General features: G+C 58.8%; 51 protein-coding genes, 1 tRNA gene and 1 pseudogene (2 of these 53 cut by a window edge). 24 read left to right on the top strand and 29 right to left on the bottom strand.

The window, feature by feature from the left end; all coding sequences use genetic code 11:
- Positions 1-786: the 5' portion of a M48 family metallopeptidase gene (locus tag CTT34_RS03380; protein ID WP_159341179.1), read on the bottom strand. It extends 18 nt beyond the left edge of the window; the window shows 786 of its 804 coding nt (coding positions 1-786); it begins with the start codon at positions 784-786; its stop codon lies beyond the left edge, outside the window.
- Between the two features lie 96 nt (positions 787-882).
- On the opposite strand from CTT34_RS03380, the gene CTT34_RS03385 reads away from it, so the two are divergent.
- Positions 883-1,755, top strand: coding sequence for an ATP-binding protein (locus CTT34_RS03385; RefSeq protein ID WP_159341180.1), 873 nt, complete (start codon positions 883-885; stop codon positions 1,753-1,755).
- Positions 1,756-1,770: 15 nt separating this feature from the next.
- On the opposite strand, the gene CTT34_RS03390 is transcribed toward CTT34_RS03385, so the two are convergent.
- From CTT34_RS03390 to trmJ, 15 genes are all read right to left on the bottom strand, one after another.
- Positions 1,771-2,385, bottom strand: a complete 615-nt coding sequence (locus CTT34_RS03390) for a hypothetical protein (RefSeq protein WP_159341181.1) — start codon at positions 2,383-2,385, stop codon at positions 1,771-1,773.
- 173 nt (positions 2,386-2,558) lie between these two features.
- Entirely contained in the window at positions 2,559-3,962 is a 1,404-nt protein-coding gene (der, locus tag CTT34_RS03395; RefSeq protein ID WP_159341182.1) for a ribosome biogenesis GTPase Der, read from the bottom strand.
- Entirely contained in the window at positions 3,959-5,140 is a 1,182-nt protein-coding gene (bamB, locus tag CTT34_RS03400; protein ID WP_159341183.1) for an outer membrane protein assembly factor BamB, read from the bottom strand. The genes der and bamB overlap by 4 nt, the downstream gene beginning before the upstream one ends.
- Positions 5,140-5,799, bottom strand: coding sequence for a YfgM family protein (locus CTT34_RS03405; RefSeq protein ID WP_159341184.1), 660 nt, complete (start codon positions 5,797-5,799; stop codon positions 5,140-5,142). The genes bamB and CTT34_RS03405 overlap by 1 nt, the downstream gene beginning before the upstream one ends.
- A gap of 80 nt (positions 5,800-5,879) precedes the next feature.
- Entirely contained in the window at positions 5,880-7,187 is a 1,308-nt protein-coding gene (gene hisS / locus CTT34_RS03410) for a histidine--tRNA ligase (protein WP_159341185.1), read from the bottom strand.
- 70 nt (positions 7,188-7,257) lie between these two features.
- Positions 7,258-8,373: a flavodoxin-dependent (E)-4-hydroxy-3-methylbut-2-enyl-diphosphate synthase gene (gene ispG / locus CTT34_RS03415; RefSeq protein WP_159341186.1), complete on the bottom strand. Its 1,116-nt coding sequence runs from the start codon at positions 8,371-8,373 to the stop codon at positions 7,258-7,260.
- Positions 8,374-8,381: 8 nt separating this feature from the next.
- Positions 8,382-9,380: a RodZ domain-containing protein gene (locus CTT34_RS03420; RefSeq protein WP_159341187.1), complete on the bottom strand. Its 999-nt coding sequence runs from the start codon at positions 9,378-9,380 to the stop codon at positions 8,382-8,384.
- A gap of 40 nt (positions 9,381-9,420) precedes the next feature.
- The gene (gene pilW, locus CTT34_RS03425) at positions 9,421-10,155 is read right to left on the bottom strand and encodes a type IV pilus biogenesis/stability protein PilW (RefSeq protein ID WP_159341188.1); all 735 of its coding nucleotides are present in this window, start codon (positions 10,153-10,155) and stop codon (positions 9,421-9,423) included.
- A 119-nt stretch (positions 10,156-10,274) separates the two neighbouring features.
- Positions 10,275-11,459, bottom strand: a complete 1,185-nt coding sequence (gene rlmN, locus CTT34_RS03430) for a dual-specificity RNA methyltransferase RlmN (protein ID WP_159341189.1) — start codon at positions 11,457-11,459, stop codon at positions 10,275-10,277.
- Between the two features lie 82 nt (positions 11,460-11,541).
- Complete coding sequence (gene ndk / locus CTT34_RS03435; RefSeq protein ID WP_159341190.1) at positions 11,542-11,967, bottom strand: nucleoside-diphosphate kinase; 426 nt, start codon at positions 11,965-11,967, stop codon at positions 11,542-11,544.
- A 178-nt stretch (positions 11,968-12,145) separates the two neighbouring features.
- On the bottom strand, positions 12,146-12,472 hold the full coding sequence (locus CTT34_RS03440) for a HesB/IscA family protein (protein WP_159341191.1): 327 nt from the start codon (positions 12,470-12,472) through the stop codon (positions 12,146-12,148).
- Positions 12,473-12,526: 54 nt separating this feature from the next.
- The gene (locus tag CTT34_RS03445) at positions 12,527-13,696 is read right to left on the bottom strand and encodes an aminotransferase class V-fold PLP-dependent enzyme (RefSeq protein WP_159341192.1); all 1,170 of its coding nucleotides are present in this window, start codon (positions 13,694-13,696) and stop codon (positions 12,527-12,529) included.
- A gap of 31 nt (positions 13,697-13,727) precedes the next feature.
- On the bottom strand, positions 13,728-14,195 hold the full coding sequence (gene iscR / locus CTT34_RS03450) for a Fe-S cluster assembly transcriptional regulator IscR (protein ID WP_159341193.1): 468 nt from the start codon (positions 14,193-14,195) through the stop codon (positions 13,728-13,730).
- 77 nt (positions 14,196-14,272) lie between these two features.
- The gene (cysE, locus tag CTT34_RS03455) at positions 14,273-15,136 is read right to left on the bottom strand and encodes a serine O-acetyltransferase (RefSeq protein ID WP_159341194.1); all 864 of its coding nucleotides are present in this window, start codon (positions 15,134-15,136) and stop codon (positions 14,273-14,275) included.
- A 164-nt stretch (positions 15,137-15,300) separates the two neighbouring features.
- Complete coding sequence (gene trmJ, locus CTT34_RS03460; RefSeq protein WP_159341195.1) at positions 15,301-16,080, bottom strand: tRNA (cytosine(32)/uridine(32)-2'-O)-methyltransferase TrmJ; 780 nt, start codon at positions 16,078-16,080, stop codon at positions 15,301-15,303.
- 140 nt (positions 16,081-16,220) lie between these two features.
- Here trmJ and CTT34_RS03465 point away from each other — a divergent pair, with 140 nt between their 5' ends.
- Positions 16,221-17,015 carry an inositol monophosphatase family protein gene (locus CTT34_RS03465; RefSeq protein WP_159341196.1) on the top strand — a complete coding sequence of 265 codons (795 nt, stop codon included), beginning with the start codon at positions 16,221-16,223 and terminating at the stop codon, positions 17,013-17,015.
- Positions 17,016-17,130: 115 nt separating this feature from the next.
- Here the strand turns inward: CTT34_RS03465 and secF are convergent, their stop codons facing one another.
- The 5 genes and pseudogenes from secF to queA all read right to left on the bottom strand — a co-directional run bounded on the left by secF (position 17,131) and on the right by queA (position 22,692).
- Entirely contained in the window at positions 17,131-18,057 is a 927-nt protein-coding gene (gene secF / locus CTT34_RS03470; RefSeq protein WP_159341197.1) for a protein translocase subunit SecF, read from the bottom strand.
- Positions 18,058-18,106: 49 nt separating this feature from the next.
- Complete coding sequence (secD, locus tag CTT34_RS03475) at positions 18,107-19,960, bottom strand: protein translocase subunit SecD (protein WP_159341198.1); 1,854 nt, start codon at positions 19,958-19,960, stop codon at positions 18,107-18,109.
- A gap of 134 nt (positions 19,961-20,094) precedes the next feature.
- Entirely contained in the window at positions 20,095-20,421 is a 327-nt protein-coding gene (yajC, locus tag CTT34_RS03480) for a preprotein translocase subunit YajC (protein WP_159341199.1), read from the bottom strand.
- Positions 20,422-20,499: 78 nt separating this feature from the next.
- Positions 20,500-21,626: pseudogene (gene tgt / locus CTT34_RS03485) on the bottom strand (tRNA guanosine(34) transglycosylase Tgt).
- A gap of 34 nt (positions 21,627-21,660) precedes the next feature.
- Positions 21,661-22,692, bottom strand: a complete 1,032-nt coding sequence (gene queA, locus CTT34_RS03490) for a tRNA preQ1(34) S-adenosylmethionine ribosyltransferase-isomerase QueA (RefSeq protein WP_159341200.1) — start codon at positions 22,690-22,692, stop codon at positions 21,661-21,663.
- Positions 22,693-22,806: 114 nt separating this feature from the next.
- Here queA and CTT34_RS03495 point away from each other — a divergent pair.
- The 3 genes from CTT34_RS03495 to CTT34_RS03505 all read left to right on the top strand — a co-directional run bounded on the left by CTT34_RS03495 (position 22,807) and on the right by CTT34_RS03505 (position 29,897).
- Positions 22,807-22,893, top strand: a tRNA-Leu gene (locus CTT34_RS03495).
- Between the two features lie 281 nt (positions 22,894-23,174).
- Positions 23,175-29,348, top strand: coding sequence for a calcium-binding protein (locus CTT34_RS03500; RefSeq protein ID WP_159341201.1), 6,174 nt, complete (start codon positions 23,175-23,177; stop codon positions 29,346-29,348).
- A 192-nt stretch (positions 29,349-29,540) separates the two neighbouring features.
- Positions 29,541-29,897, top strand: a complete 357-nt coding sequence (locus tag CTT34_RS03505; RefSeq protein ID WP_054641705.1) for a RidA family protein — start codon at positions 29,541-29,543, stop codon at positions 29,895-29,897.
- A gap of 105 nt (positions 29,898-30,002) precedes the next feature.
- On the opposite strand, the gene CTT34_RS03510 is transcribed toward CTT34_RS03505, so the two are convergent.
- A complete protein-coding gene (locus CTT34_RS03510; RefSeq protein ID WP_159341202.1) occupies positions 30,003-31,115 on the bottom strand; it encodes a pyridoxal phosphate-dependent aminotransferase in 1,113 nt (370 codons plus the stop codon).
- An 89-nt stretch (positions 31,116-31,204) separates the two neighbouring features.
- Between CTT34_RS03510 and CTT34_RS03515 the strand changes: the two genes are divergently transcribed.
- The 8 genes from CTT34_RS03515 (at position 31,205) to CTT34_RS03550 (ending at position 41,076) form a co-directional block, all read left to right on the top strand.
- Positions 31,205-34,867, top strand: a complete 3,663-nt coding sequence (locus tag CTT34_RS03515; RefSeq protein ID WP_159341203.1) for an ATP-binding protein — start codon at positions 31,205-31,207, stop codon at positions 34,865-34,867.
- On the top strand, positions 34,864-35,493 hold the full coding sequence (locus tag CTT34_RS03520; RefSeq protein WP_159341204.1) for a condensin complex protein MksE: 630 nt from the start codon (positions 34,864-34,866) through the stop codon (positions 35,491-35,493). Before CTT34_RS03515 ends, CTT34_RS03520 begins: the two co-directional genes overlap by 4 nt.
- Positions 35,490-36,755 carry a hypothetical protein gene (locus CTT34_RS03525; protein WP_254436449.1) on the top strand — a complete coding sequence of 422 codons (1,266 nt, stop codon included), beginning with the start codon at positions 35,490-35,492 and terminating at the stop codon, positions 36,753-36,755. Before CTT34_RS03520 ends, CTT34_RS03525 begins: the two co-directional genes overlap by 4 nt.
- A complete protein-coding gene (locus tag CTT34_RS03530) occupies positions 36,752-37,621 on the top strand; it encodes a DUF7281 domain-containing protein (protein ID WP_159341205.1) in 870 nt (289 codons plus the stop codon). Before CTT34_RS03525 ends, CTT34_RS03530 begins: the two co-directional genes overlap by 4 nt.
- 325 nt (positions 37,622-37,946) lie before the next feature.
- Complete coding sequence (locus tag CTT34_RS03535) at positions 37,947-38,462, top strand: hypothetical protein (RefSeq protein ID WP_159341206.1); 516 nt, start codon at positions 37,947-37,949, stop codon at positions 38,460-38,462.
- Positions 38,455-39,087 carry an HIT family protein gene (locus tag CTT34_RS03540; RefSeq protein WP_159341207.1) on the top strand — a complete coding sequence of 211 codons (633 nt, stop codon included), beginning with the start codon at positions 38,455-38,457 and terminating at the stop codon, positions 39,085-39,087. The genes CTT34_RS03535 and CTT34_RS03540 overlap by 8 nt, the downstream gene beginning before the upstream one ends.
- Before the next feature lie 241 nt (positions 39,088-39,328).
- Complete coding sequence (locus CTT34_RS03545) at positions 39,329-39,868, top strand: hypothetical protein (protein ID WP_159341208.1); 540 nt, start codon at positions 39,329-39,331, stop codon at positions 39,866-39,868.
- Between the two features lie 245 nt (positions 39,869-40,113).
- Entirely contained in the window at positions 40,114-41,076 is a 963-nt protein-coding gene (locus CTT34_RS03550) for a ribonuclease Z (protein WP_159341209.1), read from the top strand.
- 42 nt (positions 41,077-41,118) lie between these two features.
- Here the strand turns inward: CTT34_RS03550 and CTT34_RS03555 are convergent, their stop codons facing one another.
- The gene (locus tag CTT34_RS03555; RefSeq protein WP_159341210.1) at positions 41,119-41,535 is read right to left on the bottom strand and encodes a hypothetical protein; all 417 of its coding nucleotides are present in this window, start codon (positions 41,533-41,535) and stop codon (positions 41,119-41,121) included.
- Between the two features lie 98 nt (positions 41,536-41,633).
- Here CTT34_RS03555 and CTT34_RS03560 point away from each other — a divergent pair, with 98 nt between their 5' ends.
- Together CTT34_RS03560 and CTT34_RS03565 are read left to right on the top strand one after the other, a co-directional pair.
- Entirely contained in the window at positions 41,634-42,287 is a 654-nt protein-coding gene (locus tag CTT34_RS03560) for a DsbA family oxidoreductase (protein WP_159343704.1), read from the top strand.
- Between the two features lie 80 nt (positions 42,288-42,367).
- Complete coding sequence (locus tag CTT34_RS03565; RefSeq protein WP_159341211.1) at positions 42,368-43,063, top strand: aspartate/glutamate racemase family protein; 696 nt, start codon at positions 42,368-42,370, stop codon at positions 43,061-43,063.
- Between the two features lie 40 nt (positions 43,064-43,103).
- On the opposite strand, the gene CTT34_RS03570 is transcribed toward CTT34_RS03565, so the two are convergent.
- On the bottom strand, positions 43,104-44,276 hold the full coding sequence (locus CTT34_RS03570; protein WP_159341212.1) for a UbiH/UbiF/VisC/COQ6 family ubiquinone biosynthesis hydroxylase: 1,173 nt from the start codon (positions 44,274-44,276) through the stop codon (positions 43,104-43,106).
- 96 nt (positions 44,277-44,372) lie between these two features.
- On the opposite strand from CTT34_RS03570, the gene CTT34_RS03575 reads away from it, so the two are divergent.
- Positions 44,373-45,239 (top strand): NAD-dependent protein deacetylase, encoded by an 867-nt coding sequence (locus CTT34_RS03575; protein ID WP_159341213.1) that lies wholly within the window; start codon positions 44,373-44,375, stop codon positions 45,237-45,239.
- Here the strand turns inward: CTT34_RS03575 and CTT34_RS03580 are convergent.
- Positions 45,236-45,889 carry a DNA-3-methyladenine glycosylase gene (locus CTT34_RS03580; protein ID WP_159341214.1) on the bottom strand — a complete coding sequence of 218 codons (654 nt, stop codon included), beginning with the start codon at positions 45,887-45,889 and terminating at the stop codon, positions 45,236-45,238. The two genes, CTT34_RS03575 and CTT34_RS03580, sit on opposite strands and share 4 nt — an antisense overlap.
- A gap of 70 nt (positions 45,890-45,959) precedes the next feature.
- On the opposite strand from CTT34_RS03580, the gene CTT34_RS03585 reads away from it, so the two are divergent.
- From CTT34_RS03585 to CTT34_RS03600, 4 genes are all read left to right on the top strand, one after another.
- Positions 45,960-47,438, top strand: coding sequence for a protein adenylyltransferase SelO (locus tag CTT34_RS03585; RefSeq protein WP_159341215.1), 1,479 nt, complete (start codon positions 45,960-45,962; stop codon positions 47,436-47,438).
- A 63-nt stretch (positions 47,439-47,501) separates the two neighbouring features.
- A complete protein-coding gene (gene dinB, locus CTT34_RS03590) occupies positions 47,502-48,548 on the top strand; it encodes a DNA polymerase IV (protein ID WP_159341216.1) in 1,047 nt (348 codons plus the stop codon).
- A gap of 104 nt (positions 48,549-48,652) precedes the next feature.
- A complete protein-coding gene (locus CTT34_RS03595) occupies positions 48,653-49,465 on the top strand; it encodes an alpha/beta fold hydrolase (protein WP_159341217.1) in 813 nt (270 codons plus the stop codon).
- Between the two features lie 36 nt (positions 49,466-49,501).
- Positions 49,502-49,750 carry a YkoF family thiamine/hydroxymethylpyrimidine-binding protein gene (locus CTT34_RS03600; protein ID WP_008958845.1) on the top strand — a complete coding sequence of 83 codons (249 nt, stop codon included), beginning with the start codon at positions 49,502-49,504 and terminating at the stop codon, positions 49,748-49,750.
- A gap of 37 nt (positions 49,751-49,787) precedes the next feature.
- On the opposite strand, the gene CTT34_RS03605 is transcribed toward CTT34_RS03600, so the two are convergent.
- Both CTT34_RS03605 and CTT34_RS03610 read right to left on the bottom strand, forming a co-directional pair.
- Positions 49,788-50,204, bottom strand: coding sequence for a hypothetical protein (locus tag CTT34_RS03605; protein WP_159341218.1), 417 nt, complete (start codon positions 50,202-50,204; stop codon positions 49,788-49,790).
- Positions 50,205-50,324: 120 nt separating this feature from the next.
- A complete protein-coding gene (locus CTT34_RS03610; RefSeq protein ID WP_159341219.1) occupies positions 50,325-51,341 on the bottom strand; it encodes a zinc ABC transporter substrate-binding protein in 1,017 nt (338 codons plus the stop codon).
- A 112-nt stretch (positions 51,342-51,453) separates the two neighbouring features.
- On the opposite strand from CTT34_RS03610, the gene CTT34_RS03615 reads away from it, so the two are divergent.
- From CTT34_RS03615 to CTT34_RS03625, 3 genes are all read left to right on the top strand, one after another.
- Positions 51,454-52,200, top strand: coding sequence for a metal ABC transporter ATP-binding protein (locus tag CTT34_RS03615; RefSeq protein ID WP_254436450.1), 747 nt, complete (start codon positions 51,454-51,456; stop codon positions 52,198-52,200).
- Positions 52,190-53,026 (top strand): metal ABC transporter permease, encoded by an 837-nt coding sequence (locus tag CTT34_RS03620; protein WP_159341220.1) that lies wholly within the window; start codon positions 52,190-52,192, stop codon positions 53,024-53,026. Before CTT34_RS03615 ends, CTT34_RS03620 begins: the two co-directional genes overlap by 11 nt.
- A gap of 70 nt (positions 53,027-53,096) precedes the next feature.
- Complete coding sequence (locus tag CTT34_RS03625; protein ID WP_350338773.1) at positions 53,097-53,453, top strand: DUF1826 domain-containing protein; 357 nt, start codon at positions 53,097-53,099, stop codon at positions 53,451-53,453.
- A gap of 340 nt (positions 53,454-53,793) precedes the next feature.
- On the opposite strand, the gene CTT34_RS03630 is transcribed toward CTT34_RS03625, so the two are convergent.
- Together CTT34_RS03630 and mapR are read right to left on the bottom strand one after the other, a co-directional pair.
- Positions 53,794-54,489, bottom strand: a complete 696-nt coding sequence (locus CTT34_RS03630) for a metal-binding protein ZinT (protein WP_159341221.1) — start codon at positions 54,487-54,489, stop codon at positions 53,794-53,796.
- Positions 54,490-54,612: 123 nt separating this feature from the next.
- Positions 54,613-56,022, bottom strand: coding sequence for a GntR family transcriptional regulator MpaR (mapR, locus tag CTT34_RS03635; protein ID WP_159341222.1), 1,410 nt, complete (start codon positions 56,020-56,022; stop codon positions 54,613-54,615).
- Positions 56,023-56,228: 206 nt separating this feature from the next.
- Between mapR and ccoG the strand changes: the two genes are divergently transcribed.
- Positions 56,229-57,291 carry the 5' portion of a cytochrome c oxidase accessory protein CcoG gene (gene ccoG / locus CTT34_RS03640; protein WP_159341223.1) on the top strand. Its footprint extends 368 nt past the window's final position, so 1,063 of the gene's 1,431 nt are visible here — the first part of the coding sequence; the start codon lies at positions 56,229-56,231; its stop codon lies off the right edge, out of view.

Genomic DNA, 57,291 nt, shown 5'->3' on the forward strand with positions numbered 1-57,291 from the left:
AGGAGTACGGCCGCTGTTGCGAGCCTGCTCGTAGGTGGCCAGCGCTTGCTCCATATTGGCTTGCAGGCCTTGAATCCGCTGGCCTTGGCTGGGGTGGGTCGACATCCAGGCAGGAGGCGCACCGCCGCCCGACGCGGCCTGCATGTTTTCCCATAGCGTGACGCTTTCACGCGGGTCGAAGCCCGCTTGCGCCATGAGCTGTAGGCCTATCACATCGGCCTCGCTTTCATGACGGCGGGAGAAAGGTAGCGCAATGCCGTACTCGGCCCCCAAGCCGAGCACACCCATCAACTGCTGGCCTGCCGGTGTCTGCATGCCCGACGTGCTGGAGATCACTGAAAGACCCAATGACGTAGCGCTTTGGGTAGAGGCGCGTTCGTTGGCGTGGCGCGCCAGCACGTGGCCGATTTCATGGCCGACCACCGAGGCGAGCTGGTCCTGGCTGGTGGCGATGTCCAGCATGCCGGTGTTTACACCCATGTAGCCGCCAGGCAGGGCAAAAGCGTTCGGCTGTTCGGACTCAAACACACGAATTTGCCAATCCAGGTCGCGCTGCTCGTTGGGAAGCACGTCGACAATGGCATTAGTGATGCACTGCACGTAACGGTGGCTCGCCTGACCCGCAGTCGGAATGTTTTGCTGATATTCGGCGAAGGCCTGTTGGCCCATCTGATTGAGCTGATCATCGGAGAGCAGCAGCAGCTGTGAACGACCGGTGGGTGACGTCGAGCAAGCGGCGATCGAGGCGCAGAGCGCCGTAACCGCTAATGGGCGAAGCCAACGCATAGACAGTTTCCTTATAGACGAGTAGGGATCCTTGCACACAAGATAACCACTGGCAGTGGTAAATCAACCCTATCATAACGCACTCTGAGGATGACGATGGATGCCGAATTAAGCCAGCGCCTAGCGCGGTTACTCGATCATGTCGACCACTGGCTGCCGCCAGCGCCCACGCCGGTTGCGTGGGAGCATCACGTGGCCGCCATCTGGCAACGCCACCCACTGGGCGGGCGGCTAGTGCCGGTGCCCCCAAGAGACACCATGACGCTGGAGGATCTGCTGGGCATCGAGCGTCAGAAGCAGGCGCTGGTCGATAACACCCGCGCCTTTTTGCAAGGCCTGCCCGCCAACCACGCGCTGCTATGGGGCTCCCGGGGGAGCGGTAAGTCGTCGGTGATACGGGCGTTGCTCAATTCACTCGCCGATGAAGGCTTGAGACTGATCCAGGTCGACCGTCACGACCTGGCAAGCCTGCCGCTGTTGGTAGAACAGCTGCGTCATCAGCCGCACCGCTTCGTGGTGTATTGCGACGATCTGTCGTTTGAAGGCAACGACGATGCCTACAAAGCGCTCAAGAGCGTGCTGGATGGTGCGCTGACCGGGCCGCCGGATAACGTGTTGCTCTATGCCACTTCGAACCGTCGCCATCTGCTGCCGGAGTCGATGGAGGACAACAGCGGCTCACGGCTGGTGGGTGACGAATTACATCACGGCGATGCGGTGGAAGAGAAAATCTCCCTCTCGGATCGTTTCGGCCTGTGGTTAGGCTTTCATCCGTTTAGCCAAGCGGCGTACCTGGAAGTATGCGAACACTGGGTAGGGCGTATCGGCGGAAAACAGGACTGGAATGAGGCTGCGCGGGCGGAAGCGATTCGCTTTGCCACACTGCGCGGCGGGCGAAGCGGCCGGACGGCGTGGCAGTTTGCGGCCCAGTACGTGGGCCGCAAACGGCTGCATGAGCGGGGTGAGTGACGCGCTGGGCAAGCTTTAGCGTTGGGGGATGAGCTGCCCGTCGTCGCCCACGTTCAAGCGAATGGTTGGGGTGAGCAGACCAGCGGGTAGCGTCATGCCCAGGCCGCGCAAATCCCCTGGGGTGATGGCCAGCTCACTGCCCGCAGGCAGCTCCCCTTGGCTGGCGAGTTGGCTCGCCAGCTCTAGCATCGGCGTCATGTGCTGCTGGTCGGCAGCCAGCACATCGAAAGCCACCGGCAGGCGGAGATTGGCATCTTCCCCTGAGGTGAGCGTCACGTTCTGGGCATAGTTGCCCTGTACGGGGTCGACGCCGGGCATGTCCAGCGTCCAGCGAAAGCCAGACATCTCCACCGGGGGCATGCCAGCGGGCAGGCCAAGCCCCATCGCCAGGGTGGCTTGCACCGGCAAGCTTCCAGCACCCAGGCTAGAAGCCAGCAAACTCGATAGATCGCTGGTGTCCAATCCGGCATTGACGCTGTAAGGGCCAATGCGCACGTCCTCGATGCCGAGTGAGGTGACGGCTAAGCGAAAAGCAAACAGTCCCGTTTGGGGCAGTGCCAAGCAGCCGGTCAAGAGAGTCGCCAGCAGTAGTAAAACCAAGCCGCGTCCGCGACGAACAGCGTCGTGCATGTCAGTCCCTCCTAAGAAGGGCAAGAGTGATAGAGCAAGTATCTACAGGGCAGGTGCCGAAAAGCGCCGCTATTTGAGAGCGGGCAGTGGTGTCTGTCAAGCAGATTTGCGGGAGGAGGAGCATTAAAAACGCCCACTGAATCGTCAGTGGGCGTTGAGGTGAGAGATAACGCTTAACGGCGGCTCTTGCGCGCCTCTTTGGTGCGGTTGAGCTCGCGTTTTTTGGCTTTCTCTTTATCGCTGGCGCCCGCCATGTGATCGAACGGGTTATCGCCCGAGCGGAACTCGAAGCGCATCGGCGTGCCGCGCACCTTCAACACTTTGCGGAACGTGTTGGTCAGGTAGCGGCGGTATGCCTCGGGCAGCGAGGCCGTCTGGTTGCCGTGTACCACGATAATCGGCGGATTGCTGCCACCCTGGTGAGCCATACGCAGCTTGATGCGGCGTCCATTCACCATGGGAGGTGGATGCTGGCTGACCGCATCCTGCAGCAGCGTGGTGAGACGGTTGGTCGACCAGTGCGCGTTGGCGGCGTTGAACGCCCGCTCGATGGAGGGGTACAGATCGCCCACCGCCGTACCGTGCAGGGCGGAAATGAAGTGCAGCTCGGCGTAGTCGGCAAAGCCCAGACGGCGCTTGATATCGGCGCGCATCTTCTCTTTGGCTTCGCTCTCCAGCCCGTCCCACTTGTTCACGGCCAGCACCAGCGCACGGCCGGTGGTGAGCACATAATCCAGCAGGTGCAGATCCTGCTCGACCAAGCCGCTGCGGGCATCCAGTACCATGACCGCCACGTGGCTCTCTTTGATCGCATCCAGCGTCTTGATGATCGAGAATTTTTCGGCGATTTCGCGCACGTTCTTGCGCCGCCGAATGCCGGCGGTGTCGATCAGTACGTACGGCTTGCCGTTGCGCTCGAAGGGAATTTCGATGGCATCACGGGTAGTGCCCGCTTCATCGAACACGACCACGCGCTCTTCACCGAGCAGGCGGTTGACCAGCGTGGACTTACCTACGTTGGGGCGGCCGATGACGCCAATGCGAATGCCTTTGGTGCCCGTGTCGGCGGGGATGCTGGCATCCCGCTCAGGGAAAGGTTCGAGGACCGTATCGATCAACAGCGATACGTTGCGGCCATGAGCGGCCGCAATCGGCCAGGGGTCGCCCAAGCCTAGCTTCCAGAAGTCGGCCATGGCCGAGTGCTCTTCCAAGCCGTCGGTCTTGTTGACCACCAGCCAGGTTTTCTTCTGATTGACGCGCAGGTGATTGGCGATCGCTTCATCGGCAACGTTCAGCCCGGCGCGGGCATCGACCAAGAACAGCACGATATCGGCTTCGTCGATGGCCGCGAGGGACTGTTCGGCCATCGCGGCATCGATGCCTTCTTCGTCACCGCTGATACCGCCGGTATCGATGACGGTGTACGCCTTTCCACCCAGCATGCCGTTACCGTATTTACGGTCACGGGTCAGGCCAGGAAAGTCTGCCACCAGCGCATCGCGCGAGCGGGTCAGACGGTTAAACAGCGTCGATTTGCCCACATTGGGGCGACCGACTAATGCAATGACGGGTGTCATGGAGTGACTTCCAGGGTTTCCAGGCGACCATTGTTGGCCTGGACATGAATGGTGCTGCCTTCCGTGACCGGGCGCACGCTAATGCCGGAATCATCGATTCGGGTGCGGCCGACCAGGTTACCATCGCGGGCGTCGATCAGATGGACATAGCCTTCGAAATCGCCCACGACGATACGGCCATCGGCAAAGGCGGGAGCGGTGAGCCAGCGATCTTCGAGATCGTCGTTACGCCAAACTTCCTGACCGCTGTTGGCGTCCAAGGCCACGACGTGGCTGTCGTCGCTGACCACGAACAAGAAGTTGCCCACCAGAATTGGCGTGTGGCGGCTAGAAAGGTTGGTTTCCCACAAGACACCACCACGGGTGGCTTCCAGGGCGACCACACGGCCATTGTAGCTAGTCACGAACAGGCGACCATCGGGGCTGAGAACCGGCTGACCGGACAGGTCCACCAGCCGCTCGACGTCGCTGCGTCCGCGTGGGGTAGCAATCTGCATATCCCACAGAGCTTGGCCGCTGCGGTTATCCAGCGTGGCCAAGCGTCCGTTAGCCAAGCCCACGAAGGTGACCGGATCGATGACCATCGGCGTTCCGGTGCCGCGTAGCGTCAAGGCAGGCTGCGAGCTGGTGTAGACCCAGCGCTCTTCACCGCTGGCGCGATCCAGGGCCGTGATTTGGCCGTCCACGCTCTGAACCAGCAACAATTGCTGGTTGGCCTGTGGGGCCGCCAACACTTCGCTGGAGACCCGCGAGCGCCAAGCAACGCTACCGTCCCGCTGGTCGAGGGCAATCACTTCACCGTTGCGGGTGCCGAGATACACTTGACCGGCAATGGCATTCAGCGCGCTGGAAACCGGGCTATCCAGCTCGATTTCCCACTCACGCTCGCCGCTGTTGGCATCGAACGCGGCGACCAGGCCGTTGGCGTCGGCGGCGAAGACCGTATCGCCCTCACGCGATGGGGCGATGGGGTAGCGGGCGCGGCCAAAGCCATCGCCAACGTGACGATCCCAAACGCTGTCCAGCGATGACGTTGCATCGAAGTTGCGCAGCTCTTTGGGCGTGAAGGCAGGCTCACCTTTGCTGGCACAGCCAGCCAACAGTGCCAACGCCACGGCACCCAGGGTGGTGCGCATTAGATGTTTGGAAAAGAGCGGTTTTGACAGGCTAGTCGTCATCACTGTGTCGCCTCCTCGGCGCCGAGATCGTCAAGCTTGAACTGCACGCCGTACAGCGGCTGGTTCTTCGTTTGGGCGAGTGACTGGGCGGTTTGCCATGCCTCGCGCGCCTGCTCGGGCTGATTTTGCGCGAGGAAGGCATCGCCGCGTACGTTGGCTTGTTGGGCCGCCAGCGCGTCAGAGATGGGCTGATCGAGCAGCGCCAGCGCAGCATCGGGGTTGCCCTGTGCCACTTCGATGCGTGCCAAACGCAGCCAAGCTACGCTTTGTACATAGCGGCGCGAGGAGTTGCTGGCGACGTCCTGCAGCGCCTGCTTGGCGGTGGAAAGATCGTCTTGCTCAACGGCAAGACGAGCCTCCAAGAGCTGTGCCAGTTCGGCATACAGCGTGTTGCCGTAGTCGTCGGTGAGCTCATCGATCAGCGTCTGTGCTGCGCTTAGCTGATCGCCTTCCAAGGTCGTGCCAGCCGTCATATTGATGAGCTGTTGGTAACGGGCAGAGGCGGCTTCCGCCTTGCCTTCTTGATAGTTCTGCCACGCATTCCAACCAAAGACGCCCGCCGCAGCGAGAACGGCACCGGCAATCAGCGAGGTTCCGTTCTCTTTCCACCAGCGTTTGACGACTTCTAGCTGCTCTTCTTCGCTTCTCAGCTCCGCCACGGGCGGCCTCCTGTTCCATAGGTCAGCCGCCAATGCGGCTAACGAGTGTTCATCTGCCCAGTCGGTGCTGGGCAGCGATGTTAGTGAGACGGTACGTTCGACAGTAACTCGCGAAGCGCGTCGGCCAGCTCGGTCTGGGACACTTGCTGCTGCTCGCGATCATCACGCAAAAACTTCAACGTGGCGGTTTGGTGGGCTAGCTCGTCCTCGCCTAGCAAAATCGCCACCGGCGCGGCGCTTTTATCGGCTTTCTTCATCCGGCTTTTGAAGCTGCCGCCGCCGCAGTGCAGCTGCAGGCGTAACGAAGGCAGCGCACTGCGCAGCTGTTCGGCGAGCGTCAGCGCGGCCACGGTGGCGCTGTCATCCATCGGCATCAAGTAAACGTCGCAGCCGCCCAGCGCTTCGTTGGGCACTAGGTCGAGGGTGTCCAGCAGCAGGATCAGGCGTTCGATGCCCATGGCAAAACCCACTGCAGGCGTGGGTTTGCCGCCCAGCTGCTCGACCAGACCGTCGTAGCGGCCGCCAGCGCACACGGTGCCTTGGCTGCCCAGTGCAGTGGTGGTCCACTCGAACACCGTGCGGCAGTAGTAGTCCAGGCCGCGCACCAAACGTGGGTTGACCACGTACGGAATCCCGGAGGCATCCAGCATCGCTTTGAGCTGCTCGAAATGCGCGCGGGACTCGTCGTCCAGGTGATCCATCAGCTGCGGAGCCGCGTCGAGCATCTCGGCCATCTCTGGGTTTTTCGAGTCCAGAATGCGCAGCGGGTTGCTGGTCAGGCGCCGCTTGGAATCGTCATCGAGAATATCGTGGTGCTGCTCGAAGTAAGCCACTAGCTTATCGCGGTAGGCCGCACGGGCGTCAGCCGAGCCTAGCGAGTTCAACTCCAGGGTGACGTGCTCCATCAAGCCCAGCTCTTGCCACAGACGTGCCGAAAGCAAAATGACTTCGGCGTCGATATCCGGGCCTTCGAAGCCGTACGTCTCGACACCCACTTGGTGGAACTGGCGATAGCGTCCTTTCTGGGGGCGCTCGTGACGGAACATCGGCCCCTGGTACCAAAGCCGCTGGGTTTGGTTATGCAGCAAACCGTGTTCCATGGCCGCCCGCACGCAGCTGGCGGTGCCTTCGGGGCGCAGCGTCAGGCTGTCACCGTTGCGGTCGTCGAAGGTGTACATCTCTTTTTCGACGATGTCGGTGACTTCACCAATCGAACGGGCAAACAGCGCCGTCTGCTCCACAATCGGCGTACGCATTTCATCGAAGCCGTAACGGTGCATGAGTTGGCGTACTTTGCCCTCAAAAAATTGCCAGCGAGGGCTGTCGCTGGGCAATAGGTCGTTCATACCACGGATGGCTTGAATCTTTTTAGCGGCGGACTTGCTCAATGAAAACTCCTTATGGGGCGGCAGCACACGAGGCGGGACGCTCACACCGCCTCTTTCAGCCACTGGGACGTTAAACGCTGCGCGCAATCATGTTCTCTTGCTGCTGCTCTTTTTGACGCACTTTGTCGCGGATCAGCTTTTCCAGATCGTCGACGAGGTGGTCATTGCGCAGCTTGCTCGCCGGTTTGCCATCGATATAGACCAGGTTGGCAGGCGAGCCGCCGGTGAGGCCGATATCGGTCTCTTTGGCTTCGCCGGGGCCGTTGACCACACAGCCAATCACCGAAACGTCCAGCGGTGTCATCACGTCTTCCAGACGCTCTTCGAGCTGGTTCATGGTGCTGATGACATCAAAGTTCTGCCGCGAGCAGCTGGGGCAGGCGATAAAGTTAATGCCCTTGGCGCGCAGCTTCAGGCTCTTGAGCATATCGAACCCGACCTTGATCTCTTCCACCGGGTCGGCAGCCAGCGAGACGCGAATGGTATCGCCGATACCGTCCATCAACAGCATGCCTAGGCCAATGGAGGACTTCACTGTGCCCGAACGCAGGCCGCCTGCTTCGGTGATACCCAGGTGCAGCGGCTGCTCGATGCGGGTGGCAAGGTCGCGATAAGCGGCCACCGCCATAAACACATCAGACGCTTTCACGCTGACTTTAAACTCCTGGAAATCGAGGCGGTCCAGGTGGTCAATATGGCGCATGGCGGACTCGACCAGTGCCGCAGGCGTGGGCTCGCCGTACTTCTTCTGCAGATCTTTTTCCAGCGATCCGGCGTTCACCCCGATACGGATTGGAATGCCGTGGTCGCGGGCGGCGCTTACCACCGCGCGTACGCGATCTTCCCGGCCAATGTTGCCGGGGTTGATGCGCAGACAGTCAACGCCCAGCTCGGCCACGCGAAGGGCGATTTTGTAATCGAAATGAATGTCGGCAACGAGTGGGACGGCTACCCGCTGTTTGATTTTGCCGAAGGCTTCAGCGGCGTCCATATCCGGCACCGAGACACGGACGATATCCGCCCCGGCTTTTTCCAACTGCTGGATCTGGCCGACGGTGGCTTCCACGTCCAGCGTGTTGGTGTTGGTCATGCTTTGAACGGAGATCGGCGCATCGCCGCCTACGGCCACATTGCCAACATGAATTTGGCGTGACGGGCGGCGTTTGATCGGAGAAGGGGCGTGCATAAGACGGGTCACTCTCCCAGGGTAAAGCGGGCAACGTTATTGGCACCGGCGCGCTCGGCAAGGTTGACGAGCTCGCCTTGGTAGCGCAGCTCTACACCGGTGGCGTTGCCGACGGTTAAACGAAAAGGCGGCTCGCCCTCAACGCTCGCGGTGGTGCCGGGGGTTTGCAGACCGACAAACACGCGCTGGTTGTTGGCATCGAAAATTTCGGTCCAGGACTGCTCGTTGAACGTCAGCTCGAGCAGGTTGGGGTTGGTCGCCGGGGCGGCCTCGGCGACGGTGTCTTCGGGCGCGTCTGCGTCGGCGGTCGGAGCGTCGGTTTCGGCTTCTGTCACCTGGGCGTCAGGCATTTCTTCGGTGGCCTGTACGCGCTCGTCAGTGTCAGCCACGGGCGCGGTGCTGTCGTCGCTGGAGGCGCTGTCGGTAGACGCGTCGCTGGCTGCATCGCTCGTCAGCTCTTCGGTGACGGCAGGTTCAGGCGTGACCATTGGGGTAGGTTCGGGCGCTGGCTCAGGGGACGGTTCGCTCATGGGGGCGTCGTTCTCTTCCATGGCGGGGGAGGCGCCGATGCTCGGCGGCTCGCTGCCGCCGCGGCTCTGCCACCAGGCCACCGTCACGGCAATCAACCCGACGATCACCAGCAGCGTGACCAGTTTGAACAGCCACGCGCCGACCTTGGAGGGGGGCTTGGTGACAGCGACCGGCGTGACTTTGCGTTCCGCGTCGCTGGTGCCGTGGCGGGCTTGATAAGCGTCGAGCACCACGCGGTCATCCATGCCCAGGTATTTGGCATAGGCACGCAAATAGCCGCGACGATAAGCGGCAACGGGAATCTCTTCGTAATTATCACGCTCCAGGCCATCCACCACGGCCGGGCGCAGATTGAGGGCGCGGGCGGCATCCGCCAGCGGGACGCCGAGCGATTCGCGTTGACGAGAGAGCAACTCACCAGGGGTTGCCGTGCTGTGGGCCGTAGTAACGCTATCGTGTAACTGTGTGTCGCTCATAGCTGAGCATCCTTCAATAATGTGGTGATCAGGGCGGCAATCAGTTGTTTAGCAAGCGCTGGTAGTCGGCAGCCGCGGCGTCGTCACCGCGGGCGAGGGCGACATCGATCGCCATTTCCAGTGCCGCTGGGTCTGGGCCCGCTAGCTGCAAATAGTTCTGCAGCGGTGCCCAGGCCTGATCATAATTGCCCTGCGAAACTTCCAGTTCGGCTAACATTAAATACCCGCGTGGGTTGCGCGGGTCGATGCTTTGCGCGCGTTGCAAACGTTCGCGCGCTTTATCCAATTCGTCGATGGCCAAATAACACTGGCCCAGGTTGGTAAAGAGCTGGGCGCGATTGGCATATTGGGCATCCTGGGATGCCATTTCTAACTGTTCGCAGGCTTTGGAAAACTCGGCCTGCTGATACAAAAACGCCGCGTAGTTGTTACGCGCGCGGGTGAACGATGGCTCGGCATCCAGCGCCTGCTGGAAGTAGCGATTGGCCAGCTCGCTCTCCCCCTGCTGTTGGTAGACCAGCGCAAGCGCTTGAAGTGCCTCCGCATGACGCGGGTTCAACTCCAGGGCACGGTCGAGGGCATTCAGTGCGCGTGGCAGGTTATCACGCTCTAGGTAGGCGACGCCAAGCTGGGTATAGGCATCTACCGCATCGGGATTGGCATCAGTACGGACCCCCTGGCCAGAGGTGGCACAGCCCGCCAGCAGCAGGCTGCCAGCAAGCACGGACAGCATGGGCATCCTGATGGAGGTAATGCGCCTGCGGTGACCGATCATCTACGCCCTCTTGAGTCGAAACGGTTGAGCCAGTGCCGTACTGCGGACGCTTGGCGAGCGCCCGGCAAAAAACGTGTCCATCAAAGCGCTGTGTCGGTTGGAAGTCAAGACAGCAGCGGTTAGTCAGCGTCGAGCTGCACGGACTGAATGTAGCGTGCGCTGCGCTTGGTACGGTCTTTCACACGGCCTACCAGCTGACCACAGGCGGCATCGATGTCGTCACCGCGGGTGGTCCGCACGGTGGCGTTGTACTCTAGATCGTACAGCCACTGTTGAAAGCGCATCACTTGGTTACGTGAAGGCTTCTCATAACCTGAATTCGGGAACGGGTTAAACGGAATCAGGTTGATTTTGCACGGCAGTTCTTTAAGCAGCGCGGCGAGCTGCTCAGCGTGCTTCTGCTGATCGTTGACGTCTTTGATCAGCGTGTACTCGATGGTGACCTGACGGTTATCGGGACACTTGGCCAGATAGCGGTGGCAGGCATCCAGCAGCGCACGGATGTTGTACTTACGGTTGATCGGCACCAGTTCGTTGCGCAGCTCATCGGTGGAGGCGTGCAGCGAAATGGCAAGGCTCACATCCAGTTCGTCGCCTAGTTTGTCCATCATCGGCACGACGCCAGAGGTGGAGAGCGTGACGCGACGTTTGGAGAGCCCGTAGCCGTTATCGTCGAGCATCAGCTTCATGGCAGGCACGACGTTATCGAAATTGAGCAGCGGTTCGCCCATCCCCATCATGACCACGTTGGTCACCGGGCGGTTGGCGGTATCACGGCGCGGGCCCACGCTGCGTTGGGCGACCCACACCTGGCCGATGATCTCGGCGGCGGTCAAGTTACGCTGGAACCCCTGCTTGCCAGTCGAACAGAAGCTGCAGTCCAGCGAGCAGCCCACCTGGGAAGAGACGCATAGCGTGCGCCGCTTTCCGTTCTCGGCCGGAATCAGGACCGTCTCGACGTAGCTGCCATCTTCCACCTCTAACACCCATTTACGGGTACCGTCGCTGGACGTGCCTTCGTAGACAACCCCTGGGCCGCGAATTTCAGCGACTTGGGCGAGCTTGTCGCGCAGCGGCTTCGACAGGTTGGTCATCGCCGTAAAGTCGTCGATACCCTCCTGGTGAATCCACTTCATGACCTGCGTGGCGCGAAACTTCTTTTCGCCGATCGACAAAAAGAACGCTTCCATCTGCTCGCGGGAGAGACCCAGCAGGTTCTGGCGAGCGGGAGACGCGTGTTCGGTCGTCGCGCTATCGGGCGTTGTGTGAGTGGCAGGCGTATGTTGAGCTACGGTGGTGGTCATGGCGGTCAGCGTTCAGAAAGAGGCGGGGGCAGAGCCCCCGCGAAAATGGCCGGCAACGAAGGTTGAAACGGCGGCGCTTGGTTTAGCGCGGGCAGATTTCGTCGTTACCGAAGAAGTAGCTAATTTCGCGCTCGGCGCTTTCCGGAGAATCAGAGCCATGGACAGCGTTGGCATCGATTGTTTCCGCAAAGTCGGCGCGGATGGTGCCCGGAGCGGCTTCTTTCGGGTTGGTGGCACCCATCAGCTCACGGTTTTTCGCGATGGCGCCTTCGCCTTCCAGTACCTGTACGACGACCGGACCAGAGGTCATGAAGCCAACCAGGTCTTTGAAGAAGGGACGCTCTTTGTGCTCGGCGTAGAAACCGCCTGCCTTCTCTTCAGAGAGGTGCAGCATTTTGGCGGCTACGACTTGCAGGCCGGCTTTTTCAAAGCGAGCGATGATGTCGCCAATGGCATTTTTTGCAACGGCATCGGGCTTGATGATGGAAAGAGTACGTTCAGTCGCCATGCAGAAATCTCCTTAAAAGGGATAAAGCAGAAATTGCCGCCCCGGAAAGCCGGGGCGGCGCAGGAAAAAAGTGGTCGGCTAGGGCCGTCGGTGGCAGCGGCTGCCGAGTGGCCGCGATTATAGCGCCTCCCGGTGGGGATGAATACCGGTGATGTGCGCAACCGTCCTGGCGGGTGGTTTAGACCGTGAAGCTTTCACCGCAGCCGCACTGATCTTTGACATTGGGGTTGTTGAAGCGGAAAAAGCGGTTCAAGCCTTCGTTGACGTAATCCACTTCGCTGCCGTCCAGCATCTCTACCGCGTCTGGCGCGACGTACACGCTGGCACCGTGAGCTTCGAAGCGCACGTCGTCCGCTTGGGCTTCGTCGGCGAAGTCCAGTACGTAGCTGTAACCCGAGCAGCCGCTGGGTTTGACCGATACCCGAAGGCCCAGGCCTTGGCCGCGCTCGTCGAGTACGCGATGGATCTGTTCAGCCGCTGCGGGGGTAATGTTCAGTGTTGCCATGGAGCGTTCTCCTTTGAGAAGTCGTTAGCCGTGCGTCAGGAGAGCGTCAGCCGCCTAACGTGCGTTGGCACGTAAGCCGCTCACCGCGTGGCGCAGTAAGGTTAGTGCGTGGTCGATCTCGGCCGCTTGGGTAAAGCGCCCAACGCTGATACGTAGCGACGAGAGCGCCAGCCGACGGGGCGTGCCAATGCCCAATAGAACATAAGAGGGGTCGACGCTGGCCGAGTTGCAGGCCGAGCCGGTGGATACCGCGACGTCCCGCAGTGCCATCAACAGCGCCTCGCCATCGACACCTTCGAAGGCCAGATTGACGATGTTGGGAACGACGTTCTCGGATGGCGAGTTGGGAACGACGCCCTCCAGATCGGCCAAGCCACTTAACAAGCGCTCGCGTAGCGCGGTGATGCGCGCTTGGTCATCGTCCTGCTGCTGCTGCATGACGGCAAAGGCTTCCCCCATCCCGGCGATCTGATGGGTGGGCAGCGTGCCGGAACGCATGCCGCGCTCATGCCCGCCGCCATGAATCAGCGCTTCGATGCGAATGTCTGGGTGGCGCTTCACGTACAGCGCGCCAACACCCTTGGGGCCGTAGGCTTTATGGCCCGAGAGCGACATCAAATCGATGTGCTGGGCGATGACGTCGAGCGGCACTCGTCCTACCGCTTGCGCGGCATCGGTATGAAAGGCCGCGCCAAAGTCATGGGCGACGTCTGCCAAAGCGGCAATGTCATTGATGCTGCCCAGTTCGTTATTCACCGTCATGAGCGATACCAGCGCCGTATCGTCGCGCATGGCGGCGCGCAGCTGCTCGGGCGTCACGCGCCCGTCGCGGCCGGGGGGCAGCCAAGTGACCTCGAAGCCTTCACTCTCCAGCGCCTTGGCGGTATCCACCACGGCTTTATGCTCGATGGTGGAGGTGACAAGGTGCATGCCACGTTCGCGGTTGGCGCGCATGAAGCCAATCAGCGCGAGGTTGTTGGCTTCGGTGGCACCGCTGGTCCACACGATTTCACGCGGGTCGGCGCCGATCATGTCGGCCACTTGGCGGCGCGCCTGCTCGACCACTTGTTCGGCTTGCCAGCCCAGCATATGGCTACGGGAGGCGGGATTGGCGAAGAGTTGGTCGACCGTGAGGTAACGCTGCATGACCTCGGCCACGCGATCATCGACCGGCGTCGTGGCGGCATAATCGAGATAAATGGGCAGCGAGGGAGTAGCAGTCATCGTCATGGGTTCCAGCGTGCAGTAAAGGCCGTCAAGGAGAGGAGGCGAGGATGCCCGCCTCGACCCGCTGTTTTTGACGGGTAGCGATGCGGATGACATCCGGGCGCTGTATCAGTTGCGCCAGGGTAATATCGTCGAGAAAACTGCGGATTTGCCCGGATAGCTCGCACCATAAATGGTGTGTCAAACAGGTATCGCCCTGCTGGCAATCGGATAGCCCCTGGCAGCGAGTCGCGTCGACGGTTTCATTGACCGCATCGATCACTTGGGACACGCTGATCGCCTCGGGCGCTTTGGCCAACAGGTAGCCGCCACCCGGCCCGCGCACGCTGCTGACCAATCCCGCCCGGCGCAGTCTGGCAAACAGTTGCTCCAGGTAGGAGAGTGAAATCTCCTGGCGCTGGGAGATGTCCCCCAGACTGGTGGGGCCGCTGGGGGCGTTGATCGCCAAATCCAGCATGGCGGTAACGGCGTAACGGCCTTTTGTGGTCAAGCGCATGACAGGTACCTCGTCGCTGAGCGTTCAGCGCACTGGCAGCAAATGTTGCGCCATTATGGAAATCCTGAGTGCTTTGGTCAACTATTGCGGGAAGCGCTGTCCTCCGCCGCTGTATCGCTACGCTCCTGGGCGGCGCGGCCAAGCCCGGGGCAACCGGTGTCGTTTTCCTCCAGAATATCGGCAAAGTCTTCATCCCGCAGGGCGGGGAGCTGGCCGTCGCGGTAGTTGGCGTCCAGTTTGCGCAGCGTCGAGCACATGCGTTCGATACGCTCGTCCACGGCGTGCATGTGATCGAGCATGGCCTGCATCGAGCGCGCCACGGGGTCGGGCATATCTTGGCTAACGCCATAAGCATCGAAGCCAAATTTCTGGCAGATGGCTTCACGGCGGGCCGGGTCGACGTCCAGCGCTTCTTCCACATCCGGGTCGGCGCGTTTGACGATTTTGCCGGGAATGCCCACAACGGTGGCGCCCGCTGGCACTTCTTTGGTGACCACCGCGTTAGAACCGATCTTGGCCCCGGCACCCACGGTAAATGGCCCCAATATTTTGGCCCCAGCACCGACGATGACGCCATCTTCCAGCGTAGGGTGGCGCTTGCCTTTGTTCCAGCTAGTGCCGCCTAGCGTCACGCCTTGATAGAGCGTGACGTTATCGCCCACTCGGGCGGTTTCGCCAATCACCACGCCCATGCCGTGGTCGATGAAAAAGCGTCGCCCGATGGTCGCGCCCGGGTGAATTTCGATGCCGGTCAGCCAGCGGGAGAAGGTCGATAGCGTCCGTGCCAACCATTTGAAGTTCTTATTCCATAGCCAATGGCTGCAACGGTGCAGCAGTAAGGCGTGCAGGCCAGGATAGTTGGTCAGCACCTCAAGAAAGTTACGTGCCGCAGGGTCGCGGTCGAAAACGCTATTGATGTCTTCACGCAGGCGTTGAAACATGGGTGATCCTTGGGCGATAGGGGAGGCGGCAGCAATACGGTATTGGAATTGGTTGAGTGCAAAGCGGCAATCGATAAGGCGATGTTGGGGCGCGTCGATGTAACTTCAAGTTTAGGCCATGGCCGCTTTGCTGGCGCCATTTGCGACGAGGGCGCCGTGACGGGTTAGTCGAGTTTGTCGCGACTCTCTTTATTCACACGCTGCGTCTCGCTATATTGGGCGGCTTTTTCAGTCGCCGAAAGAATGCCGCGTAGAATGTTCATTTCCATCTTTTCGGGCCGTGACCGCAGGTAGAGGCGGCGCAAGCGTGCCATGAGCTGGCGCGGCTGTGCAGGATCGTGAAACTCGATGGCGATCAGCGTGCGCTCTAGGTGCTCGAAGTAGCGCTCGAGTTCTTCGTGGGTCGCCCGCTCGTCATTGTCATCCGCCATCTGGGGGGCATCGGCCTGGCTAAGCCATGCCATACGGCACTCATACGCCACCACTTGCACCGCGGCGGCAAGGTTCAGCGAGCTAAATTCCGCGTTGGTGGGAATATGCACGTGGGCGTGGCAGCGCTGCAGTTCGGCGTTGGTCAGTCCACTATCTTCACGGCCAAATACCAGCGCCACGCGGGCGTTGTCGGCTTGGCACTCGCCCGGCAGGCGCTCGGCCAGCTCCCGAGGCGAGATCATCGGCCAGGGCAGCGTGCGCGAGCGAGCGCTGGCGCCCACTGCCAGGGTGCAGTCGGCCACGGCATCTTCCAGTGTGGCGTGCACCGTGGCTTGGTGCAGTAGGTGGTCGGCACCGGAGGCGCGGGAAATGCTGTCTTGGGTGATCACGTCGCAGCGAGGCGCGACCAAGGCGAGATCCGCCAAGCCCATGTTGTGCATGGCGCGTGCCACGCCGCCAATGTTGCCAGGGTGGCTGGTGCCAATTAGAACGATTCGGATGCGCTCAAGCATAGTAAGCCCGCTTCAAATGCGTAAAACGCGCAGTTTAGCATGAGTCGATGGCATGCCCGAGGGGGCTCTGTTAGAATTGCCCGCCAAAAGGCGTATGGCGCCTGACCCGTTCTTTAACATCACTGTGACAAGGCCCGATCATGAATCCGATGGTCCAATTTACGCTGCGCGCTGCGCGCGGCGCCGTTGAGCACTTTTTACGCGTTCGCGAACGCATCGAAAACGCCCATGAAGAATTCAACCTCGACCGCTTGCTAGAAGACACGGCACGCAAAGCCGAGGCGACCATCGTTCAGCAGCTGCAGCGCGGCTATCCGCAGCACGGCTTCACCGGCCGCTACACGCCCCATAAAGCGGGCGAAGGCGAAGGAGAAGATATCGTGTGGAAAATCGAACCGCTGCACGGCTACTCCAACCTGGCGGTAGCCGGTAAGGGCTTTGCACTCTCAGTGGTGTGTCTCGTTAAAGGTCGCCCCGAGCACGCGGTGGTGATCTCTCCTTTTGGTGATGACGAATATATCGCCAGCCGTGGCCGTGGCGCTCAGCACAACGACAAGCGCATGCGCGTGAGCAAGCCCACCGCGATTCCTGCGACCCGCATGGCGATGAGCCTGCCGGAAACTTGGCTGCGTCCGAGCCATCTCCCTGCGTATCTGACCATTACCCAACAGCTCGCCCCGCAGGTAGAGTCGCTGCTGGCGACGGGCAGTGGTTTGCTGGATATGTGCGAACTGGCCGCTGGCCGTGTCGACAGCGTCTTCGTCCTGGGGCTCGAAGAGCAGGACATGCAGGTCGGGACGCTACTGTTGAAAGAAGCCGGCGCGCTGATGGGTACCCCGGACGGCAAGCCGAGCGTGAATGCCGAAGGCCAATTGATGGCCGCTGGCCCGCGTCTCTACAAAGCATTGATCAAGCAGCTGGCGCCGCACTTTTAATCACTGGCGGCGCGGTCGCGCTGCGTGGTGAGTAGTGAGTAGTCAATAAAATGGTAGTAAAAAGGCCCTGCCGGGTAATCCCGGCAGGGCCTTTTCGTTGGCTGCTTTTGAGTGCTTACGGCAGCTCTTCTTCCTCTTCATCCACCTCTTTCTTAGCGGGAATGAGATCTTCCCGAGAGAGCTTCAGCGGAATCAGCAGGGCACCGGAGATATAGATAGACGAGAACGTGCCCACCACGATGCCTACCAGCAGAGCGATGGCGAAGTTTTCGATCATGTCACCGCCCAGCAGCAGCAGCGCCAGCAGCACCAGCACGGTGGTGCCTGACGTGGCCAGCGTACGCGACAGCGTGGCGTTGATCGCTTCGTTGAAGATTTGCGACATATCGTCGATACGCGACGTGCGAATCGTCTCGCGGATGCGGTCATACACGACGATGGTGTCGTTCAGCGAGTAGCCGATGACTGCCAGGATCGCGGCCAGTACCGTGAGGTCGAAGTCGAGCTGGAACACGGCGAAGACGCCTACCACGATGATGACATCGTGCAGCAGAGCCAGCAGGGCGCCGAGGGCGAACTTGTACTGAAAGCGGAAGGCCACGTAGAGCATGACCACGCCCAGGGCCACGAGCAGCCCCAGGCCGCTCTGATCGCGTAGCTGGTCGCCTACCTGGGCGCCCACGAACTCGGCGCGAACCAGATTGACGCTATCGCCGTTGCCCCGCAGCAGATTGACGACTTCGTTACCCACATCGCCGTCGAAGGCTTGCTGTAGGCGAATCAAGACTTCGGTCGACGCGCCAAAGGTTTGCACCGACACATCTTGGAAGCCGCTGTCTTCCAGCAGTTGACGAATGGCGTCCAGAGACGGTGCGGCGCCGTAGCGGACTTCCACCAGGGTACCGCCGGTAAAGTCCAAGCCCAGGTTGAGCTGCTGGAACACGATGGCACCAATCGAGACGATCAACATCACGGCGGAGACGATGAACGCTAGGTTGCGCCGCCCCATGAAGTCGATGCGCAGTTGGGATAGGGGTTTCATGACCACCTCTTAAATTCTGTGCTGAGCGCGTGTTGTGATCTCATCGATATCAGATCCACAGCTTTTTGACGGGCTTGCCACCATAGGCCAGATTGACCATGGCACGCGTCACCATCAGCGCAGTGAACATCGACGTCAGGATGCCGATCGATAGCGTGACGGCAAAGCCTTTCACGGGCCCGGTGCCAATCGAGAATAGAATCACCGCCACCAGCAGGGTGGTGATGTTGGCATCCACGATCGATGTGAACGCCCGCTCGTAGCCCGCGTAAATGGCCTGCTGAATCGACATGCCGTTGCGCAGCTCTTCACGTATCCGCTCGAAGATCAGCACGTTGGCGTCCACCGCCATGCCTAGCGTCAGGACGATACCGGCAATGCCGGGCAGGGTGAGCGTCGCCCCCAGCATCGACATCACGGCCACCAGCAGTGTCAAGTTGAGCGCCAGCGCGATGTTGGCAAACACGCCGAACACCTTGTAACGCACCAGCATGAACAGCACGACCAGCAGCAAGCCGATCTGAACCGATAGCAGGCCGCGTTCGATGTTTTCAGCGCCCAGGCTGGGCCCGATGGTACGCTCCTGAACGAAGTAGATCGGCGCAGCGAGCGAGCCTGAACGCAGCAGCAGCGCTAGCTCGGCGGCTTCGGTAGGGGAGTCGAGGCCAGTAATCCGGAAGCTGTTACCCAGTGCGCTCTGAATGGTCGCTAGGCTAATCAAGCCGCGTTCGGTGTAGGGATCCCGAACGATGGTCTCTTCGCCGGTTTCAGGGTCGACCTCGATGCGATCTTCGCTCTTGTGCTCGATGAACAGCACCGCCATGTTGCGGCCAATGTTGGTGCGCGTAGCGCGGTTCATCAGCGTACCGCCGGTGCCATCCAGGTTGATGTTGACCTGGGGGCGACCGTTCTCGTCGAAGCTGTTGCTGGCGCTGGAGACGCTGTCACCAGTAATGATCACATCCCGCATCAGCTCCGCTGAGCGGGCCGGGTCGTTACGAAACTCGAAGCGTTCGGTTTCGGCATCCGGCGTATCGTTGCGCGCTTCTAGACGAAACTCGAGGTTGGCCGTCGCGCCCACGATCCGCTTGGCGGCCACGGTGTCCTGTACGCCGGGTAGCTCGACCACGATTTGGCTCGGCCCTTGGCGCTGTACCATGGGCTCGGCCACGCCCAGCTCGTTCACGCGGTTGCGCAGCGTGGTCAAGTTCTGGTTGATGGCGTAGTCCTGGATTTCGTTGACCGTGACATCGCTCAGCGTCATGACCAGGCTCGAAGCGCGGCCATCCCCTTCGTTGGTGTACTCGAAGTTGGGGAAGTCGCGGCTGATCAAGCGGCGGGCGTCGTCGCGGTCTTCGGCGCTGGCGAAGTCGATCGATAGCGAGCGTTCGTCGATGGTGGTGTTGCGGTAGCGAATACGCTCACTACGCAGCAGTTCGCGCATGGCGCTGGCGTTCACTTCGAGGCGCTGGGTCAGCGCGGCGTCCATATCCACTTCCAGCAGGAAGTGAACGCCGCCGCGTAAATCGAGGCCCAGCGTCATCGGAGAGGCCGAAAAGGCTTGCAGCCAGCCAGGGGTGGCATCGGCAAGGTTGAGTGCAACGGTCGCGTTGGGACCCAGCACGTCTGCGGCGATGTCCCGCGCGTCGAGCTGGTCATCGTCGCTTTGCAAGCGAATCAGCCACTGGCCATTGGTCTCTTCGACGGCCTTGACAGCGATGTCGCGCTCGCTGAGCGCTTCTTCAACGCGGGTGATTTGCCGTTCATCCAGCGCGTCGCCTTGGGCATCGCTCACCTGAATGGCGGGATCTGCGGGGAATAGATTGGGAAGCGAGTAGATAAGGCCAACCACCAGGACGACCAGTATCAGCAGATACTTCCACAGGGGGTAACGGTTGAGCATGCAAGCCCTGCCTTCAATTACAAACGGAATCGCTGTGCACAGACAGGCTGCGCACAGCAACGTTCACCATCGACGCTACCATGTCACCCCTGCCGGGGTGGCTGGCACTGGGTCGGCAGGGGGGAGTGCAAGCGTTAGATGGACTTAATGGTGCCTTTAGGCAGTACGGCGGCCACGGCGTTTTTCTGCACGTTGACTTCGGTACCTTCAGAGACTTCCAGTGTCAGGAACTCGTCGCTGACTTTGGTCACGCGGCCAACCAGACCGCCGCCGATGACGACTTCATCGCCCTTGGCAAGGCTAGAGACCAGCTGCTTGTGCTGCTTGGCGCGCTTGGCTTGCGGACGCCACAGCAGGAAGTAGAAGATCAGCACGAAACCGACCAGCATGACGATTTGCGCGATGCCACCGCCAGCAGCGGCTTCTTGGGCATGGGCTGGTGAGATGAAGAAATCCAGCATTGCAGGGAACTCCTGGGTTAGAACACTCAATGGGTGAGTGAGTTACGCCACCCGCAGCGACGGGCGGCCATAAAGGGATTAGGTAGTAGCGCCCGCAAGGGGTGGCACCGGGAGGCCGCGCCTTGCATAGAAGCTTTCCACAAAGGTCGTCAATGTACCCGCTTCGATTGCCGCGCGCAAATCAGCCATCACCCGCTGGTAGTAGCGTAAGTTATGGATCGTATTGAGCATGGAGCCCAGCATTTCGTTGCAACGATCCAAGTGGTGCAAGTAGCCACGGGAGAAGTTCTGGCAGGTATGGCAATCGCACTCTTCATCCAGCGGGCGGGTGTCGAAGCGGTGCTTGGCGTTGCGAATCTTGACGGTGCCTTCGGAGGTGAACAGGTGGCCGTTACGCGCGTTACGCGTGGGCATCACGCAGTCGAACATATCCACACCGCGACGCACGCCTTCGACGAGATCTTCCGGCTTGCCCACGCCCATGAGGTAGCGCGGGGTGTCGTCCGGCATCCAAGTGGGCAGGTAGTCGAGCACCTTGATCATCTCTTCTTTGGGTTCGCCCACGGAGAGGCCGCCGATGGCGAGACCGTCGAAACCAATCTCAAGTAGCCCCTTGAGCGAGCGCTCACGCAGCTCAGGGTGCATGCCACCCTGAATAATGCCGAACAGCGCCGAGGGCGAATCGCCATGGGCGTCGCGGGAGCGCTTGGCCCAGCGCAGCGACAGCTCCATGGATTTTTCGGCCTCTTCGAACGTGGCCGGGTAGGGCGTGCACTCGTCAAAGATCATCACCACGTCAGAGCCCAGCGAGCGCTGCACCGCCATGGACTCTTCCGGTCCCATGAACACTTTGCTGCCATCCACCGGCGAGCGGAAATGCACGCCCTGCTCGGTGATTTTGCGCATTTCACCCAGCGAGAACACTTGGAAGCCGCCGGAGTCGGTGAGGATTGGCTTATCCCACTGGGCAAAGTCGTGCAAGTCGCCGTGGGCTTCGATCACATCGGTGCCGGGGCGCAGCCAAAGGTGGAAGGTATTGCCAAGAATGATCTCTGCGCCGATCTCTTTGACCGACTCGGGCGTCATGCCCTTGACCGTACCGTAGGTGCCTACGGGCATAAAGGCAGGGGTTTCCACCGTGCCACGGGGAAGTGCAGGCGGCCACGGCGCGCGCGGCCATCTTCGGCTAGGCGCTCGAAGCGCATAAAACATTCGTTTCGCATCACAATAACTCGTTAATTAGCGGGTAAGCAGCATGGCGTCGCCATAGCTAAAAAAGGCGTAACGCTCTTCGACCGCCGTACGGTAAGCCTGCATGATGTGCTCATAGCCCGCGAACGCCGACACCAGCATCAATAGGGTGGATTCGGGCAAGTGGAAGTTGGTGATCAGTGCATCCACGCAGCGCCACTCGTAACCGGGATAAATGAAGATATCGGTGTCGCCGCTGAAGGGCGCAATCTGGCCATCGCTGCTCTTCATACAGGCGCTCTCCAGGCAGCGAACGCTCGTCGTCCCCACGGCAATCACGCGCTTGCCAGCGGCTTGCGTCTCGCGAATTTGCTGGCAGGTGGCCTCGGTGACCTCGATCCACTCGCTGTGCATGTGGTGTTCGAGGATGTTATCCACCCGCACCGGCTGGAAGGTGCCTGCGCCGACGTGCAGTGTCACGAAAGCACTGTTGATGCCTTTCTCGGCCAAAGCATCCAGCAGCGGCTGATCGAAGTGCAGCCCCGCGGTCGGTGCTGCGACGGCCCCGTCCCGGCGAGCGTAGACGGTTTGGTAGCGCTCGCGGTCACTTAGCTCGTCTTCCCGAGTGATATAAGGGGGCAGCGGCATGTGGCCGTGCTTTTCCAGCAGCGCGATCATCGGCGTCTCGCCTAAAAAGCGCAGTTCGAACAGTGCATCGCGGCGGCCTTCCACCACGGCATGAATGTCGCCTTCGAAAATCAGCTCGGTGCCCGGCTTGGGCGACTTGCTAGAACGAATGTGCGCCAGCCCTCGGTGGCTATCCAGCGGACGCTCCAGCAGCATTTCCACCTTGCCGCCGCTGGCCTTGTGGCCGTGCAGGCGAGCGGGAATCACTCGCGTGTCGTTGAACACCAACAGGTCGCCCGGTTCTAGCAGGTCTAACAGGTCGGGAAAGCGGCGATGGTCCAGCGCACCGCTTTGTCCATCCACACACAGTAAACGGCAATCGCTGCGCTGTTCGGACGGATAGCGGGCAATTAGCTCATCGGGTAGCTCGAAATGGAAATCCGCACGCTGCATGTGAAGAAGCTCTTTTCAGTGGTCAAACAAGCCGCCTAGGATAGCGCTTTAGGTGGATAAAGTCAGTCGATGTGATTGACCTAGTGGGTTATCTACGTATAATGCGCATCCATTGCCGGTGTGGCGGAATTGGTAGACGCAGCGGATTCAAAATCCGCCGCCTTTACGGGTGTGCCAGTTCGAGTCTGGCCACCGGCACCAAATTCAAGGGCCTAGCGTTTATCGCTAGGCCCTTTTTTTGTGCCTAACATTGACGTCGGTGGACGTTTTTGCCCGTGATGATGCCTTTAATCCTGCGAAGCCTTGCATTACCCCGCCTTTTTACGGGTTTATTTCCTGCCTCTTTGTGAAATACTTGAACCTATTTATCTAATCGCCTCTTGTCATCCACGATTGATGAGGGCGCTAAGGCGGCCAACGCCTGTCTTTCATAAAAACGTTTGGCGCAACGCGCTTGCGAACCTTCAGTGGAGATGTGCTCAATGGCGAAGTCATCAGCCGATATGCTTAAGTCAACGCAACCCGGCGTTATGAGTGGCCACCTGCTCAACGGTGTCAGGGTCAGCGCCCAAGAGTCTCACCGTGATTGGGACTTCTTGGCCAACACGCGCGACGACGTAGTGCGTATCGACGTACCGGCTGATCCCCAAGAGCGCATGGCGTTCGTCCGCCGCTGGATGGCGAAACATCAAAAAGCCCTGAAACAGGGCGGTATGGCCGCCACCCTCGTGCTGCCACTGATGGCGCAACAGGCCCTGGCGGATCAAATGGTCGCCGTCAATGATCTGCAAGGCGTGGCAGAAGTGATTCGCCAGCCCAACGGCAGCCTGACCCTCATCATGAACAGCGGCCAGCGCATTGATATTGCAGCCGCCGATGTGGCCTTGGAAAACGGGCGAGTGGTGGTCGATGTCGACTCCCTCATGGAGCTATTGGGCAACGACAGTGGCCTATTGGTACCGCTGAGCCAACTTCCCGACGTGCAAACCTGGGAGCGACTGCCCGACGGCAACGTGATGGTCACCCGTGCCGACGGCACGCAAATGGTCATTGAGCGCGGCGCGCTGGTGCAGCAAGGCGATTTATTCCTGATCAGCCCTAGCAATGCTCTGCAGCAAGGCATCGCCAGTGGCGAGGATTTCGGCAGTTTGTTGTTTGTGCCCAGCGCCTCTTTCGCCACCGATACCTCAAGCACCAGCAGCTTCCCTAGCACCGCAAGCAGTAGTAGCAGCGAGCCGGTCAGCTCGTTTGGTGACATTCCGCCTTGGCTCTATATAGGGGGTGGTGCCATTGCCGTGGGGGCTGCCGCTGCAGGCGGTGGAGGCGGCGGTGGCGGTGGTGATGCTGGCCCGGCCACTATTAGCGGCTATGTGGTCGATGGCTATATCTCTGGCGCGACCGTCACCCGGGCCGTAAATTCGAACCAAGTCACCACCAATGACGATGGCTTCTTTAGCGGTCTGCAGGGCAGCGGTATCTTGACCGCGACTGGCGGCGTCGATATTGCTACGGGTCTACCATTTACCGGCGTACTACGGGCCCCTGAAGACGCGACGGTCATCACACCGCTGACCACGCTGATGGTGCAGCTCTCCGAGCAATTTGGCCTGAACGACGCTGACGCCCAAACGGCCATCAAAACGTCGTTAGGGCTCGACCAGCGGATCGATCTAACGACGACCGATCCGCTGGCAGAGTCCTCGCCGAATGTCGATCTGCTGGTGGCGGGCGTAAAAGTGGCGAGCGTGTTAGCGATGACGGCCACGGCAGGCATCAGCAGCGCGGATGCCTTATCGCGCCTGGCGAGCGCCTTTAACCAAGCCAGCGACGCCGACCGCGAGCTTACCAACCAAGAGATGGCCGATGCGCTGTCGCTTCCGTCCATTGCAGGTCAGGTCAAGCAGGCCCTGGACGCCATCGATAATGCCAGTGATGGCCTCAATGTCGACGCCTACCGTGACGGTAACAACAACCCACTGCGTGATGCGCAGCAGGATGCCCAAGACCCTAACAGCGAACTGTCCGAAACGATCGACTCCCGCGCCGAAGTGCCCTATTTCACGCTACAGCAGGCGGTAGCGCTGGCGGCCAACGATGAACTGCCCGCTCAGTACTTGATCAACCCCGACCAGCCCTTTGCCGCTGGCACGCTGGGGCTCACGGCGGCAGGCAACCAATTAGCGCTGGTCGAAACGGTGCTGGCGGGAGATTTTGATGTCGCCACTGCGCCTATTGCGCTAGCTGACCTCTACACATGGTCGGTGCGTGCGGATGCCGAGGACGTGTTGGTGAGCGGTGGTTTAGGTCGCCCGGAGGTGGTGGGTGCGCAGAGCGTGACGCTGACCAATGCCACCATCCGTCCAGATCAGTTCGCTGACCTTAATACCCTCGACAATTTTGATTTGGGCAACACGGTCGTGCCTTACACGTTGGAAGAAGCGTTAGCGACCGACGTGATGCCCGCCAACTACACGCTGAACCCGAGTACCCCTTTCTCCGCCGGTGATTTGACCGTGCGGGAAGCCGCCGAGCTGATCGACAGCACCCGCATACTACTGGATCTTGCCCAAAACACCGACAGCGATAACCTCTCTCGTGACCTGTTGTTAGAGTGGAACATCGTCGATAGCCTCGACACGATTTTAGGAACGCCCGCCGCGCGCCCGCAAATCGCCGAAGCCAACAGTATCAGCGTGACGGAAGCGTTCATCACGCCTGCTCAATTTGTACAGCTCAATGGCTTGGCGAATTTCGTGCTTGGCGAGACCGAGGTGGATTACACCCTGGCCGAAGCGCTGGATGCCGATCCGCTCGCCAGCAATTACATCATCGACCTTCAGGCAGTGCTGAACGCAGGCACGGTCACCGTGGCCGAGGCAGAAACCGAGTTTGCCGACGTTATCAGGGTATTGGAAGGCGCTAACAACCAGCCGCCGCTCACGCTATTTGAGTGGGTCATTCGCGATGACGTTGGTGCGATTATTGCCGACCTGGATCAAGGGCATGTGATCGAGGCGAATCAAGTGTCGGCGAGCAATCGCGTGATCACGTCGGCTCAGTTTGACCAGCTCAACACGTTGGACAACTTCGAGCTGGGCACGACCATCGTTCGCTACACGCTGGAAGATGCCGTCAATGCCGATGAGCTGGCTGCCAACTACGAAATCGACACCACCGTGCCCTACGAAGCAGGCGAAATTAGTGTTGATGAAGCTTCTGCAAGGCTGGCAGATGTCGAAAGTATTCTTGCTGGTGCAGACAATACCCAAACGCCCGACGCCGATGAGTTGTTCAACTGGACGGTCGTCGATAGCGCTTCCACGATTTTAGAAGCGGGTAACGTACCCCACCTCGTCCGCGCGGATGCAGTGAAAGTCAATGACGACATCATTACGATTGCGCAGTTCGAAGCGCTGAGTGCCGCTGAATTTAACTACGTTCGCCTTGGTGAGCTGGTGGAGTACACGCTGGCTAACGCCATCTCCGTCATCGATGCTGGCGATGGCCCACTCGTCGACAGCTACGTGATTGATCTGGATACATCGTTCGACGCCGTATGGACAGTCGACCAGGGAGAGAGCTACTTCGCGATCATTGCAGGCGCAGAGAACCAGACGGCCTTGCTGGCAAGCGATGCCGTGGTATGGCAGATCGAAGACAACATTAGCAACTTGCTCAACGGTATCAGTAACGTCAACGCCGATGATGATGCGTTTGGCGACGATGCCATTGTGAATGCTGAAACGGTGCGGGTGACAGGTACCACCATCACGCAAGCTCAGTACGAAGAGCTGTCGGAGTTGTTAGGTAATACGCTGCGCTTAGATGCAACTGACAGTGCCGCCAGAACCACTGTCACCTATGCGAACCTGGAAGCAGCCGTGGGTGCCGAGGCCGGTGGTGTGCTTGCCCCCAGTGAGTTTTACTCCATTACAGGCAACACGCCCTACGAAAATCCCAACGGGGCATTGAGTGTTGCCAATGCGCTGACAGAGATTGAGACCGTCAAGAGCATTCTTGAGGGCTCTACCAATCGCGACGCAGCCAATTTTGAAGCCTTTTACAATTGGAGCATCACCGACTCTGCCAGCAATATTCTTGATGTCATTGAGAGCAGTACAGGCGGTATTCCGGAAGTACTTGAAGGCGCAGACAGCATCCTTGCGGCCAATGGCGGTGCAGATGGCAACATTCTAGCCGCTGAGTACGACGCCTTGGTGGTAGAGCTGGGTGCCAATGGCTTTGATTATAACGAGGTCGAATACACGCTGGCCTACGTGTTTGACGAAACTGACAACACCTTTGCCGCTCCAGACGATCTAGCCGACCGCTTCTTCTTTACTAGCGACGTGTTCGATATTAATGATGCCTTGGGCGTGGGGATCAATGTTGCCCAGGCAGAAGAGTATTACGATGCCGTCGAGGCGCTGGTGGATGCAAGCACCGACGATTTGCTCGTCACCGATATCTACGCGTGGAGCATCTTGGATAGTGCGTCCAATCTTGTCGATGCATACAACGGCAACAGCAATCGGCACCCCCCTTACGTCAGCGACGCGACGCTGGTCGAAATAAACGACACGGCGGTTATTACGTTTGAGCAATACGCCATTCTGGATCAAATCGCTGGCTTTGAGATTCAGTCGTATACGCTTGAGGAAGCGGTGGGGATTTATCTAGAAGACAATAATGGGCTGGCGACGAATTATATTATTGATGCTGAGCAGGACTACCAAGCTCAAAATCTCTCGATCGAAGATGCTTTGATCTATAGAAATGCCGTCGATGTTCTGCTGGGTGATACGGACAGTGCTGCCCGTAATACACAGCTAGATGGTACAGCTCTAGATGGGCTTTATAGTTGGACCATTGAAGACAGTGCAGAGAATATTTTAGCAGAGCAATCCAGTGAACCCGCCTCAGGCATATTAGAGAACGTATCAGGTATTCGTTTGACAGATGAGTCCATCGTATATGCTGATCAATATTTAGAGGGTCTTAACCAACTCTTGTCTCCAGAGGATTTGGCAAATGTTCGAGTGGACTTTTTTTATGGTCCAACAACCAGTCTAGACTTTGTTGAAGGCCAGGGGTTTGCAGAAAACTTTGGTCTGATTGTAGGAAGTGATAGTCCTCAGACATATTTTGGTGACGATAATCGTGGTGTATCCGCTTCAGAAGCTGAAGCTCAGTATCTGCGCATCGCTAATCTTTTCAATAACGCAGCCGTAGTGCCGGAAGGCGGTATTCCTGCGCTAGTTCAGTGGCGCATTAATGACTCTGTCAATAATATCGACACGAACATTCAATCAGTCTTGCTGGCAGACCAGATACATTTAACAGATGCAGACTTGACCGCAGCACAATTTCTGAAGTTTGTCAGTGTAGAAGACGGTAGTGTGACTTTGCTGGAGTCGCTTCAAACAGGCGGTATTGACACCGTTACCTTTACACCAGAAGAAGCCTATGAAAATAGAGAGGCTTTCCTAGAGTTAGCGGGTGAAGTCGCGAACTTCAATATCGTCGGTGATCAACTGGTCTTTAGCGAAACTTTTTCAGTCGATGGGGCCAATACCCTTAACGCAACTCTGAATTCGCTGATTGCGGCAGCCAATACCTCTCCAACGAGGGAAGACGCTTATAGCTGGCGAGTGTTGGATTTAGTCGAGAATCTTGTCGTAAGCAACAATGGTGAGTTATCCATTGTAAACGGCGATGGGGTGCTTAACGCTTCTGAAGTGCGTGTACGCGACAGCGAAATTTCCATCTCACAATTTGAAGCGCTGCTTGCGCTTGATAGCTTTATTCAAGGGAACGTGGTGGTTGGCTATACCCTTGGTGAAGCGCTGGAGCGCCTGCCTGCCGCCTTTGGCCTAGCTGATAACTATACCCTCATCGATGAGGAGCCCTTTAATATTGGCGAGTTGAACGCTTTCGATGCCAAGCGTGTTTATCAACTTGTAGAGCGCCTCATTGAAGGAGCTGAAAATCGTGATGAAGTGACAGTCGATAGCTTGATGTCTTGGGTCGTTAAAGACTCAATAGCAGAATATCGGGCAGTGGGTATAGAGTCAGACAATGCTTTCCTGCTTGAGGCTGATCGAGTAGTTGTAGCTGCTGGTGATACGGTGACTCCTGAAGACCAACAGGATGCAGCAGAAGCATCTGACGCATCGGGCGCTAATTTTGTTGTGGAAGCAGGCTCTCCTGCTCCTTCTTTCAGCCTCACTTACACCCTGAATGGTAGCGAAACATTGGGTGACCCCATTATCGACTTCAGCACGGGCGCTGACGGAGATCAGCTCATCGTTGAATTAACGAACGATGAGTTCAACTCGCTCCGTGGTGATGGCTCAGGCTTTGCTAATTACGATACAGCTCAAGTGCTAGGGGCTGATGAAGCTTTCGTTGTCTTCAGTGCCGAAGAATTTGTGAATGATGGGGCAAGCTGGTTAGCTAATCTGGAGCTTGGCACTGGAAACGTTGTTTATCTATTAGCTGGCAATGGCGATACGGTCAACATCAATGATGATGCCCAGCTATTCCGGGTAGAGGAGTCGGATACAAGTTTCGACACTCAGTTGATAGCCAACTTCGAAAATATAGATCTCAATAATTTCGAAGAAGTGAACACCAACTACTCCATCATTACCTAGTGCGTAACTAAACAAACCCCAGGCCGCCGTAAGGCAGCCTGGGGTTTTTACTGTTCTTCCACGCGATTTCCCATACCTAACAACACCCAGCCGCGCCATGTCTATTGTTCAACCCCGCCAAGCATCGTATAAATGCGGTGCTTAAGTGCACATCGACTCAATAACATACACATCTTCGCTGGAGATACCCCCATGGGCGTGACCTATCACGAAAGCAATGCACGTATGAGCCAAGTGGCTGTTCATAATGGAACGGTTTACCTTGCGGGCCAAGTACCTGCGGACGCCACGGTGGGCATGCGTGGCCAAACCGAGCAGGTGTTGGCGCGCATTGATGAGCTGCTGGCGCAGGCGGGCACCTCTAAAGAGCACCTGATCTCTGCTCAGGTGTGGGTGACCGATATGGCGGAGTTTGCGGAAATGAACGAAGTGTGGGAAGCCTGGGTGGTGCCGGGTCGTCCGCCGGTACGCGCGGCGCTGGAAGCCAAGCTGGCCAAGCCCGAGTGGAAAGTAGAAATTATGGTGATTGCCGCACTGCCTGACGCTTGAGCCAGGCGTTACCGCCGCGTTTGCTAGATGATCACGCCAGCGGCGACCAATGCGTCGCTGCTGGCGGTTCTATCAACGCTAGCCTTGATTAACGCTCTCCCCGAATCAGCACACTCCCTCGGTCACTGCCTTCTCCAGAGCGGCCAACCTACCGGGTTCCAGCGCTGCTTCCACCGCCGTAATACGAATCACGTTGGCCAGTTCAGGGTGGGCGAGGCGGGCCACCAATACGCCCTCGGCCAGCAGCTCCTGGTGAACCGCCGCTGCCAACTCCGCGCTGGAGAGCCGAATGCCGACGAAGTTCGTCGCGCTGGGGAGCACGTCGGCACCCAAGCCGATAAAGTGCAGCGCCAGCTGTTCGCGGCGGGCTTTTACCGCTTCAATGTGCTGCTGTACTTCCTCGGGGTGATCGAGCACGACTTCAGCCGCGGCCTGAGTGAACGACGACACCGCGTAGTGAATACGCACTTTCATCATCATCGCCAGCACGTCAGGCTCGGCAATCGCGTAGCCAATACGCATCCCGGCAAGGCCGTGGGCTTTGGAGAGCGTACGCAGGCGAATCACCCCCGGCAGCGCTTTGCCGAGAAACTCGCTGCCCGCGTCGTCACGAAAATCGCCGTAGGCCTCATCCAGCAGCAGCCAGCACGCCTCCGGCAGCGCCTCGCGCAGCTTGAGAATCGCGCTATCGCTATGCAGGTGGCCGCTGGGGTTATCGGGGTTCGCTAAGTACACCAACCGCGCATCTTCTTGATGAGCCGCCGCCGCCAGCGCTTCTAAATCCGGGGCGAGTACGCCGGGGGCTTCATGGTAGCTGGGCTCAATCAAGCGGCAGCCCTGGCCTAACGCAAAGTAACCGAAGGTAGGGTAGGTGCCCGCCGTGCTCACCACCGCATCGCCCGCCGTGCAGGTGGTGCGCAGCGCCAGAGCGATCAAGCTATCGGCACCGGCATCCACCAGCAGGTGCTCCAGGGGAATGTTCTGCTGTGCGCTCAAGCGTTGGCGCACTCCGAACGCCTCGGCATCGCCATAACAGTAAACGTGCTGCGCCACCGCATCTCCAAAGTGCTCCCGCAAGGCGCGATGGGGCATGTCTAACCCCTCGTTAGAGCCCAGACGGTGCGGGATCTCTCGGCCAAGCCGACGCTCCAATACTTTAATGCCGGGGAACGGGTTGGCCGGGCCTTCGCCAGTGAGATGCTCGGGGTAGCGGGGCATAACGTCTCCAAATCAGATAGCGTAAACTGTCGCCTAGCACAGTAATGAAAGCATGAACGGCAATGACAATACCCGTCCAAGGATACGGCATGGCTCACTTATTGCGAATCGTGATGATTCACGGTCACTTAAATGGCGTGGTCGAACTCAGTGTGGACGGCCACACCAATATTTGCGGCACCAACGCCTCCGGTAAAACCACGCTACAGCGGCTGGTGCCGGTGTTTTACGGCGAGCTACCCAATAAGGTAGTGCCCAAAACGCGTATGAAGTTCGATGCGTTCTACTTGCCCCACCGGAACAGCTATCTGGTGTACGAATACCGCCGCGAAGCGGGCAACATCTGCCAAGCGGTGCTGACCCGCAAGGCCGAAGGTGGCGTGGAGTACCGCTTCGTGGGCGCACCTTATCGACCGGATGATTACCTAGTGGAGACGGAGCAGGGCCCGCTGGCGCTGGACTATACCCAGTGGGCCAGCGGGCTGCGCCGTAGCGGCACGCCGGTTTCTCCCAAGCTGGGTGCTACCTCTGAATTCCGCTCGGTGATTCAGAACGATTTTACCCAGCTCCACGGCAACAGCCGCGATGGCCTGCGGCTGCGCCAGATCGCCGCTCAGTTTAGCCTAGTGAACCCCGAGCGGCGCATTCGCCATATCGAAAAGCTGGTCTCGGCGGTGCATGCCAAAGAGGGTAAGATGGATACCCTCAAGACCATGCTGGCGGCGATTTTCGAAGAGGACGGCGTCGAGCTGCCTGTCACCCGCATACGCAGCGCCAAAGCCCGCGAATGGATTGCCCAGATGCGCCAATCCATGCGTCTGGAGCCGCTGCAAGCCTCGCTGGCCAAGCTCTCTGGCATCGACCGCGAGCTGGCCGAACTCGACACCACCCTGTGGCAACTCAAACCCCAATTGGCCGACGACCGCGAACAGGCCCAGCGGCGGGTGGCCGATGTAGACAGCGAACTCAATCGCCACCAGCAGTCATTCCAGGCCGAAGAGCAGGCCTACACCGAACGGCGGGATGCACTCAACGACCAGCACAGCGAAGTGGCAAGCCAACTGCAGCACACCCAGCGCCGCCTCAACGACCTGCAAACCCAGTTCGAGCGCTATGCTGATGCCGATATGCCCGGCCTGGAGCGGGATATCAACGCGCTGCCCCAGTGGCGCGAACAGCGCGACCAGCTGCAGCAACACCTGCAAGTGATGCAGGACGCAGTGAAGGAAAGCCAGGCGCGCCTAGATGGCCGACTGCGCGAACTCTCCGACACCCTCGCCCGCCAGACCCAAGAGAGCCAGGCGCTGATTGACGCGCTGGTCGAAGAGAAGGCCGAGCGCCGCGAGCAGCAGTGGCAAACCGAACAGCAGCATAACGAGCGCTATCAGCAGGCCCGCCAGCGGCTAGAGAGCGAGTACCAAGCCCAGCTAGAGCTAGGCGTCGAGCAGTTGGCCGAGCTGAAGGCCCAGCTCGCCATGCCCACACAAACCCGCGAAGAAGCCCAGGAAGCCGAGCTGGCCCAGGCGCGGCTGGACGACGCCCAGCAAGCCCGCAGCGCGGCGGGGGCGACTCTGGAAGCGCTGCGCCGCGAGCTGGATACCCACAAGCGCGAACGCGACACCGCCGAACAGCACCTGGTGCAGTGCCGCCAGCAGCGCGAGCGCGCCGAGCAACACTGCTACACGCTCTACCAGCAGCAAACCCCCGAGCAGGGCAGCCTGCGCTACTTCTTGCGCTACCATCGCCCCGGCTGGGAGCGGCAGCTAGGCAAGGTGATTGCCCCCGAGCTGCTGGAGCGGCGCGACCTCGCCCCGCAGCTAGCGGAAAACGCCAGCGACGACCTGTTCGGCCTGGCGCTGGACCTTTCCGCTATTGCGCTGCCGGAGTATGCCCAGGACGAAGCCAGCCTGCTGGCCGCCATCGAAGAAGCAGAAGGTGCCAAAGCCCGCGCCCAAAACGCCTGCGTCGCCGCTGAAAAAGCGCTCAAGCAGCACAACGAGCGGGTGCAGCAGGCGGATGATGCCCAGGATACCGCCCGGCTGGCCCTCCAGCGCGCCGAGCAAGAAGTGGCGTACGCCCTGGAAGCGCGCCGCCAGCAGCAGGCCCGCCACGCGGAGAGCCAGAAAGCCCGCCGTGCCCACATCGAAGGCGCACTAGCCCGCCAGGAGCAGGCACAAGCCGAGCTGCGCGAAGAAAAGCGCGAAGCCCTGGCCGAGCTGTCCGAGACCCATCAAGGCCAACTGCTGGAACTCAAGGCCGACGCCCAGAGCCAGCTCGACAGCCTGGAGGCCCAGCTACGCACCTATAAACAGCAGCTTAGCGATGCCAACGCCGAACACCAGCGCCAGCGCGAAGAGCTGGAAGCCGCCTTCAGCCAGGAACTGGCCGACCAAGGCGTCGACCCCGCCCAGCTCAAGGCCACCAAAACCCGCCTGGAAGCGCAGAACGAGCGCATTCGCCACACCACCGCTCGCCAGGAGGAGCTGGCCGAGTACCAGCGCTTCATGCGCATCGAATGGGGCCAGCACAAACCGCAGCTAGTGGCGAAAGAGGCCGAACTGGCCCAGCGCGATCAGCAGCTCAAGCGCGATAAAGCGCATCTGAAGAACGCCTTCCATGCCGCCCGCGACGCCCACCAGCAGGCGGTGAACGACCTCAAAGCCCAGCGCGACAGCGCCCGAGGTACCCTGGACACTCTCACGCCGCTGCTCAACCAGCTGGACAGCCTGGAGCTGGTGGCCGAAGGCGCGCCAGCGGAAGCCAGCGTCGGGGATGTGGACGAGCGTATCGAGCGAACCCGCCAAGCGCTGACCAGCCGCCACCAGCAGCTAGAACAGTTACGCCGAGGCTGTCTGGAGGTCGAAAGCCAACTGATCAAAGACGCCAGCAGTGGCTTTGCCGATGCCCTGCAAAGCGAGCGCGACAAGTTGCCCAGCGACAGCCCCCGGCTACTGCTGCCGCTGCTGCGCGGTATGCTCAAACTGCTGGAGGATCAACAGCAGCAGCTGATTCAGGAAGGGCGTAACCTCAGCGACGACCTGGACAAGTTCTTTATCGTTTTCCGTGACCTGAACCGGCGCATCAGCGCTCAAAGCCGCCGGCTTTCGGAAGAGGTCGCCGACGACCTGCGCTTGGAAGGCATCACCAAGGCGGAAGTGCGCATTCAATCCACCATCGACGAGCTGGGCTTCTGGGAGCCGCTCAAACTGTTCGCCCAGCGCTACAAGGCGTGGCGGGAGTCCGGCCAGACGCTGCCTAGCGACGACTACCTCAACGCCCTGGCGGACGTGGTCGATTTGCTGCGCAGCGACCAGCAGTACAGCTTCGAAAGCTTACTGCGCCTGGAGCTGCACCTGAACGAAGGCGGCACGGATCTGGTGATCAAAAATGACCGCCAACTGCTGGAATCCTCCAGCCATGGCATGGCGTATTTGATTCTATGTAAGTTCCTGCTTGCCTTTACCCGCCTGCTGCGCGGCGATGCGCAAATCGCCATCCACTGGCCCATCGATGAGATCGGCACCCTGGCCTACCACAACGTCGAAAAACTGTTCGATGCCTGCGACAGCAACCGCATTCATATCGTCGGTGCGTTTCCCAACCCGGAATCCGACGTGCTGCTGCTGTTCGCCAACCGCTACCTGATCGAGCGGGATGCCACCCACCAGCAGCGCCAGCTCAAGCGCATTGAGCCGCGCCTCAGCGCGCTGGCGCAAAAGATCAAGCAGCGCCAACAGGAGGTCAGCGCATGATCGAACATGGCCCTTTACTGGAACGCCTGCTGGCCGGTGACTTCATCTGCGCCGTCAGCGACGACAACGCCTACCGCCACCTCTCCAACGAAGATACCCGCGAGGCGATCAACGCCTACCTGCGCCCGCTCAACCGGCGGCTGGCCAGCAACGAGGATGCCAGCGTCTACTTCCTGGCCTGGCGCCAGCTCAACGACGCGGCGCGGGAGCAGCTCTCCCGCCAGCTCGGCGACACGCTCAACAGCCTGCTGCCCATGCTGGAGTGGCTGCAATTGGTGCAAGAAGCGCTAGGCCACGACACCCTGGCGGCCCCCGGCGATGTGCTCAAACCCGCCGAATTCAGCGCCAAATGCGAAGACAACCAGAGCTTGCGCGAGCGCCTGGAGCGGCTAGCTACGGATAGCTTCTTTGGCTCCCAGAGCGACCAGTTGGATGCCCAGGTAAAGCAGATTTTCAAGCGGCTGAAGGAGCACGGCTACCTGATGCAGCCCCACAGCGAGCGCCAGGTGTTCGTGGTAACGGGCAAGATGGATTACTTGGTGGATGTGGTGCGCTTCATTCGTGATGAAGAAAACCTGCCGATCGATGCCGACGGAGACGAGGGCACGCAGGAGGCGTTGCTGTGAGTAAGCGTGTGGGCAATAGTGTGGGCAATGGCGTGAGTGAACTGGAGAGCCGCCTGCTGAAAACCGGCGCGGAGCGCCTGGCGCTGCTGGGCAAACACGCCGAGCGCCTCATGCAGGGCTATACCCGCGACGACGTACCGCTGGAAGGCCTGAGTGACGGTGCGCTGCGCAAGCTGCTGGCAGCCCGCGTGCTGTGGCGGCCCGACGAGCAAAGCGGCGTGAAGCTCTCGCCCAAGGTGCGCGACCTGATCGCCGAAATGCTCGCCGACGAAACCCGCCGCCACGTCAATGCCGACGTAGCGGAAACCCTGGAGCTGATTCGTAGCCAGATAGAGAGCTACCGGGAAGCGCGCAGCAAAGGCGAACACTGGCGGCAAGAGCAGCAGCTACTGCGCCTGCGCCAGGAAGTGGACGACCTCAACGGCCGCTTTGCCGACGCCATCGACAGCCTGTGGCAGCGGCTGAATAGCGATTTCGGCTTCGTCAGCCAGCTCAACGACAAGATCCGCGAGAACGACCGCGCCCAAAAGCAGATCGTGCGGCTACTCGATGGCCTCGCGCTGATCGACTTCGACGAGCTAATCGAACTGGTGGGTAGCGACGGCAGCCTGCGCAAGTTGCTCATCAGCCAGCTTCAGAACCGCCTGAGTCACCACTACACCAGCCTGCGGGAAGTGCAGCGTCGGCTGATCGACCTCATGGCGCGCTTCCGCAAGCAGCAGGCCCGCAGCCGCTTGATGACCGGCATGGCTGCCTTCATGCGCGAACACCCCGGCTTTGTGCCCGGCAACTACGCCCAGCGTAGCGAGGTGCCCGCGCTCTTCAACCGCGCCACCCCGCTCAACCCCGCCGCCGCCCCGGCGCTAGACCGTGCCCTGGATACCCGCGTACTGGCCGAGCTGCTGCATGACCTGCCCGCCCCACGCCACGCCGCACAAAACGTCGCGGTCGCCAACCCCGTACAACCCGCCGAAGAGAGCCTGGCCGCCGCCCGCCAGCAAGCGCTCAAGCAGGACGTGGAACGCTTCTACCTCGCAGTGCTCGATCAGCCGCCTACCGAACCGGTCAGCGCCCTGGCGTACCTGCAAGAGAGCGGCCTGGAGTGGGCGGACGAGATTTGGTTGTTCCAAGTCATTGCCGAGTACCAAGGGCTGCCGCGCAGCGAACAGCAGGCCTTCCGCCTGCAGCAAGAGGAGAGCAAGGCCAGCGCCTATAACGACCTGCGGCTGATTCACGATGTGGCCCTGGCGGTGGCGGTATGAACCTGCCCAGCCGCGCACGGGCAGGGCTCAACGGCGTGGCCCGGGAACTCAACCGCCAGCCTACGGTGGAGAAGCCCCGCCGCCAGTGGGTAGACGACGTCGTCGCCTGGTGCCGCCAGCAGGATATCGACCTCGGTATGCGGCTTTCCAGCCAAGCCCTACGCTTCGATACCGAGCTGCTGGCGCAGATCGATAGCGTTCTGGCCAGCGCCCACCTCGCCCCGCTGGGCCGCTCGCTCAGCGGCCTAACCAGCAGCGCCCAGGCGAAAGAAGGCGTGGAAGAAGATAAGGCAACCCGCGAAAGCCCCCGTGCGCGGCGGGTACTCGTCAGCTTTCCGCCGCAGCCAACAGCCGGGCTTGCCAACGAGCCACGCGCTATTCGTGATGTAGATGTAATGGGGCTAAAGCTGAGCGCGTTCAGCGCTCTAATACAGGTCGAAAACCTCGACAGCTTCTATGAGTTTTCGCTGGAAAACCCCGCACTAAGCGGCTATTCAAACCCGTTGGTCGTCTACCGCGGCGACAGCCACTACGGCGGTGGCTTTGCCTTACTCGCCGAGGCATGGCGCAAAACCCGCCGAGCACACATCTATGCCGGTGACTTCGATGTTAAAGGTGTCACGCTAGCGCTCGACAGCAACGCCACTCACTTGCTCCTGCCCACTATCGAATGGCTTACCCAAAATGCCACGCCGCTGCACATGCCCGCCGAACAGTTTCCCTATCAGCGTAGGCTGCGTAAGCACCTTGCTGCGCTGCCGTCTGCTCATCCATTGGGTGATTACCTGACGTTGTTGCTGGAAAAGCAGCGGGGGTTAAAGCAGCAGTGGTTTGGTGGGGAGATGCTTTGTGTGGGGCTTCGGTAGTAGCAATTTTGTTTGTGCTGCCAATCAAGCTCACGATTTTCCTTGGTTGGTTGCCAACGGGCTCATCAGCGTAGTAGACCTGATGCCCACAGCGTAGTAGTGTTTTTCTAGGCTGAATTATTAGGTAGAGCAAAATGATCCAGTATGTGACTTTTAGATATGCCATCTATTTTTTCTTTGCCTTCAGGCGAATCAGTGGGATAGAGTCACATAAGCTTGTTTCATAACCTCAATGAATGAGCGGCCACGTTTACTGAGGTTATGTAGCCTTTTGAATAATCACTGTTAGGTGGAATGCATTTTTGCACTTTAAAATAAGGTAAATATGGAAAATAATAATGGGTTAGAAGGAAGGGATTGCGTTCCTTTCTTTAATAAAGATAGAAATCAAATTATTTTTGAGTTCTGTTATTTGGTTTTTCTGTTTGTTGCAGCTTGCGTAACAATTTTTATCTTACAGATTAAATCTCATGAGCTTGGAATAAATCACAATAACAAACTTGCTTTATTTGCTCTTCTTGGAGGTTTTTTAGGCGGATGGGTCTATGACGCAAAGTGGTTTTATCGAGTTACTGCTCGTGGTAAGCATGATCAATATGGCTTTTCTTGGCAACCTCATAAATTTTATTGGAGAGTCATGACGCCATTTTTGTCAGCATTGGTAGCCTTTTCAACTTATATGCTACTTGATTCTGGCCTACTTCCTGTTGAATTAAAAAATAAAGATTCTGCTAAAGTAGCAATTTCAATCTGTTTTGTTCTTGGTTATTTTTCAGATCTTGTTTTAAGTCGGCTAGCTAAATGGGCAGAAAAAATCGTTCCCAAGGTAACAAATGAATAAGTGTAATATATGCAGTGAGCTTAATGATGACATGGTCAATATCCCTAGTGACTATGCTAATATTGTTAAATCCAAAAGAAATATAATTTTATCCTCTAAAGATTTGGTGGTTCTGCCAAGTTTTGGGCCTTTGAATAACAGTCATGTGATGATTGTTCCAAGAGACCATTTTTTTAATTTTTATTCTTTATCACGAGACTGTTCAAAGCAAGTTGAATTCTTATTAGATAAGCTTAAAGAAGGTTTTTTTAATTCTTTTGAGGAGGATTTGGTTTTTTTTGAAAGCGGAGCTGGAGCCAATAGTAATCATTCTGGTGGTTGTATTGTTCATGCTCATATTCATTGTGTTGTTCAAAGCAAAGAGTTTGAGCGTAGTTTGTTTAAAGAGGTAGAGCTTGAGGAGATCAATGATAAAACTACCTTTGATGTTCAGAAAGGTTATATTTGGTATAAGGCGGCTGATGGTAAAGAGTATTTGAAGAACAACCCTCTTTTGCCATCTCAATTTTTACGATACTTATATATGCAAAGCTCCAGTACTCCTGCATCATGGAATTGGCGCCGAAATATTGATGTTGGTGGTATGCAATCAGTTATTGATACTTATCGTAAGATTTTTATCTGACAAGTTGCTTAAGCGGAAAAACAAAAGTTGGCCATCACTCCACGATTATAACCAACCATTATTTTCTGCTTAGCAAGGTGATATGCGACAAGGTCGAAGATAATGAAAGTTAGAAGTTTGATAAAAATTATAGAGAGTGTGGACGGAGGTGTTCATCTAACCTTCTTCCGACCATCATTGTCGCTGCCATATGCGGCTAGAGACAAAGAGCATGCAATAGAAGTGGCTCGCCGATTTTGTCTTGAAACTATCGATAGAGAGGGGCGTCCTTGGGTTGAGTTTTGGAAAGGCGGGGGGTAGGCGTTACGTTAACTGCCCAGAAGGTTTTGTCAAACTGCCCATTGATATTTGGTGCTGTAAGCTAACAGGTGAGGCCTGCAGTATCCAAGCTAGTGTCAATCCTGAAGATGAACCAGGGTTTAGGCATGGCTGCCATGCTGATAGTGATAAGCAGGATAAAATCCTCAAAACGATACGAACAGGCAAGTACGATGGTTTTCATCACGTTCCGGGTCGCTCTCTGTGCATTGCTTGTGAAGAAAAAGGAGGAAAAAAAGAGTCGTTTTATTATCACTTCCCTTGGGAGTTTGCTGAGCTAGATGTAGCTATCGGCCAAACGTACGAAGAAACTATTGGATTGCTAGCTAAAAATGGTATTTCTCTTAGTTATGTCATGTGCCCCCTTTGTGCTTCTTGTTGCTATGAAGAAGCGGTTCGCTTCGATCCCGGTTTGCATGGGCAGCTAAAAGTGCTCGAATTTGATGCATATTTTCGCTCTTGAATTGCATAACAATTCGCGTCACTCGTACGTAACGAGCGCTGTAGAGATCTGATTTTATGGTTTTAACACTAAATGCAGTAATCACAGGCTGCATTCGATAAACATAGCAGTACGTATATAGATCTCAATTGCATTAATGCACGCCTGATATTTATTGTACAAGCACTGCCATTTTAAATTTAGCTAATTGACAATCCGGTGCCTTAATCCTAAAACGAGTGAATAAATGAGGCTGCAAATAAGCTATGAACCTACTCTTCCTCGGCACCTCCGCCGGTGTACCCACCAAAAGCAGAAACGTATCCGGCATCGCATTACGCGAGAGCAAAGGGAAGGGCTGGTACCTGATTGATTGTGGTGAGGGCACCCAGCATCAGGTTTTGCACACAAAGCTGTCGTTTCATTCATTGAAAGCCATCTTGATTACCCACGTACACGGCGACCACTGCTATGGGCTGCCGGGCATTCTGGCCAGTGCGGCCATGGGCGGGCGCACAGCACCACTGACCATTGTGGCACCAAAGGGTATTCAAACCTGGTTGGAAGCCACGTGTGCGGTCACACAGCTTTGCTTACCCTTTGCTCTGGAATTTATCTGCTCCGATGATCTGCCCAGCGTTGAGTTTGAGAATATGGCGGTGGCGACGTTTGCGCTTTCCCACCGCGTGCCGTGCTATGCCTATGCGTTCGCCGAGCGCAACGTGGATGCTGCCCTGGACGTGGATAAATTAGATCAGCAAGGCATTCCCAGAGGGCCGTTGTGGGGGCAGTTGAAACAGGGGAGGGATGTGGCGTTTGAAGGCAAGCAGCTGCGCAGCCAGGATTATCTGATGTTCAAACACGCCCCCAGAAAAGTGGTGATTGCCGGAGACAACGACCGGCCTGAGTTGTTGGCAGAGGCGTGCGCCGGGGCGCAGGTATTGGTGCACGAAGCCACCTACACCGAAGAAATGGCCGAGAAGGCTGGTGAGGTAGGGCATAGCTACGGCAAGCAGGTGGCGGCGTTTGCTCAAGCCATCAAGCTGCCCAACTTGGTGCTCACCCACTTCAGCCCTCGTTATCCGCTTATCTCCCATACCTCGCCCTCCATTGAGGATATCCGCAAAGAGGCACAAAGCGTCTATTCAGGCGCGCTCTACATGGCGCGGGATTTTGGCGAATACAGTTTGGAAAAGGCGGGCCAGTTGACTGAACTGCCGTACGAATAGCCGATGTCACCGTGCCACTTCTTTGATAGCCCAACGGGTAGATCAGTCGCGGCAATAGCCTTCACCTGTTTTAACTATTAGGCAGTCCTCTTTCTCCAATAGCCATTTCATACCGGTGGCTTCGCCATCGCCAGCTCGGAGCAGGTGTTGGCCGTCCTCGCGGTTGAAGCGGATGCACTCGGCGGTTGCTTGGCCTTCGAAGGTGCCGCGTTGATCGGCATCCAGGCCATACTGCATTTCAAGTAGGTAGTGGCCGGGGCCTGCAGGCTCGTCCTTGCTGATGTCCAGGAATAACCCTTCTACGCCAATCCATCGGCCAATCCATTGATCGGTTAGCTGATGGTGGGGCGGGTGTTGCTCGGTTGCCGTGTCCGGAGCAGGTGCGCTAGGTGACGCGGTGTTGCTGCTGCACCCGCTTAATAGCAACACGGCGATGAGTGCTAACGCGGCTTTTTCCATGGTGGCCTCCGTCATCGGTACTGCCGTTACTTGCTATATACACGTACCATGCTGTTAGTTGGATCGAATGTTGGAATATGTCGAAGAGGAGTTCCATGATGCAAAAGGTAAGAATCGACCTGGTATCCGACGTGGCCTGCCCGTGGTGCGCCATTGGCTACCGGCGTTTGGAGCAAGCGCTAGAGACACTCAAGGGCGAGATCGACGTTGAGCTGGTCTGGCAGCCTTTTGAGCTGAACCGCGATATGCCGCCTGAAGGCGAGCCGATTCTGGAGCACTTGTGCCGCAAGTATGGCAAAGACGCGGCCACCATGGAGCAGTCCCAGCGCGAGATTATGGCCGCCGCTGAAGAGCTTGGCCTGAATTTCCGGGGTGCCCTGGAACGTCGGGCGAACAATACCTTCGCTGCCCACCGCGTGCTGGCGTGGGCCGGAACGCAACACCAAGAAACGGCACTTCAGCTGGCTCTATTTGAGGCCTACTTCGGTGAAGCGAAAAACCCCGCCGATCCAGCGGTGCTTCGTGAGAAGGCCATTGAGGTTGGGCTGGACGGTGACACCGCCGAAGCCATTGCCCGTTCTGACCAATACACGGAGGAAGTACGCGAGGCAGAACAGCGCTTTATGGACGCGGGGGTGAGCGCGGTGCCGGGCTTTATCCTCGATGGCCGCTACCTGATCTCGGGTGCCCAGCCCGCCGATGTGTTGGTCGATGCGCTGCGTCAGGTGGCCGAAGAGAACGCTAACAGCTAATGTGTGAGAAGCCCCGCCTGAAGGCGGGGTAGCACTCTCAGCCTATCCTTTTCCAAGCCCCAACCTGTGAACGCATCTCTATGAAAACCATTGGCTTAATCGGCGGTATGAGCTGGGAATCCACGCAGACGTATTACCGCCTCATCAACCAGCATGTGCGCACGGCGTTGGGCGGGCTGCATTCGGCCAAGGTGGTGCTGTACAGCGTCGATTTTGCCGAGATAGAGGCGCTGCAGCACCAAGGCAACTGGCAGGCTACCGCTGAGATACTGGCGGCGGCGGGTAAAGCGGTCGAGGCGGCAGGGGCCGATTTCATGGTGCTGTGTACCAACACCATGCACAAGGTGGCCGAGCCGCTGGAAGCGGCGGTCTCCATTCCGCTGCTGCATATCGCCGATGCCACGGCCCAGGTGCTGCAACAACAGGGCATTAACTGCGTGGGGCTGCTCGGCACGCGGTTCACCATGGAGCAGGCGTTTTATATCGAGCGCCTGCAGCGTCAAGGCATCGAGGTGGTGGTACCCACCGAGCCACAGCGCGAGCGCGTGCACTCGGTGATTTATCAAGAGCTGTGCCTGGGCGTGGTAAAGGCAGATGCCAAAGCTGACTATTTGGAGATCGTCGCTTCGCTGGCTGAGCGCGGCGCGCAGGGCGTGATTTTAGGCTGTACAGAGATTGGCCTGCTGATTCAGCAAGCCGATACGAGCGTGCCGCTGTTCGATACCACTGAGATCCACGCGGAGCAGGCGGTTCAGCGGGCGTTAGGGCGTGGTTAGTCAGTCACTGACGTCCTCGCCCCTTTTGTGACAGTCAGCATTAGCCGAACTTAAACGGATTCAACCCATTGGCTTGCTGCATCATCATACGTTTGGCAAACGGCACGCGCTCGGCCAAGTGCAGGCTGAGATCGCCCAGTTGGCGCAGCGGTTTTGCGCCGGTGAACAGGTGGTGGAAGCTATCGGTGGCGGCAATCATCGCTTGGTTGGCCAGGCGGCGCTGGCATTCGAAGCGGTGCAGGCTGATGTGATCGCCGGGGTCGCGGCCTTTGATGATCAGCTCGGCCAGGGTGTCGGCGTCGTGTAGGCCGATGTTCAACCCTTGCCCGGCCAGCGGGTGCACTACGTGGGCGGCGTCGCCAATCAGCGCGAGGCGTTTGCCGATGTAGCGTTTGGCGTGCTGGCGCTTAATGGGAAAGCTGGCCCGCGCCACAATACGGGTGAGCTTGCCCAGGCGCTTGGGGAAGGTGGTTTCGATGGCGTGCTGGAGCGCGTTGTCAGAGAGCTGTTCGCGGGCTTTGGTGGCTTCATCGCTGTCGTACCACACCAGCGAGGCGCGCTGGCCGGGCAGCGGCAGCATGGCAATCGGCCCTTTGGGGGTAAAGCACTGCCAGCTAACGTCCTGCTGGGGCAGCTCGGTCTCGACGTTAATAATCATCGCCCGCTGGTGGTAGTCGTAGCTGGTCACGCCAATGCCCGCCAGCTCGCGCAGCGTAGAGCGCGCACCGTCGGCCCCTACAATCAGCCGGGCGCTTAGGGTTTTGCCGTTATCCAGCTCTAGCATGCGGGCGGTGGTGGCCGCCATGGTGCTGAGCGGGGCACACTGGGTGTAGCAGGTCACGCTGGGCAGTTCTTCCAGGCGTTGCCACAGGGCGTACTGCAAAGCGCGGTTTTCGATAAAGATACCGAAGTCGTTCATGCCGCTCTCTTCGGCGGAGAACACGGAGTGGCCGGTGCCATCCTGATTCGCCACATCGATATGTCGGAACGGACAGCAGCGCTCGCCAGGCAGTATCGCGCCGCTAGCTTTCACAAACGCGAGCGACCGGGCGTTGAGCGATGAAATACGCAGGTCGTAGTCGCCGCTGGCGGGTTTGGGGGCGCTGCCGCGTTCGACGAGCCCTACGGAAATGCCCGCCTGGCCGAGCCTTGCCGCCAGGGCCGCGCCCACCATGCCGCCACCGACAATAATAATCTCGTGATCCCACTGCATGAGAGGCTCCTTACTCCGCTATCGAGGGCACATTGCATGTGCTTATATTGTCATACAGTATCGTTGACTTGTCGCAGTATTGCCTAGGGTGATCCATTGACGCAGGCCGTGGAAAGTACAGAAAAACGCGAGAGCAGCCAGGTGGCCGGGGAAGCGCTGGCCGCTTTCATCAAACGCCACCCCAAACTCTGGGTGATTACCGGGGCGGGGGTGAGTACCGACAGCGGGATTCCCGATTACCGCGATGCCGATGGCCAGTGGAAGCGCCCGCCGCCGGTGCAGCACGGTGATTTTATGAGTTCCTTCGCCGTACGCCAGCGCTACTGGGCGCGGGCGCTGGTGGGCTTTAAAGCCATGCGCGAAGCCCAGGTGAGCGGGGCGCATCGGGCGTTGGCAGAGCTGGAGGCCATGGGCCATGTGGAGCTGCTGGTGACGCAAAACGTGGACCGTTTGCACCAGCGGGCGGGCTCGAAAAAGGTGATTGATCTTCACGGCAGGGCCGATGTGGTGGCCTGTATGGCCTGCGGCTATCAAATGATGCGTCACGCTATGCACAGTGAAATGGCGCGCATGAACCCAGCCTTTGCCGCGCTGGATGCCCGCCACGCGCCGGATGGCGATGCGGATCTGGAAACCGATTTCTCCACCTTCAAAGTGCTGGACTGCCCGCGCTGCCAGGGCATCCTCAAACCGCAGGTGGTCTACTACGGCGATGTGGTGCCCCCGGCGCGGCGGTTGGCGGCCCAGGCGGCGCTGCAGCAAGCTGATGCGGTGCTGGCAGTGGGGACGTCGTTGATGGTCTATTCCGGCTACCGCTTTTGCCGCGATGCCCACGCCATGGGGCTGCCTGTAGCATCGCTCTCGCTGGGTGTGACTCGCGCCGATGCGTTTTTGACTCACCAGTGGCGTGCGCCGCTAACGCCGGTGTTGGAGCAGGCGGTGGCGTGCTTGAAGAGCGCTTAACGCGCTTTCGACACCCACGGGTTGTCCTCGCTCCATAGCCGCCAGGGGGCGTCGCGGTCGGCGGGTTGGGCGTAATCGATGCCTACCCGTGGGCCGCTGGCAATCGCGCTGGGCGGCTCGCCAGAGGTAATCCACAGCCCATTCGCCTGATCGCCGTTTTGCGTCATATCGTGGCCGTAGAGGGCGTTATCGATACGCAGTGCCCGAGTCAGTTTACCGGGGCCGTTGCTTAGATTACGCCCCGCCACGCTGCGCCATGCGCGCATGGCAGGCTCGCCGATCACCGGCTCTACCGCTCGAATCAATACCGCGCAGGGGTTGCCTTCCGGCTGGGTGACCACGTTCAGCAGCCAGTGCATGCCGTACACCAAATAGACGTAGGCGTGACCGGGCGGGCCAAACATCGCCTCGGTGCGTGGCGTTCTGCGCCGGTGGGCATGGCAAGCGGAATCTTCCGAGCCACGGTAGGCCTCGGTTTCCACAATGCGCGCGGCCATTAGCTCACCATCGAGCTGGCGCACTAGCCAGCAGCCCAGCAGGTCTCGGGCGACTTCCAACGTATCGCGGTTGTAGAAGGCCTGGGGCAGGGGCGTGAGTGGCCCTTGCTCTATCGGTAACTTAACAGGGGTTAACGTGTCTCTCTGCGGCATACTATCGCCAATTACTTGAGTAAGCTGCTAGGGTATTCTGTAGGCCATTAATTGAAAAGCGGAGTTGCCCGTGCTGACCTTTGAACACCAGTTTGCCACGCTGCCAGAGCCCCTATGGGTGGCCTGCCAGCCTACGCCCGTGGCACAGCCCAGCCTGATCGCGTTCAACGATGCCCTGGCCGCGCAGCTAGGTATGCAAACCCGGCCCGACGACGCCACGCTGGCCCAGTGGTTCAGCGGTAACCAGCTGCCGTCGGGTGCCGAGCCTAAAGCGCTGGGCTACGCCGGGCACCAGTTCGGCAACTTCGTGCCGCAGCTAGGCGATGGCCGCGCACTGCTGTTGGGCGAAGTGGTGGATCAGCAAGGAATACGCCGTGATGTGCAGCTAAAAGGCAGCGGCCGCACGCCGTTTTCTCGCGGTGGCGATGGCCGCTCGCCCCTTGGCCCGGTGCTGCGGGAATACCTGGTGAGTGAATTTATGGCCGCCGTGGGCGTACCCACCACTCGCGCCCTGGCTGCTGTCGCCACCGGTGAGCGCGTGGTGCGTCAAATGGCCGAGCCGGGGGCCGTGCTGACCCGCGTAGCCAGCAGCCATATTCGCGTGGGCACGTTCCAGTTTGCCGCCGTTCGCCGCGATGAAGACGCGCTAAAAGCGCTGGCCGATCATGTGATTGCCCGCCACTACCCAGAAGCGGCCAACGCTGACGATCCGTACCTTGCGCTGTTAGAAGCCGTTACCGCCCGCCAAGCGGCGCTGGTGGCGCGTTGGATGAGCCTGGGCTTTATTCACGGCGTGATGAACACCGACAACTGCAGCATTGCCGGTGAGACCATCGACTACGGCCCCTGCGCCTTTATGGAACAGTTCGACCCACAGAAGGTGTACAGCTCCATTGACCAAGGCGGGCGCTACGCCTTCAACAACCAGCCGGGCATTGCCCAGTGGAACCTGGCGCGCTTTGCCGAAACCCTGCTGCCGCTCATGCGTGAAGAGGGCGATGCCGTGGTAGAGCAGGCCACCGAGGTTCTTCGTGGCTTCACCCAGCGCTTTAGCGCCGAGCAGCGCTGCCTGCACACTAACAAGCTAGGCCTTGCCCCAGAAAGCGACCGCGCCGCGCCGCTGATGGATGCGCTGGAGATCCAGATGCACCAGGGCCGCATGGATATGACCGCCACCTTTGATGCGCTGACGCACTATGCCAAAGCCCTGGGAACAGACACGTCAGGGCAACCCCAAAAAGACGCGTTGCTGGCGCTGACGACTCAGCCCGATGGCCTCGCTGCTTGGCTGGCCGACTGGGAAAGCGCCCAGCAAGCGAGCCAGCAGAGTGAACGCCTGGAGGCCATGCGCCAAGCCAATCCAGTGGTGATTCCCCGCAACCACCGCATTCAAGAGGTCATCGACGCGGCGGTAGAGGGTGATTTCGCGCCTTTTTACACGCTGCTCGCGGCGGTCACACAGCCCTTTGATGAATCGGAAGAAGCACGCCGCTTAGCCGCCCCGGCCACGGAAAGCGAACAGGTGTTGCGCACCTTTTGTGGTACGTAAATGCTGCACACCCTGTGATAAACTGTGCTTTTTTACAGGTAAGGGCGGAGGCAAGGTCGGCCTGTGCGCAAAATTATCCACTGCGACTGTGACTGCTTCTATGCGGCGGTAGAGATGCGCGATAACCCCGCGTTAACCGATATCCCCATTGCCATTGGCGGCAGTGTGGAGCAGCGCGGGGTGGTCGCTACCTGCAACTATCCGGCGCGCAAGTTCGGCATCCACTCCGCCATGCCCATGGCTCAGGCGCTCAAACGCTGCCCCCATCTCACGGTGATTCGTGGCGACATGGCGAAGTACAAAGATGTTGCCCGCCAGGTGTTTGCTATCTATCGCGATGTCACCGAGCTGATCGAGCCGCTCTCGCTGGATGAAGCCTTTCTGGATGTCTCGGAGGTCAAGCTTCACCACGGCAGCGCCACCCGTATGGCTGAAGCCATCCGCCATCGGGTGAAGCAGGAAGTAGGCATTACCGTCTCGGCGGGCGTGGCACCCAACAAGTTTCTCGCCAAGATCGCCAGCGACTGGCGCAAGCCCGATGGGCTATTTGTCATCACGCCAGACGATATCGACGCCTTCGTGCAGCAGCTTCCGGTGAAAAAAATCCACGGGGTAGGGCCGCGCACCGCTGAAAAGCTGGCGGAGTTGGGCATTCAGACCGGCGCGGATCTGCGCGCCCGGCCGCTTACCGAGCTGGTAGAGCGCTTTGGCCGCTTTGGCCATCGACTGCATGAACTCAGCCATGGGCGCGATGAGCGCCCCGTTAAAACCCACCGCGAGCGCAAGTCGATCAGCACCGAGCTAACCTACTCCCAAGACCTACCCACCCTGGAAGCCTGCCGCCGCCAGCTCCCCGAGCTGATTAGCGATTTAGAGCGCCGCTACGCCCGCCTAGACCCGGCACCCGCCGTGCGCGGAGTAATGGTGAAGATCAAATTCAACGACTTCACCCAAACCACCGTCGAACACGCCGACCCCGCCCCCAACTTGGAGCAGTTCGAAACCTTGCTGAACGTGGGATGGGCAAGGGGCGAGCGCCCCGTGCGCCTGCTGGGGGTGGGCTACCGCTTGGCGGAAGAGACCGCTGCCCAGCAGCTCTCGCTGTTTTAATTAGCCTGTTAATCCTTGGGTGGATTGACGGGTTTCCGTGCTCACGTTAAAACAGACGTATGATAGATAGCGCTTCTTCCCGTTAGCCTAACCGCGAGCCTGCCATGCCTGCCGATGCCACCCAACGCCCCCGCTTAGTGTTTGCCCATGCCAACGGCTTTCCCGGTTTGAGCTACCGCAGCCTGTTAGACCCGCTGGCAGAATCGTTCGATTTACACCCGCTAGATAGGCTAGGCCACCACCCGGATTACCCGGTGAATCACAATTGGGGCAACTTGGTGGATGAACTGATTAGCTACCTCCCCGATACCGACGCGCCGCTGCTGGGCGTGGGGCATTCGCTGGGCGGTACGCTGATGGCCATGGCCGCCGACAAGCAGCCGGAGCGCTTTTGTGGCGTGATTATGCTCGACCCGCCGCTGATGCTGGGGCCGGATGCCTGGGCCATGAAAGCGGCCAAGCGGTTTGGGCTGATGGATCGCATTACGCCGGCGGGTAAAACCAAAGGGCGGCGCAGCGTGTGGCCCAGCCGTGAGGCGATGGCGAACTCATTACGGCGGCGAGGGCTGTTTCGTCGCTTTACCCCTGAGGCGCTCAACGACTACATTGAAGCAGGCACGCGGCTTTTAGATGACGGTAGCGCCGAGCTGACCTTTGACCCGCGCATCGAGCTGGAGATTTTCCGCCACCTGCCGGATCACCTCTCCAACCTGCCGCAGCGCGTAGGCGTACCCATCCAACTGGTGGCGGGGCAGCAGTCGCACTTGATGACGCCTTCACGGCTCAAGCGCATCGCTCGACGCGGGCTGCCGGTGAGTATGGTGCCCGGCACGCACATGTTCCCGATGGAACACCCGGAAGAGACGCGCACGGCGATACTGGCCGCGTGGCAGCAGTTTCAAACGGTACAGCCATAGAAGCAATGCAGCCATAGAGGCGATTAAGGAGACGATATGTACCTTTCCGTACAGCTGAGCTACTACCCGCTGGCCGATGATTTCAAGCCCGTGGTGAAAGAGGTGGTCAAACGTTTAGAGGCCACCGGGCTGGAAGTTCACCCCAACCGAATGAGCACCCAGGTGTTTGGCGAGTTCGATGAGGTAATGGCGGCACTGAGCGACGTGATGAAATGGTCGTTCGAGACCCACGGCAAAGCCGTGTTTACGGCTAACTTTTTAGAGGGTGACCGGCGGCCCCGGTAAATCCCTCCATGGCTGGCCTAACGTCATCCAACCCAGCCTAGCCGTTGCCACCTGCCTCGAAGGGCGTGTTGCTGATGAAGCGGTTGCGCCAATCAGCGCGCCACTGCGGCATACCGATGGAGAAACGCTGCGCCTGTTTATCGAAGCGCACCCAAACGATGGCGTCCAGGTAGCGGCTATCCTCCGATGTTTTCGAGAAGTCGATGTGCTGCGTGGCGAAAAGCGGCGTGCGGTAAACGGTCGAGGGCGTTTGCCGGTCGATGATGCGCAGGTAAGCGACGCCGCCCAACGGAGCAAGCAGCCCGGTTACCCTCACGGATTCGATGACGTAACCGCCCATCGGGCTAACCACCGAGACGCTGGCAGGCGCCTGCAGGGTGCTGTAAAGGCTTGTACCGAGGCCGAAGAGGGCGAGCAGCGCTATCCCAAACGCGACGAGAACCGCTTTTTTCATATGTACGCTTTTTCCTTGGTCAGCCATGCCAGCCCGACTTCCTTCCCCTACTGACTAACGTAACGCTGCGCGCAGCACGCCATTCGCAGCGCTACGTTTTGATCACTTACGAGACGAGTATTACGCACTTTCAGCACGCGTGCAGCGCGTTATCTCACCGGCTAGCTGCTCCAGTAACGCCGCATACAGTCCCGCATCCAGCGTCAAGCCCACGCCAAGAGGGTCCATCACGCCCAAGTATGCTGACGTATCGCCAAATACGTTGTTGACCATCTGCGGGTTGAACTGCGGTTCGCTGAAGACACACTGAATATTCTCTTCATTGACCAGCGTTTGTAACGCCTCAATGCGTGCTGGGCTAGGTGCAGACGCGTCGCCGATGGAAATGGCGCCTGCGGCCTGAACGTTAAAGGCTTCCTCGAAATACTGGTACGCATCGTGGAACACGATGAAGCGGGTGTCGGCGCTGTGGGCGAGGCGCTCCTGAAGCTGTTGTTCCAGCGCGATCAGCGCGTCTTGTCCTTGTGCAGCATTGTCACGGTAGGCGGCAGCGTTATCCGGGTCGAGGTCGCTTAGCTGGTCGGCGATCGCCGTGAGCCACTGGCGCGCGTTCGAGGGTGATAGCCAAGCGTGCGGGTTCGTGCCGGTATGGCTGTGATGATGGCCGTGGTGATCTTGGTGATCTTGGTGATCTTGGTGGTCATGGGACTTGGCATGCGCATGTGCGTGGTCATGTCCATGCTCGCGCTCGTGAGCTTGCCCCTCATCCAGCGTGAACGTCGCTTCTTCGCGGTATGCCAGTGTGGTGATGCCGGGCACGTCCATCAGCTCTAGGTGGTGTGCGTCTCCCGCTAAATGTTCTACCGGTCCTTCCAGCCAAGGGGTGAGCGAATCGCTGACCCATATCACCAGATCCGCACTGTCCAGCGCGCTGGCTTCCGAGGGGCGCAGCGAATAGCCGTGGGGAGAGGCGCCAGGCTGAATGAACAGCTCGGGCGTGCCCACGTCGCCCATGACGGTCGCCACCAACGAGTACACCGGAGGAATATCTACCGCGACGCGGGGCACTTCCGCCGAGGCTGCTAGGGGAAAGGCCGTCAGTAATGGCAGCGCGAAGTACGTTAAGCGGTGTGGCATGGGAGCTCCTGATGAAACGGGGGTGAGTGAACGAGACAAGGAGGGACATTCGAGTATCGCTTGTCTTTATATTTATGTTATAACATAACAAATACGTCAAGAGCGGATGCCTATGATGTCACTTGCGTCTTCCCCTCATCGTGAAGCGGTACTTAGCGTTCGTCAGTTGAACGTTCGCTTCGGTGGGCAGCAGATTCTCGAGAATATTCACTTCGATCTGTTTCGTGAGCAGGTGCTCACGCTAATCGGCCCTAACGGTTCGGGCAAATCGACGCTGGTGAAAACCTTGATCGGCGCGGTGAAGCCCACCTCGGGCAGTGTCACCCTCGCTCCACAACAGCGCATTGGGTACGTACCCCAGCGGCTCCATTTGGATGTGACGCTGCCGATGACGGTCCAGCGCTTCATCAACTTGCCGCGCCGCCATTCTCGTCAAGAGGTCGACGGCGCGCTAAAAGACGCCGGGGCCGAGACGCTTTTGCAGGCCAATATGAGCGATTTGTCTGGCGGGCAGTTGCAGCGCGTGCTGCTGGCGCGAGCGCTCCTGGTCAAGCCCGACATCTTGATTCTCGATGAAGCGACGCAAGGTCTCGACCACCGAGGAACGGCGGCGTTTTATCGCCATATCGAACGCGTTCGCCACACCTACGGCTGCGCCGTGCTGATGGTCAGTCACGACCTGCACGTGGTGATGCAGACCGCCGATCACGTGCTTTGTCTCAATCGCTGTGTCTGTTGCCAGGGTAAGCCTGAGCACGTGACCTCGACGCAGGATTATCGCTCGCTGTTCGGTGATCAAGCCGCACAAACGCTGGCGCTCTATCATCAGCAGTCTCAGGAGGCCGCCCATGCTGGATGATTTTATGTGGCGCGCCCTGTTGGCGGGCATGCTCGTGGCCATGGCGGCCGCACCGCTGGGTTGCTTCGTGGTGTGGCGACGCATGGCGTATTTTGGCGACGCGACGGCCCATGCGGCCATTCTGGGCGTTGCGCTGTCGCTGTTGATGAATATCTCGATTTTCCTCGGTGTGCTGACGGTAGCACTGCTGATGGCGACCTGTGTCTCTTTACTGAGCGGCCGTGGCTACGCCATGGATACGCTGCTCGGTGTGATGGCTCACTCGGCGCTGGCAGTGGGGCTGGTGGCCGTGTCGTTTCTCACCGGCGTGCGTATCGACCTTCACGCATATCTGTTCGGCGATATTTTGGCCGTTGGCAAACAGGATCTTTGGGTCATTGGCGGTGGCGTGGCGCTGGTGTTGCTACTGCTGTACTGGCGTTGGTCGCCTTTGCTGGCGGCGACGCTCAGCGAGGAGCTGGCCTACGCCAATGGCATTCAGCCGCGTCGTGAACAGTTAGTGCTCACCCTGGCACTGGCCGTGGTGGTGGCCGTCGCGCTGAAAGTCGTGGGCGTCTTGCTGATCGCCGCGCTATTGATCATCCCTGCCGCGACTGCACGCCCGTTTTGCCGGACGCCCGAAGCCATGGCGATGGTGGCCGTTGGGGTCGCCATGCTGGCGGTCGTGACAGGGCTCAAAAGCGCCTACCTGCTGGATACCCCCACCGGCCCGACCATCGTCTCCCTGGCTGCCCTGTTATTCACATTGGCAACGCTGATGTATCACGTTTGGCGCGTTTTTTGTCAGCGCCTTGCACCAGAGACTTACAAGGTTCCCATGCGCTAAATCAGTCGGGCAGAAAGCGGGCCTTTGGGGCGGCTCGTCGCCACGCGCTAGCGCTTATATCGCCGACGCGGTGGCCTTTTTATTCGAGACGCGTACCGTCGGTCTTCGCTTACGCCTGCTTAACAGTGCCATGTGCCCGCGCTTTCACTGCGACAACCTGCCGGTGCGCCTCGTTACGACCTATGTTGGGCCCGGTAGCGAATGGTTGCCGGAGTACGCCATCAATCGTACAGGGCTGGGGGCGCCGCACCCCGATAAACCCGAGATTGCCACTGACACTGCTGCCATCCAACGCCTTGCGCCCGGCGATATTGGTTTGATCAAGGGCAGCGGTTGGGTTGGCAGCGAAGAGCGTGGGTTGGTGCATAGAAGCCCTGCACTCGACAATGGCCATAAACGCCTGCTAATGAGCATCGATCCCGCGTAAATCTCTTTGGCGACGGTGAGAGGACCGGTGAGCCCACGAGCTTGGCAGGCGGATATGAAAGCCCACTGCCAGGCTCTATAACGAAGCAAAGAGTGCCAGGAAAATACGAGCACCATGAATGCCAAGCTAGATGGGGGCTGGATGTATATAGGATTCAACGTCCCTTTCTATTCGTCTACTCACGGGCTTTCTCGGCAGAGGCAAGATGAAAGTGGAGCACATTGAAAGCTTGCACGCTCATCATGCCGCGGCGCGTAGCGAACGGTGGGGATAAAATGAGAGCGCTGGCGGGGGCCGCCAGCGCTCAAGGAGGGGTATCTCATGGAAAAAATGAGTGAGATTAGTGAGACAGCATCTCATCGACAATCTCTTCACCACTGAGCGATGAAGCGTAGTAGGTTGGCCAATTGGTCACTTCCTCCAACAGCGCCTCACGATCATCTCCCCAGTAAAGGTGGTAGTGGTGTGCATCCGTCGGATAGATGCTGTGGTCGCTGAACTGAAGGTAGCGAGGGAGTGCGTCATCGGCTTCTTCTGCGAGTTCGAAGATGAAGCGAACGCCTCGGTTGCCGGCTTCGTAATTTAGAATCTCGTAGCCATCGTAGTGGTAGTCGCCGGTCATCGGCTCGCCGTTGGTAAAGAAGGTGACGCTGCTTCCATCGATGACGATCCGCTCTACATCAGTCGCGTAACCGGTATCGTAGTACGCTTTGTACTCCTCGGCGCTTTTGTCTCCCTTCTCAGCTTTATGGGCGAAAACAGGGTCTAACGTGCCGTCCAACAAATAAGGATAAACGGACTGCCAGTCGCCTTCCCAATCGGTAAGCGGGCGATCGGCAATTTGTTCATCGTCAAAGTAGCCCGCATAGATATCGTTATCATGCGAATGGTCATGGTCATGAGCGTTGCTGTGGCTATGGTCATGATCATGACTATGGTCGTGATTATGGTCATTGGCCTGGGTGACTTGAGCGCAGGTCAGTAGTGCAATACTGAAGGCCAGCGTGCTGATTTTCGGGTTAGCAAGTACAAACATGACTCATTCTCCATGTTGGCGATATTTGATTATGTTATAACATATCTTTAAAGGTTTTCAATAGAGCGGTATCAATGATCTAGGGCCATCGTCTGTTTTACGTTAGGAATGTGTCCACTGGGTTTAGATTCGGCTCAACAACTTACCTAGCGTTTCCATCCCCCGTTCGCTGCGCTGGGTCCAGGGGTGGCCATAGCTCAAGCGAATGCAGTGGCGAAACTGTTGGGTCGCGGAGAAAATGGGGCCTGGCGCGAGGCTAACGCCATGGTCGAGCGCTGTGCGAAACCGCTGCAGCGAATCCACGTGATCGGGAAACTCCACCCAAAGGAAATAACCGCCCGCAGGTCGGGTGATGCGCGTATGCGCTGGGAAGTAGCGATCTGCCGCCGCCAGCATACTGGTTTGTTGGGCTTCTAAGGCATGGCGAAGCTTGCGCAAATGGCGGTCGTAGCCACCGTGTTGTAAGTAGTCAGCAATGGCGGCCTGGGCGGGGATAGAGGGGGAAATGGTAGTCATTAGTTTTAGCCGCGAGATCTCCTGGGCATAACGCCCGCCCGCTACCCAGCCCACCCGATAGCCGGGTGCCAAGCACTTCGAGAAAGAGCTGCAGTGAATCACCAAGCCCTCATCATCAAAGGCCTTAACGGGAGCGGGCGGCGTGCTGCCAAAATAGAGCTCGGCATACACGTCATCCTCTAGCATGGGCACTTGGTGCTGCTTTAATAACTGGTAAAGCACCTGTTTGCGCTCGTTGCTTAGGCTGGCGCCGATGGGGTTCTGCAGGTGGCTCATAAACCAGCAGGCTTTGATGGGCAGCGTCGCTAGTCGCTCTGCCAGCACGTCTAGGTCAATCCCTTCCCGAGGGTGAACCGGAATTTCCACCGCACGTAGTTTGAGCCGCTCCAACACTTGTAGGCTGGCATAAAAAGCAGGTGACTCAACCGCGACCAAGTCCCCCGGCTGGGTCACGCACTGTAGGGCTAGATTGAGCGCCTCCATTGCACCATTGGTAATCACCAGTTCGTCCATCGGCAGCTGAATACCGCCCAGCATGTAGCGCAGAGCAATCTGCCGGCACAGGTCGGTATGCCCGGTGGTCATATCGGCTACCACCTGTTGGGGCGAAAGCGCCCGCAACCCTCGCGTCATACTGATACTCAAGCGAGAGAGTGGAAATAGCTCAGGGCTCGGGAAAGCCGAGCCAAAGGGCACCGTTTGATCATCCTGCAGTGAGCCCAGAACCGAGAACACCAGCTCGCTGACCTGCACCTCCGCTGGGTCGGTGGGTTGTAGCGTGACGCGGGGTTCGTTGATCAAGCGCCGCGCATGTTCACGAACAAAGTAGCCCGAGCGCGCCCGAGCGCTGATAAGCCCCTGGTTTTCCAGTAAGTAGTACGCCTGAAACACCGTCGAGGGGCTAATGCCGTGATGGCGGCTCGCTTGGCGCACTGACGGAATGCGCTCGCCTGGGCCCAGTACGCCTTGGCGAATCAGCGTTGCTATCTCATCGGCAAACTGTTCATAGCGTTTCATGGCATAAACCTGCAGGTGCTTGGCGCGGGTGCTTAGTGGGATCAACAGAATCGATACTCTCAATCAAAAGCATATCAAAACTGATACGGCTTTTTTCTCTAAAACTGCATCTGTTTTAGTGGTTGGCTGGGAGAGCATAGTAGCGGCTCATTCGGTGACGCCCCTCGACCGTATAGATCGCCACTCCCTCTTTTCTGGATATCGGTATGACGCAACGCATTCCTCTGCAAGACCTAACCACCGATGCAGCCGTTGAACACCATTCGCCTCAGGCTCAATCTACTAATCGCTCGCCATCCACGTCTGGGCATATCTATGTGCGAGAAATACAGGGCTTTTTTCAGCGCATAAGGCGTTATTCCAACTGGCTGCTAATAGCGCTTTATGTGGGCTTGCCATGGCTTCAGTGGGGAGACCGCCCCATGGTGTGGTTTGACCTCTCTGCCCAGGAGTTCCACCTCTTCGCAGCGACGTTTTATCCCCAAGACTTTATTCTACTGACCTGGATTCTGGTGCTGTGCGCGTTTGGTCTGTTTTTGATCACGGTGGTGGCGGGGCGAGTGTGGTGTGGCTATAGCTGCCCGCAAAGTGTATGGACGTTTTTGTTTATTTGGTTCGAGCACCGCCTGGAGGGGCCAAGGCATCGTCGGATACGTCGCGACAACGCATCTAACACGCTGGGGTCGTTATGGCGAAAAGGCGCTAAACATACCGCTTGGCTACTGATTGCGTGGGTAACGGGCGTCACCTTCGTGGGATATTTTACGCCGGTGGGTGGGCTCGTGAGGGATCTATTCAGCCTAGAGGCGCACCCTTGGGCGCTTTTTTGGATCGGTTTTTTTACTCTGTTTACCTACCTGAACGCTGGCTGGTTGCGCCATCAAGTGTGTCTGCACATGTGCCCCTATGCACGCTTTCAGTCGGCCATGTTTGATAGCCATACGCTGATGGTTTCTTATGATCCCGACCGTGGTGAGCCCCGTCGTGGCCATCGCAAAGAGATTGCGGAAGCGGCTGTTGGGGACTGTATTGATTGCGAACTGTGCGTGCAGGTGTGCCCCACGGGGATCGATATTCGTGATGGCCTGCAGTATGAGTGTATTGGCTGCGCGGCGTGTATCGATGCCTGCGATAGCGTGATGGCGCGTATCGATAAGCCGCTGGGCCTGATTCGCTATACCACCGAGCGCGCGCTAGAGGGCAAACCTACGAGGTTTTGGCGTCCTCAGCTGTTGGCCTATACGGTGGCGCTGCTTTCTATGGTGGTTT

The sequence above is a fragment of the Halomonas meridiana genome, from assembly GCF_009846525.1.
Lineage (GTDB): Bacteria > Pseudomonadota > Gammaproteobacteria > Pseudomonadales > Halomonadaceae > Vreelandella.

What these genes read in the sequence shown, in the direction of transcription:
- CTT34_RS03385 (WP_159341180.1), top strand. Translation starts at nt 883, where the DNA reads ATGGATGCCGAATTAAGCCAGCGCCTAGCGCGGTTACTCGATCATGTC.
- CTT34_RS03390 (WP_159341181.1), bottom strand. Translation starts at nt 2,385, where the DNA reads ATGCACGACGCTGTTCGTCGCGGACGCGGCTTGGTTTTACTACTGCTG.
- der (WP_159341182.1), bottom strand. Translation starts at nt 3,962, where the DNA reads ATGACACCCGTCATTGCATTAGTCGGTCGCCCCAATGTGGGCAAATCG.
- bamB (WP_159341183.1), bottom strand. Translation starts at nt 5,140, where the DNA reads ATGACGACTAGCCTGTCAAAACCGCTCTTTTCCAAACATCTAATGCGC.
- ispG (WP_159341186.1), bottom strand. Translation starts at nt 8,373, where the DNA reads ATGCACGCCCCTTCTCCGATCAAACGCCGCCCGTCACGCCAAATTCAT.
- CTT34_RS03420 (WP_159341187.1), bottom strand. Translation starts at nt 9,380, where the DNA reads ATGAGCGACACACAGTTACACGATAGCGTTACTACGGCCCACAGCACG.
- pilW (WP_159341188.1), bottom strand. Translation starts at nt 10,155, where the DNA reads ATGATCGGTCACCGCAGGCGCATTACCTCCATCAGGATGCCCATGCTG.
- rlmN (WP_159341189.1), bottom strand. Translation starts at nt 11,459, where the DNA reads ATGACCACCACCGTAGCTCAACATACGCCTGCCACTCACACAACGCCC.
- ndk (WP_159341190.1), bottom strand. Translation starts at nt 11,967, where the DNA reads ATGGCGACTGAACGTACTCTTTCCATCATCAAGCCCGATGCCGTTGCA.
- CTT34_RS03440 (WP_159341191.1), bottom strand. Translation starts at nt 12,472, where the DNA reads ATGGCAACACTGAACATTACCCCCGCAGCGGCTGAACAGATCCATCGC.
- CTT34_RS03445 (WP_159341192.1), bottom strand. Translation starts at nt 13,696, where the DNA reads ATGACTGCTACTCCCTCGCTGCCCATTTATCTCGATTATGCCGCCACG.
- iscR (WP_159341193.1), bottom strand. Translation starts at nt 14,195, where the DNA reads ATGCGCTTGACCACAAAAGGCCGTTACGCCGTTACCGCCATGCTGGAT.
- cysE (WP_159341194.1), bottom strand. Translation starts at nt 15,136, where the DNA reads ATGTTTCAACGCCTGCGTGAAGACATCAATAGCGTTTTCGACCGCGAC.
- trmJ (WP_159341195.1), bottom strand. Translation starts at nt 16,080, where the DNA reads ATGCTTGAGCGCATCCGAATCGTTCTAATTGGCACCAGCCACCCTGGC.
- CTT34_RS03465 (WP_159341196.1), top strand. Translation starts at nt 16,221, where the DNA reads ATGAATCCGATGGTCCAATTTACGCTGCGCGCTGCGCGCGGCGCCGTT.
- secF (WP_159341197.1), bottom strand. Translation starts at nt 18,057, where the DNA reads ATGAAACCCCTATCCCAACTGCGCATCGACTTCATGGGGCGGCGCAAC.
- secD (WP_159341198.1), bottom strand. Translation starts at nt 19,960, where the DNA reads ATGCTCAACCGTTACCCCCTGTGGAAGTATCTGCTGATACTGGTCGTC.
- yajC (WP_159341199.1), bottom strand. Translation starts at nt 20,421, where the DNA reads ATGCTGGATTTCTTCATCTCACCAGCCCATGCCCAAGAAGCCGCTGCT.
- queA (WP_159341200.1), bottom strand. Translation starts at nt 22,692, where the DNA reads ATGCAGCGTGCGGATTTCCATTTCGAGCTACCCGATGAGCTAATTGCC.
- CTT34_RS03500 (WP_159341201.1), top strand. Translation starts at nt 23,175, where the DNA reads ATGGCGAAGTCATCAGCCGATATGCTTAAGTCAACGCAACCCGGCGTT.
- CTT34_RS03505 (WP_054641705.1), top strand. Translation starts at nt 29,541, where the DNA reads ATGGGCGTGACCTATCACGAAAGCAATGCACGTATGAGCCAAGTGGCT.
- CTT34_RS03510 (WP_159341202.1), bottom strand. Translation starts at nt 31,115, where the DNA reads ATGCCCCGCTACCCCGAGCATCTCACTGGCGAAGGCCCGGCCAACCCG.
- CTT34_RS03515 (WP_159341203.1), top strand. Translation starts at nt 31,205, where the DNA reads ATGGCTCACTTATTGCGAATCGTGATGATTCACGGTCACTTAAATGGC.
- CTT34_RS03520 (WP_159341204.1), top strand. Translation starts at nt 34,864, where the DNA reads ATGATCGAACATGGCCCTTTACTGGAACGCCTGCTGGCCGGTGACTTC.
- CTT34_RS03530 (WP_159341205.1), top strand. Translation starts at nt 36,752, where the DNA reads ATGAACCTGCCCAGCCGCGCACGGGCAGGGCTCAACGGCGTGGCCCGG.
- CTT34_RS03535 (WP_159341206.1), top strand. Translation starts at nt 37,947, where the DNA reads ATGGAAAATAATAATGGGTTAGAAGGAAGGGATTGCGTTCCTTTCTTT.
- CTT34_RS03540 (WP_159341207.1), top strand. Translation starts at nt 38,455, where the DNA reads ATGAATAAGTGTAATATATGCAGTGAGCTTAATGATGACATGGTCAAT.
- CTT34_RS03550 (WP_159341209.1), top strand. Translation starts at nt 40,114, where the DNA reads ATGAACCTACTCTTCCTCGGCACCTCCGCCGGTGTACCCACCAAAAGC.
- CTT34_RS03555 (WP_159341210.1), bottom strand. Translation starts at nt 41,535, where the DNA reads ATGGAAAAAGCCGCGTTAGCACTCATCGCCGTGTTGCTATTAAGCGGG.
- CTT34_RS03560 (WP_159343704.1), top strand. Translation starts at nt 41,634, where the DNA reads ATGCAAAAGGTAAGAATCGACCTGGTATCCGACGTGGCCTGCCCGTGG.
- CTT34_RS03565 (WP_159341211.1), top strand. Translation starts at nt 42,368, where the DNA reads ATGAAAACCATTGGCTTAATCGGCGGTATGAGCTGGGAATCCACGCAG.
- CTT34_RS03570 (WP_159341212.1), bottom strand. Translation starts at nt 44,276, where the DNA reads ATGCAGTGGGATCACGAGATTATTATTGTCGGTGGCGGCATGGTGGGC.
- CTT34_RS03580 (WP_159341214.1), bottom strand. Translation starts at nt 45,889, where the DNA reads ATGCCGCAGAGAGACACGTTAACCCCTGTTAAGTTACCGATAGAGCAA.
- CTT34_RS03595 (WP_159341217.1), top strand. Translation starts at nt 48,653, where the DNA reads ATGCCTGCCGATGCCACCCAACGCCCCCGCTTAGTGTTTGCCCATGCC.
- CTT34_RS03600 (WP_008958845.1), top strand. Translation starts at nt 49,502, where the DNA reads ATGTACCTTTCCGTACAGCTGAGCTACTACCCGCTGGCCGATGATTTC.
- CTT34_RS03605 (WP_159341218.1), bottom strand. Translation starts at nt 50,204, where the DNA reads ATGAAAAAAGCGGTTCTCGTCGCGTTTGGGATAGCGCTGCTCGCCCTC.
- CTT34_RS03610 (WP_159341219.1), bottom strand. Translation starts at nt 51,341, where the DNA reads ATGCCACACCGCTTAACGTACTTCGCGCTGCCATTACTGACGGCCTTT.
- CTT34_RS03615 (WP_254436450.1), top strand. Translation starts at nt 51,454, where the DNA reads ATGATGTCACTTGCGTCTTCCCCTCATCGTGAAGCGGTACTTAGCGTT.
- CTT34_RS03620 (WP_159341220.1), top strand. Translation starts at nt 52,190, where the DNA reads ATGCTGGATGATTTTATGTGGCGCGCCCTGTTGGCGGGCATGCTCGTG.
- CTT34_RS03630 (WP_159341221.1), bottom strand. Translation starts at nt 54,489, where the DNA reads ATGTTTGTACTTGCTAACCCGAAAATCAGCACGCTGGCCTTCAGTATT.
- mapR (WP_159341222.1), bottom strand. Translation starts at nt 56,022, where the DNA reads ATGAAACGCTATGAACAGTTTGCCGATGAGATAGCAACGCTGATTCGC.